Genomic DNA, 55,924 nt, shown 5'->3' on the forward strand with positions numbered 1-55,924 from the left:
GGTTGAAAGTCAAAAACGAGTCGACTCCGATGAGGCATCGGCAAAGAAACGGAAAAGCGGGCTTGTGAAAGCGCACAAGCCCGCTCCGGACCACCCTTGGCGGCGTGGCGTCGTCAAAAGGCAGGGATATCATAGCACATGTCGGGATAAATGTACGTTCGCGTAGACGTTGTTATGGCGGCACGATGGGGAGTTCTTTCGAGGTGTCTTGCTGTGATGAGAGTGTGAGGGGGTGACTTTTTTAATGAGCAGTTATGGTGACATTTTTATTGGCTATTGACAGTCCTTAAAACGAAACCCACCGCGGAGAAGCGGCGAAGCGGAGCAATGCAAAGAGAATATTACGCTTATTGTGATATTGTCCGCGGAAGTCGAGCTGAATAGGGAAGGAGCAGACGATGAATACCGTCTTTTATTCAGAGAAACGTTGAAATTGATGAGATACCCCAAAGTCTTTCCCGTGAGTTTCATATATGAAAGAAGCTGTGCGGTATGAACCGGTAAAAGACTTTCTACGGCTTTGAGTTCGATGATGACTTGGTCGTTGATGAGCGTGTCCAAACGGTAGGCGTCGTTGACCTGAAGCTGCTTGAATGTGAAATTGACGGGAACTTCAGTTTCAACTTTGAGGCGTCGCAATTGGAGCTCGTGAGCGAGGCGGGTCTGATAAACTCGCTGCAGAAGTCCGGGGCCCGGAGATTTATGTACGGCAAATACCCCGTTGACGATTTCATCACATAAAGAGTTGAGAGCAGGGGAAATCACGTGCAACCTAGAGTTTGTCATTCTCCGATTCTCCGTTGCTCCGTGGTGGAATTTGTTCTCACTGCGGAAGTCTGCGCGCGCATCCAGTTGAGGTAATTTCTGACGAGGGGGATGGAGAAACAGGCGCAGAGGACGTCGGCGACGGGCTGGCTGATTTGGATGCCGGTGAGGCCGATGAAGCGGGGCAGTATGATGACGCAGGGGATAAAGAAGAAGCCGCGCCGGGCGCCGGAAAGGAACGACGCTTCTTTGTAGCGCCCGGTGACCTGGAACAGCATGTCGGTGAGAGCGGTCACGGGCAGGGTGACGAGCGTCACACAGTGGGCGCGGAAGGCGAAGGAGCCGATCTCAGAAACGCGCGGATCGGTATTTTGAAACAGGGCGATGACCTGCGGCGCAAAGACGAAAAAGAACGCCGCCAGACATGTCAGCACGATCAGGCCGGTACGGACGCAGAATTTATACGCTTCGATGACGCGGTCGTAGCGCTTGGCGCCGAAGTTGTAGCCGGCCACGGGCTGGAAACCCTGCCCGAAGCCGATCAAGATGGAACCGATGAACATGGACACGCGCATGACGATGGCCATGGCCGCGAGCGCGGCGTCGCCGTAGACGGCGGCGCTGGTGTTGAGCGCGATACTGGCCAGCGAAGCCATGCCCTGGCGAAACAGCGTCGGCATGCCGGTGCGGACGATCAGACCGTAAAAGGCGGGCGAACGGGACACATACCGCGGGCTGATGCGCAGCACCGTGCGTTTGAAAATGAAGTGCGACATCAGAATGGAGAAACTGACGCACTGGCTCAGCACGGTGGCGATGGCGGCGCCGGCGATGCCCATTTTGAACGTGAAGATGAACAGCGGATCCAGCACCACGTTCAGCAGCCCGCCGGTGACGATGCCGAGCATGGCGAAGAAAGCCTTGCCTTCGGAACGCAGATTGGTATTCATCACGAAAGACGTCGTCATCAGCGGAGCGCCGATCAGGATCCAGCGGGCGTATTGACGCGCGAAGGGCAGAATGGTCTCCGTCGATCCGAGCAGCCTCATAAAAGGATCCAGCCAGATCAGCCCGCCGGCGGCGACCAGCAGGCCGAACGCGAGCGCGGCGAAAAACGCCGACGAGGTGGCTGTTCGGGCCTCGTCGTCTTTCCGTTCGCCCAGACGCCGCGAGGCGATGCTGCCGGCTCCCATGCCGAACATGAAACCGATCGCCTGAATGATCGCCATCAGCGAATAGACCACGCCGACGGCGCCGGCGGCGCTGGTGCCGATACGGGCCACGAAGAACGTGTCGGCCATGTTGTAAAAGGAAGTGATCAGCATGCTGCAGATGGTTGGCATGGCCAAGCCGAGAATCAGAGGCCGCAGAGGCGACTGAGTCATCTTGATGAACTGCTGCTGGGCGGCATCGGGGAAGTTGTTCATGGTAGGTCAGGGCTCCTTAAACGATCTCGCTGAAGTGTCGGTAATCCGAAACTGATTCTTGCATAGGAAGTATTACCATGGTTTGCTGGGCGCTGTGAGGAAGTTCAGCCGCTCGGGACGATCTCGGCTGCTGCGCGGCGTGCGTTGTGAATTTTCCTCGCCGCGCCCCTGCGTTCGGCTTTTTAATCAAGAAAAAGTATGATATTATTCTCAATCAAAGCGCATCGTTGAAAATGCAGTGCTTCGCACCGCGGCGCTCGAAAAAATCGTTCGATCTTTTCGAAACTTGGGATGGCGGCCTATTTGAGAGGACAACTGAATTCCTGTCTATACTGTCAGACGTTTTTGTGATATAGTTTAGCGACACTGTACGTATAAATAAAAGATGTTCAATTTGTCCGAGAGGCACGTTACGGATTTTTATCCGATGGAATTTGTCGAACCCGACAGAGACGGAGGTTCTTTTCAATGAAAGTTTCAACAAGGGCTCATTACGGACTGCGCGCGGTCATCGCTATCTCCGAAATGGCCCGGAGCGGGCTGCCGGTCAGCGTCAGCGACGTGGCCAAGGCCGAGAATCTTTCCGACACGTATCTGGAGCAGCTGGTATCCAAGCTGCGCCGCGCCGGGATCCTGCGCAGTTACAGGGGCGCCCGCGGCGGCTATGAATTGGTTCGCGACCCTGATACGATCACGGTTGCCGAAGTGCTGAGGGCTGCTGGCGAACAGATCGTTTTTCCCGAATGCACCACGCCTGAGGGATGTGAGTTGGCGCATCAGCGCGGTCATGTCTGCGCTTCTTCCCATTTCTGGCAGAATCTTAATTTCATGGTGAACAAGATAGCTGAGGAAACGACAGTCGGCAGTTTGATCCGGAACTACGAAGAAGAGATGGGAAAAACGCGGGCCGAAAACCGGCAATGACGCGGCGGAGCGAATGACGGAATCCCTGTCTGGCGGACAGGGATTCTTTGTTGGATAAGCAGCTACAGGCTCCCTTCACAAAATTCGATGATCTCGCCGTCGGGGCCGTTGAGAAAGCAATTGCGGGCATGGTCCCCCATAGGACTGACGGGGCCGGCGGCAAAGCCGCAGCTGCCGAGGCGCCGGAGGGCGTCTTCCATGGACGGCACGGAAATCGCCACGTGGTTGCGCCCCGGAACGCGGTCGTCGCCGGGCTTGCAGATCAGCTCGACGGCGAAGTCCGCAAACCTGACGAAGACCAGATGGGATCCCGAAGGCATTTGGAACTCCTTGTCCTTCATGCCGCCGAGGGCATCGACATAGAAGTGAAGCGACCGATGAAGATCCTGCACGCGGATCCCGACGTGAGCCATTGAATACATGAGCAACCGTCCTCCTTCATGAAAAAGCAAAAAAAATGAAGTTTTTTCGATGTTCTTTATCATAGCAGAAATTTTCTCGTTTTGCAGTATCAGGAAGAGCCGTATATGCTTTTAGAAATGGCTTTTACTGCAAAAATTTGTATTATGCCCCTTTCGCAAGCCATGAGGGAGCCCGTTTCAGAACGCGAAATCAGCAGAAATCCGCTGTTGGGGGGCTTGTCAGGCGCGAATGCTGTGATATACTCACATCGTTGAGTACCAAATCCTGTGTGGAGGTGTCTGAAAAATGACAAAGGCTGAATTGGTTGAGTTCGTAAGGGAAAAGACGAATCTTCGGAAGGTCGACGCTGCCAACGCGGTGGCCGCCATGCTCGAAGGCGTGAAGGACACGCTGCAGAAGCAGGGCAAGGTCCAGATCGTGGGCTTCGGCACTTTCGAAGTACGTCAGCGCAGCGCTCGTACGGGCCGCAATCCTCAGGATCCTTCCAAGACTGTCCACATCCCCGCCAAGAAAGTACCTGTGTTCAAGGCCGGCAAGCTTCTGCGCGAGGCCGTCGACGCCACCGTCGCCAAGAAAGCTGCCAAGAAGCCCGCTCCCAAGGCTGCCAAGAAGGGCAAGAAGTAATCTCTCCCTCAACCAAGGTTTCATCAGTCCAAGCGAAAAAGAGCGTTCCGGTTTTGCCGGGGCGCTCTTTTTAATTCGTCGGGCGCGGATGGCGCCGCGGCGGCGCAAACTTCACAGGATTTGGGCGATGGGATATAATCTTCACGTCATGAAGAACGCAAGGAGGAATCGCTATGTGGGACCGCGGACTGTTGATCGTCGGCGACGGAGACGGCACGGGGACCGATCTGCGCCCGCTGGCGCTGATGAGCGACCTGGGGCGCGGGGATTTCTTCGCGGTGTGCCGCGAGAGCGCCGCGGCGGCCGAATGGCCCGACGAAAAAATCAACGTGGTCATGATCTCGCCGGGCTGCACGAACTGCGCGCCGCTGTTGAAACAATGCCTCGAGCGGCGGATCGGTTTTGTGATCATCGGCTGCCCGCGTCTTGAGCGCGAAGAAGAGCGGCAGCTGCTGCGGGAATATCGAGCCGCCGGCGGCCGGGCGCTGGGGCCGGGCAGCCAGGGATTTTTCGACTGGGAACGGCGGCTGGCGCTGTGCTGGTCGGCGGCCGTGCGAATGCCCGACAGTCAACCGCAGGAACGGCATGTGACGCTGATCGCTCAGGGCGGCACGGTGCCGTTTTCGCTCTATGCCATGGCGGTGGAGGCGGGCGTCCGCTTTCGCCGCGTCGTTTCTCTCGGCAACTGCGCCGACAGCGACGGCGAATTGCTGCGCTGCATGGAAGCGGCCATCGGCGATCCGACGACGACGCTGTTGATCCTCAGCTTCGAATCGTTGACGCGGGGACGCGACTTTCTCGCCATGGCCTCGCGTGCGGCGGAGCGCCGGCTGCCGGTGGTGCTGCTGCGAAGCGGCGTGAACGAGGCGTTTCGCGACCGTCTGGCGCGGCGTCATGACGACGCGGCCTGGACCGACTCGATCATGTGGGAGTCGGTGGCCGGTCAGTTCGGCGTGGTGCTGCTGCGTGACGCGCAGCAGATCGTCGATCTCGGCAAGCTGTCCTCGCTGGGGGTGCCGCCGCAGGGCAACCGTGTGGCGGTGCTGGCGCTGTCCGAAGGACTGGCGATGATGCAGGGCGATCAGTGCCGCGAAGCCGGGCTGGACGTGGTCGAGTTTTCGCCCGCGCTGAAAGAAAAGATCCAGGCTCTGCTGCCCCAATGGGCCAACGCCGCCAACCCCGCCGATCTGTCAGAACAGGCGATCAACCGCGAGGGGATGCTGGGACGGATCCTCCGCACGCTGCAGGACAGCGGCGAATGCGACATGATCCTCGTCATTACCGGTTCGCTGACGGCCGCTCAGGGCGAGCGTCTCGCCCGCGCCATGGGCACGATGCACCGCCGCGGCGGCAGGACGCTGGCCTGCTGCTGCCTGAGCCGCTGGCGTCCGCTCGACGACATGGTAAGGCGTATGAACGCGGATGGCGTGCCGCTGTTCAGCAGCCCGCGCCGCGTTGCCGAAGCCCTGTCCAGCCTCTGGCGCATCGGCCGCGATATCCGCCCGATGAGCGAACTCTGCAAGCCGGCGCGGCATCCGTTCCTCGAACGCTGCCCGCTGCGCCTGAGCGAGCGCGACGCCGTGGCGCTGGTCGAAGCCTACGGGCTGAAGACGGTCAGGCACCGTCTCTGCGTTTCGGTGGCGGAAGTGCTGGAGACGGCGCGCAGCATCGGTTTCCCGCTGGTGTTGAAGGTGGTTTCGCCGTCCTTTGCCAGCAAGCAGCAGGCCCGCGCCGTAGCGTTGAATCTGCGTACCGAGGAAGAGCTGCGCAACGCCTACGGCCGCATCCTCGAACGCACCAGCCGCGTCCATGCCGGAGCGGAGATCCAGGGCGTGGTGGCTCAGAAGATGATCACCGACGGCATCGAGTGCATGATCGGCATCAAGCGCGACCCGCTCTTCGGACCGGTCGTGGCCGTAGCGCTGGGCGGCGCCTATTACGGTCTGATGAAAGACATTTCGCTGCGCGTGGCGCCGGTTTCGCTGGAAACGGCCATGGATATGATCGCAAGCCTCAAGGGGTATCCGCTCATCTCCGGCGAATGGTTCGGCACGCCCATGGACGTGGAAGCGCTGGCGCAGCAGATCGTCACGCTGTCGCAGATAGGCTGTGCGGAGCCGGACATCGAGCTGCTGGACATCAATCCGATCTTTGTCCGTCCGAAAGGACTCGGCGCGGAGATCGCCGACGCGTTTGCGCTGCGGCGACAAAAAGCGCGGGACTGAGCCGGCGGAAATTTACGAAGTGCGGTCTGCTGCGGGAACGTATTTTATAAAGAACCCCACGGTTTTCCGCGCGTCCGCTTCCGCCGGGGGCGAAACGCCGATAAAAAAACATCAAGAGGAGAAAAACAGCATGGAACTGGCGCTTTGGGCGGCAATCGGTTATCTTTTCGGCTCGTTCCCCACAGGGTATCTCGCGGTCAAGATCATAAGAGGCGAGGACATCCGCACGTTCGGCTCGGGAAATACCGGCGGCACCAACGTGGGCCGTGTGATGGGGAAAAAATGGGCCGTGCTCGTGACGCTCGCGGACATGCTCAAGGGCGGCGCCGTCGTGATGCTGTGCCGCGCTTTCGGCGGCAGCGACGCGGCGGTGGCGGCGGCGGCTTTCGCCGCCGTGTGCGGGCATAACTATCCCGTCTGGCTCGGATTTCACGGCGGCAAGGGCGTGGCCACGACGCTGGGCACGCTGTTTTTCGTGCAGATGTGGCCGTCGTGCGCGGCGGTGCTGCTGGGCGGCGCTCTCTGGTTCCTGATCATGAAAGCCACGCGTTACGTTTCCGTGGCTTCGTTGGCGGCGCTGCTGTTCATCGCCGGATCTTTTTACTTTTTCGGGCTTCACCGCGCTTTCGTGATCCTCGCGCTGGTGCTGGCGGCGCTGTCGCTGTGGCGTCACCGCGCCAACCTGAGGCGTCTGGCCGGCGGCACGGAAAATAAAGTTGGTCAGAAATAAATCTGACCAGTTCTTGACTATATTTGACCAATAAGCTACAATCGTTCCAGTTCTGATGGATGGAACGGAGGAAGCCTGACATGAGCAGTTTGACTGAGGTCATCGAAAGCTATATCAACGAACTTTTCGAACAGGAAGAGCAGGACCGCGCCGCCGACGCCGAACGTGTTTCGCTGCGCCGCAAAGACGTGGCGGAGCGCTTCGGCTGCGTTCCCAGCCAGATCAATTACGTGCTGCGGAGCCGCTTCACGCCCGAACGCGGCTATATCGTAGAAAGCCAGCGCGGCGGACATGGTTATATCCGCATCATGAAGATCAGCTACGACATGCCCGAAGAGCGCGCTCGGCACATCGTCAAGATCGTCGGCGATTCCATTTCCGAGGCGGACGCGAAACGCCTCTTGTGTTCTCTCCAGGCTCGCGGCATGATCAACGCCCGCGAGCGCCTGCTGATCGAAATTTCGTTGCGCCATATCAGCGAACTGTGCGACAACATGTTCGACGTGTCGCCTTACAAGAAAAGTTTACTGGCGGCCGAGATGCTCAAGAAAATGCTCTGCGGCCTCGATTTGGCCTAAGTTTTGAAAATCGTTCGGAGAAATCAAGGAGGGGAGTGCCTTGTGGCAATTTTTTACGGAACGAAGCAAACGCGTGATCCAGATCGCGCATCGTGAGGCACTGCGCCTTGGACACGCATTTATCGGCACGGAACATCTGATGATCGGCCTGATCGCCGAAGAGTCGTCGGTGGCGGCGCTGGCCCTGAAAGATGCGGGACTGGCCGCCGAGGACGTGGCGCGCGAGATCCTCGCGCTGAGGCCGCCGGCGGCGCCGTACGCGCAGCCCGTCGACCTGCCGCTGTCGGATCGGGCCCGCGGGGTGCTGAACGCGGCGATCCATCTGGCCCGCGAACTTCATTCGAGTTACGTCGGCACCGAACATCTGTTGCTCGGCGTGTTGTCCGCGCCGGAGTGCACAGCCTGTCATGCGCTGGCGGAACTGGGGCTTGACACGGAAAATCTGCGCGTCGGCCTGAAAAAACAGCTGGTCGCGCAGTCCAGCCGCCAGGAAGCGGCCGATGAAGAAAAGAATGCCGTCGGCCGTCCGGCGGCGGACGCCAAGACGCCGACGCTGGACAAGTACTGCGTCGACCTGACGGCCAAGGCCGCCAAAGGCGAACTGGATCCGCTGATCGGCCGCGAGCAGGAGACGCACCGCATGATGCAGATCCTCTGCCGCCGCCGCAAGAACAATCCCGTGCTGGTCGGCGATCCCGGCGTGGGCAAGACGGCGATCGTGGAAGGACTGGCCTACAGAATCCAAAAAGGCGCCGTACCCTCGCTGCTCAAGGGCAAGCGCGTCGTGGAACTGACCATGGGGACGATCGTGGCCGGCACCAAGTACCGCGGCGAGTTCGAGGACCGCATGAAGAAGATCGTCGACGAGCTGACCGCCGCCAAAAACGTGATCCTTTTCATCGACGAGCTGCACACCGTCGTCGGCGCGGGGAGCGCCGAAGGCTCGCTGGACGCGGCCAACATCCTCAAGCCCAGCCTGGCCCGCGGCGAGTTTCAGGTCATCGGCGCGACGACGCGCGACGAGTACACGAAGAACATCGAAAAAGACGCGGCGCTGGAACGGCGTTTCCAGCCCGTGGCGGTCGGCGAGCCCGATCAGGATGCGGCGCTGGCGATCCTGCAGGGATTGAAGGAAAGCTACGAGAAACATCACAGCGTACACTACACCGAAGGCGCGCTGGAAGCCGCCGTGCGCCTGTCCAGCCGCTATCTGTCCGACCGCAGCCTGCCCGACAAGGCTATCGACCTGATCGACGAAGCGGGCGCGAAAGTGCGCCTTGACCTCGACGGACAGCAGATCCCCGAAGGGCTGACCGTCGACGAGGAGGAGATCGCCGGCGTGCTCTCCGAGTGGAGCGGCATCCCCGTCAAGACCCTGACCGAACACGAAGCCCAGCGTCTGTTGCGCCTCGAATCGGAGATCCACCAGCGCCTGGTCGGTCAGGACGAAGCGGTGAGCGCGCTCTGCCGCGCCGTGCGCCGTTCGCGCAGCGGCCTGAAAGACCCGCGCCGTCCCGTGGGCAGCTTTTTGTTCCTCGGCCCCAGCGGCGTCGGCAAGACCGAACTGGCCCGCTGCCTGGCGCGCGCGCTGTTCGGCAGCGAAAAAGCGCTGCTGGCCTTCGACATGAGCGAGTACATGGAGCGCCACGAGGCCGCCAAGCTGATCGGCGCGCCGCCCGGCTACGTGGGCTACGACGAGGAAGGCCGCCTCACCGAGGCCGTGCGCCGTCATCCCTGGTCGGTCGTGCTGTTCGACGAGATCGAAAAGGCCAATCCCGACGTGTTCAACCTGCTGCTGCAGATCCTCGAAGAGGGACGGCTCACCGACGCCCACGGACGCACGGTCGACTTCAAGAACACCGTCATCATCATGACCAGCAACCTCGGCGTGCGCGAAACGGCGAAAGCGGGGTTCGGCTTTTCCGCCTCCGCGGAAGCGGAAAAGAAGAAACAGTCGGAGGCGCTGCTCGGCGCCGTGAAGGAGTTCTTCCGTCCCGAATTCCTCAACCGGCTCGACGCGCAGCTCGTCTTCCATCCGCTCAGCGCCGAAGAGATGGCGCGCGTGTTCGACATCATGATGTTCGACTTGCGCTCGCGCCTCGGCGAGCACGGCATCATCCTCTCCATGGCGAAGGACGCGCGGGAGTTCCTGCTCCGGGCTGCGGCGGCTCAGAATCAGGGGGCTCGGCCGCTGCGCCGCCTGATCCAGACGAAGATCGAAGACCCGCTCTCCGATCTGATCCTGTCCGGCGAGGTGCCCGACGGCTCCACGGTGGACTGCGTTCTTGACGGCGACGCGCTCGCGTTCAGCGCGCGCCCGCCGCGCCGCCGCGCCAAACGGGAGTTGGCTGCAGTTTCCGAGTAAACGAAAACCGCCGAAAAACTTCGGCGGCTTTCTTGTAAAAATTCAAAGCCGTCCGGCAGCAACGGCGAAGGAAGGTGGAGCCTATCGAGTTGAAAGACTGTTTCCCGTTCTGGGAGCGGCTGACGGCGAGCGAGCGCACGGAGCTGGAAGCGGCGGCGCTCGTCCGCGGCGTCGAGGCCGGCGTGCCGCTCCATACCGGTTCGGCGGACTGCGACGGCCTGATCGCCGTCATGGACGGGCAGATCCGCGCTTTTATCCTCTCGCCCGAAGGGCGCGAGCTGACGCTGCACCGCCTTGTTCCCGGCGACATCTGCCTGTTTTCGGCCACCTGCGCCGTGCCGGGACTTCGTTTCGACGTCAGCGTCGAGGCGGAAAAAAACTCGCGGCTGTGGGTGATCCCGCCGGCGGCATGCAAGCGTCTGGTGGCGCGTTCGCTGGTCTTCGCGAATTTCATCGGCGAGGTCGCGGCTTCCCATCTGTCCGATATCCTCTGGCTGGTCGAACAGGTGTTGTGGAAAAGTTTCGACGCCCGTCTGGCGGAATTTTTGCTGAAGGAAAGCGAGCTGGAAGGGACGGGGAAGCTGAAGATCACTCACGAGAAGATCGCCGCCCACCTGGGCACGGCCCGCGAGGTGGTGACGAGGATGCTGCGCTACTTCCAGGACGAAGGCATGGCGCGGCTTTCCCGCGGCTGCATCGAACTGGTTGCGCCGGACAAACTGGCGCAGCTGACGGCAAAAAAGTGAATCGGAACATTGCAGAGCGCAAGCGCCCGGCGGACTGGTCCGCCGGGCGCTTGCGCTCGTTTTCGGGGCATGTTTCTCGCGCCGCTTATTTGAGCAGGGCGAGCACGTTTTCCTTCGACTGCACGCCGACGGTGCGGCCGGCGGGAGCCCCGTTTTTGAACAAGATCAGCGTGGGGATGCTCATAATGCGGAGCGAAGTCGCCAGCTCGGGCTGTTCGTCCACGTTGACCTTGCCGACTTTGAAGCCCGAGGCTTCGGCGGCGATCTCGTCGAGGACGGGCGAAAAGGCGCGGCAGGGCGCGCACCACGGCGCCCAGAAATCGACCAGCACCGGTTCGCTGCTTTGAAGGACTTCGCTCTGAAAATTTTCATTGGTAAGGACAATCGGCGTCATTTCTTTGTTTCCTCCTGTAAATCGCTGAAGTTGCCCGGCTGCGAGCCGGGCTTTTTTTATCGCTGAATTAAGTATAAAGGGAAGGCCCCGTTTTGTCAGTGATAAAGTTACGAAGCGGCGTGATTTTGGCGCGCTGAAATCGCGCCGCTTTCGGGGAACGTCGGGCGCCGGTTTTTCGTGGTACAATAAGCCACACGCTTCGGGATCGAAATGAAATACAATCGTTTCAACAGAGGGGGGCGTTTCGATGGATCGCAGCGAGCTGAAAAAATGTCGCCGCGTGGTGGTCAAGGTCGGCACGAGCACCATCACGCACAGTAACGGGAAAATCAATATCCAGCGCATGGACAGGCTTTGCCGCGCTTTGGCCGACCTTCACAACCGCGGTACCGACGTGCTGCTCGTTTCGTCAGGAGCGGTCGGCGCCGGCATGGGACGCCTCGGTTACGCGGAAAAGCCTTCCAGCCTGCCGGTCAAGCAAGCGTTGGCGGCGGTGGGGCAGGGGCTGTTGATGCAGATGTACGAAAAACTTTTCTCCGAGTACGGCTGCACGACCGCGCAGATCCTGCTGACTCGCGTCGGCTTCAACGACCGTTCGCGCTATCTCAATCTGTGCAACACCATGCACGCTCTCGCCGACATGAACGTGATTCCCGTGATCAACGAGAACGACACGATCGCCGTGGACGAACTCAAATTCGGCGACAACGACACGCTATCGGCCCTGGTCGCCTGCGCCGCCGGCGCCGATCTGCTGATCATCCTTTCCGACATCGACGGGCTCTACGATGCCGATCCTCGCGTTCACAAAGATGCCAGGCTGATCCACGAGGTGCGCACCGTTTCGCAGAGCATCCGCGACAACTCGGGCAGCAAGGGCAGCAGCATGTCCTCCGGCGGCATGTACACCAAGATCACGGCCGCCGACATGGTGCTGCCGGCGGGCATCCCGCTGGTGATCGCTTCCGGCGCGGCGGAGAACGTGCTGCACCGTATCCTCGACGGCGAAGTGCTGGGCACGCTGTTCATCCCGCCGATGGAGCACCGTCACGCGCGTAAGCAGTGGATCGCGGCCAACCGTCCCTTCGAGTCGGTGACGATCGACGCGGGAGCCGTTAAAGCGCTGACGGAACAGGGCGGCAGCCTGCTGGCCAAGGGCATCACGGCCGTCAACGGCGAATTCGAGGCCGGCCGTCTGTTGGCGGTGTTGGCTCCGGACGGGGAGGAGATCGCCCGCGGCCTGACGAATTTCAATTCACGGGATCTGAAAAAGATCATGGGGCACCGCAGCGATGAATTCGAAACGCTGCTGGGCGCGAAGGATTTCGACGAGGCTATTCACCGCGATAATCTGACGGTGCTTTAGACCTCGATGTCTGAGGGATGGGGGATAATCATGGACGCATCGTTGATTTTGCATGAAATGGGAAAGAAGGCCCGCGCTTCCGCGGCCGTGCTGGCACAGGCCAGTTCGGCGAAGAAAAACGAAGCGCTGCGGGCCATGGCGACGGCGCTGCGCGCCCATAAGGACGACATCCTGGAGGCCAACGGGCGCGACATGCGCGGCGGAGAAGAAAACGGCCTCGGCCAGGCGATGCTGGAGCGGCTGAAACTCACGGAGCAGCGCGTAGAAGACATGGCGGTCGGCATCGAGGAAGTGGCGGCGTTGCCCGATCCGATCGGTCAGACGGTGCGCGGTTATGTCAATTCCGACGGGCTGAAGATTGCGCAAGTGCGCGTGCCGCTCGGCGTGATCGGCGTCATTTACGAGTCGCGTCCCAACGTGACCGCTGATACGGCAGCGCTCTGCCTCAAGTCGGGCAATGCGGTGATTTTGCGCGGCGGGAGCGAAGCCATGGATTCCAGCCGTGTGATCGTCAGCGCGTTGATCGAGGCCGTTTCCTCCGCGGGGCTGCCCGAAAGCTGCATCCAGCTGCTCGACGTGCCCGGCCACGAGGCGACGACGGCGCTGATGCAGCTGGACGATCTGGACGTGCTGATCCCGCGCGGCGGCCGCGGTCTGAAAAAAGCCGTGCGCGAGCACTGTTCCGTGCCCTGCATCATGACGGGCGACGGCGTGTGCCACACGTATATCGCCGCTTCCGCCGATCCGCAGATGTGCGTGCCGATCGTCATCAACGCCAAGACGCAGCGGCCTTCGGCGTGCAACGCCATGGAGACGCTGCTGATCCACAAAGACGCGGCGCCGACGGTTCTGCCGGCCGTGGCCAACGCGCTGGTGGCTCACGGCGTGGAACTGCGCGGCGACGCCGCAGCCCGTGAGATCTTTGCGGATATGGAGCCGGCCGCCGATGAGGACTGGGCGACGGAGTACCTCGATCTGATCCTCTCGGTCAAGATCGTGAATTCGCTCGACGAAGCGCTGGCGCATATCGCTCGCTGGGGCACGGGACATTCCGAGAGCATCCTTACGACCGATTACGCCGAGGCGGAAAAGTTTCTCGATCGCGTCGATGCGGCGGCGGTCTACGTGAACGCTTCAACGCGCTTTACCGACGGCGGCGTCTTCGGCCTGGGCGCGGAAATCGGCATCAGCACGCAGAAGCTGCACGCCCGCGGCCCCATGGGCATCGAGCAGCTGACCAGCACGAAGTACAAGATCCGCGGCAGCGGCCAGGTCCGGCGCTGAACGATGAGTCCCTGCGGGGGCGGCCGGATGGAAGGCGCGGAGCCAAAGAATCGGATGCTCTCGGGCGGCGTTTTCCGGCCTGTTTTTCTCTTTGCGCTGCCCATCATGGTGGGGAATTTTTTTCTCCAGTTGTACATCACGGTCGACGCGGTCATCGTCGGCCGTTTTCTCGGCAGCCATTCGCTGGCGGCGGTCAGCGTGGCCACGCCGATTCTGTTTATCGTCGTGTTCTTCCTGGCCGGCGGGTGCACCGGCGTTTCCGTGCTGATCGCTCAGATCTACGGCTCCGGCGATACGGAAAAACTCAAAAGAGCCATGTCCACGGCGCTGATCTTCGGCGCGCTGTTCACGCTCGGGCTGACGGCGCTGTGTCTGTACGGCGCGCGCGGCGTTCTGATGTGGACGAAAGCGCCGGCGGAACTGCACGACGAGACGATGGCCTATCTGAACATCGTCTTCGCCGGCCTGATCTTCTCGTTTTTGTACAATTACTACGCCTCGGTGCTGCGCGGCATCGGCAACTCGAAGATCCCGTTCGTCTTTCAGGCGGCGGCGTCGGCGCTGCACATCGCCATGAATCTGCTCTTCGTCGGCGCGCTGGGGCTGGGCGTGCGCGGTTCGGCGCTGGCCACCGTGCTGTCGCAGATGTTTTCCTCGGCCGCCTGCATTTATTATGTTTATCGTTACGAACCGTTGCTGGCGCTTCGTCGCGGCGACTGTGCCGTCGACCGCGCGGCGTTGGGGCAGACGATCAGCTACAGCTGGGCGGCGGCGCTGCAGTCCATTATCGTCTACGTGGGGCGTTTCCTCACGCAGGGCTGCGTCAATCCGATGGGAGCCGACGTGGTGGCTGGCTACAACGCGGCGACGCGCATCGAGGCGATCGTGGTCATGCCCTACGAGGGCATTTCCACGGCCGAGTCGACGTTCATCGCTCAGAACGTGGGGGCGGGGCACGCGGAACGCGTGCGGGCCGGATTCCGAGCGGGGCTTGCGATGAATCTGGCGTACGTGACCGTGGCCTGCACGCTCCTGTTTCTGAACGCCGCGGCGATCATGGGGATTTTCGTGCCCGGCGGTTCCAACCCGGTGATTGTCCAGGCAGGCAGCCTTTATCTGAGGCCTCAAGCGGTTTACCTCGCCCTCAGCGCCGTCGACGTGGTGATGCAGAGTTTCTTTCGCGGGCTGGGCGAATTTCGCATCGTGATGATCGTCTCGCTGCTGCAGATCGTCGTACGCGTGATTCTCTCGTTCTGGCTGGTGCCGTCGCTGGGCATCTCGGCCATCGCCCATGCCACGGCGGCCGGCTGGCTGCTGATTTTCTTCGTGCTCAGCGCCCTCTCGTACCGCCGGTTGCGGCAGATCGACGGGCGGCTCCAGCGTGCCTGAAAAGCGCGTCCCCTCGCTCGGTGCGGAGCAAAGGGAACTTTGGCGTCGGCCCGTCTCGTTTTTTTCGGTGGACTTTAGGATATTGTGCAAATCGTCATTGACATCAGCGCAGATTTCCTGTATGAAAAGGGCGCGATACACAAGATCACCCGTGGGAATCCAAGGAGGGTACGGAAGGGATGAAAGCTTTCAAGGGCGCGCTGTGGATGGCCGTGCTGCTGTGGATGGCCGGCGCGGTCATGGCGGAGCGGACTTGCGCCGCGCTGCCGGAGGCGGTGATGTCGGAATGGGAAAATCTGACGGGGACTCTTGACGAGGCTACGACCCTGCGCGAGAAGCAAAAACGTTTGCCGGAAAGTTCCTGGCTGGGCGCCGACCAGCAGAAGACGGGCGCCAAGATTGCCAAGCTGCTGCGCCGGGCTCAGGGGATTCTGCTGTCCTCGGAGACGCTCAAGTTGGTGGACCGTTCCGAGGAGATCAAAGAGCGTCTGCCCCGGCTGTATCAGAGGATCGAGGAATACAAGAACAAGCGTATCGGGGCGCCGCAGAAGTCCTACAATCCGTTTGTGAAGACGGTGAAGGACTGCGATGAAACGATCGCCGAGGCCGAGAAGGACGTCAAACGTCTACGCGACGAGCTGGCGCAGATCCGCGACGCAATCGCGGCGGAGCTGCGCGGCTGGGGACTGAAGCTGACCGACGCGCAGGCCGACGTGCTGTTCTCGTCGGTGGTCGGCGACAGCCTGCTGCGCAACGCCGTGATCTTCGAGAACGTCAAGGGCGTCACGGCGCAGCTGACGCAGCTTATGGCGCAGAACAAGGACGACACGTCCATCGCCCGCAAATATTATGGCATGTACGTGACGCTGATCGACGTGCTGCTGGACACGCAGTACGGGTTCGTGAACAAGATCGACGGCGAATGGCGGCCGCAGGTGAAGAAGATTTCCGAAGGCGCCGCCGCCAGCCTGAAGGAAGCCCGTGCGGCGCTGGACCGCAACGATTTCTCGGCGGATCAGAAGGCGATCTTCCGCAGCAACGCCGCCTCCAACGAGATGACGGTGAAAGCGGCCGAACAATATTTGAAACTGCTGGACAACCAGAAGACAAGCATGCAGAACTGCATCCGCAGCATCGAACGCGACCGCGAGGTGGCGGCCAACACCTACGCGACGGTGCAGCACATCAGCGACATGAACGCGGTGATCCAGTCGGGCATGCAGCTGTTCGACATGCTGGCGGCGATGCAGCTGCCGGAGATCCAAGCTTTCGACAGTTCGGGCGTGCGCCGCGAGTTCGACGAGATCACGCGCCGCCTGCAGCAAAAATAGCTTCGCAGAGAAAACGGGACCGGACTCCCCTGATGGGAAGCCGGCCCCGTTTTCTGTGCGGTCATTGTTTTTCGGCGATCTTTTTCCAACGCTGGTTCAGCTCGTTGCCGATCGCGAGATAATCGGTCTCTTTCTGCTGAAGCTCTTCGAGGTCCTTTTTGTAGCGCTCTTTCCAATAACGGGAACGTTTGTCCGCTTGGGCGGCGTTCATGGAACCGCAGAGGTCGATGAAGAAGGTCATGGCGGTCTGCAAACTGCGCAGGTAGGGGCGCATGGTCATGAAGAACTCGTGCAGCGGATCTCCGGCCTCGAGTTTGAGCTCGCGCACTTCGTCAAGCATGGACTGCGCCTCGGTCCTCAGCGCGCCGGCTTTCGCCGCCGCCATGGCGGGATCGACGCGCTTCAACCCCAGCGCTTTCAGAAACGAGAACTTGAAGATGCTGTTCTGCGCCTCGATGTAGCCGCGCACCACAGCGTTTACCCTCTGTCCGAAGAGGGCGGCGTTTTCTTTTGTCAACGCGAAGGGCACGGCTACTTCCCGCTTTCCGCCAGGGAGACGATGAAGTCCGTCAGCTGCGCTTCCAGCGTCTCGTAAGCGGTACGGGCGCCCGGGGACAGCTGCGTGGAATGCGGCGGCATGGCGAGCAGCTCTTTTTTCAGGTTCTCGACGTTGGCGCCGATTTTTTCCGTCAGGACGGCAATGGCCTGCTCATGGCCGCTGGCGGCGGCCTGCTCGCGTCCCTTTTCAACGAGCGCCTGGCCGAGGGAGACGGACCTCATCACCGAAGCGGCCAACGGTTTGTCCAGCCGCGAGACGCTCTTGAGCAGGTCGCGGCCGGGATTGGAGACGAGATAGGGATAGAGGGCGAACACGCCGCAGAGCAGCAGGACTATCGAAATGAGGAATCGCTTTTTTCTGAGATCGAGTTTCATGTTCAGCACGCTCCTTTTTATGTCGTTCCCATTGTATCACGTCCGGAACGGACGGCGCTCCGCGGCCGAAAAAGTTTCCTGCTGCGCGGCAAACTGTGCGGGCGAGAACGTTTCGCTGCGGCCGTTCCGTGTCACGTCGAGCAGCCAGCCGTCCCCGCCCTTTTTGAGGCAGACGGTCTGCGGCGCGCGGATCGCCGCGGCTTCGGCCCGGCGATTTTCGAACGTGCCGCCGCGGTCGTCGCCGACGACGCGGAGCCCGGCGCTTTCAAGCGCGTCGATCAGCGGCGCGAGCGCGTCCGGCGCTTCGTCGCCCTCCCAGTAAACGTAGACGTCGAACGGGGCGATCTCGCCGGGCCAGCGTTCGGAGTTTTCGCTTGCGGCCGAGAGCAGCGCCGTCAGGTCGATCTCGGCGCTCCAGGTGGGGACGTGGGCTTTGGCGGAACCGTTGAAAAAGGTCAGCGACGGTTCGGCGAGGCCGACGGGATCGACGGGGCGGAAGGCGGCGATGCGGCGCAGTTCGCTCTTTTCCAGCGCCGTACCGCAGTGGGGGCAGTGATCGCCTTTCTGAAGCAGCGTCACGTCGGCGACGAAGTCGGTCTTGAAATCGCGGCCCCAGCAGGCGCCCGTTTTATGAAAGCCGGGCTTGTTGGCGCCGACGACGGCGTTTTTGACGCCGACGGCGCTGAAGTCGGCGAGCAGTGCCACCGAGGCGGGCAGCCCTACCGGGCCCATATAGCCGGCCGAATCGCCCATGACGGCGGCCAGTTCGTCCGGCTCGGCGGGGCGGACGGACGCGCCCTGGAACGCGGCGCGGACTTTTTCCAGACAGACCTGGCGGTCGGCGCGCAGGATCACGGCGGCCAGGCCGCGCCCCTCGACGGCGTAGAACATGCACTTGACGATCCGCGACGGCGCGATCTTGAGATATTCGCACAATTTTTCGACGGTGGAGCAGCCCGGCGTGGCCACTTCGCGCAGCTCTTCCGGCGCGGCATCCGACGTCTCTCCGCCGAAGCGGCAGGGGCTGTCGAAGGCGGCCATCCAGCCGCAGTCGGGACAGACCAGTCCTTCTTCGCCGCGAAGCGGCGCCTCGGAGCGGCAGAGCAAATCGACGCGGTGCCCTTCGGGCGTCAGACGGTCGACGCGGCGCAGGCGCAGGCCCAGCGTGCAGACGGCGCCGCCGACAGCGCGCAGCGCGTCGTTGGCCATTTCGAGCGAGGCTTCGAAGTCGCCGTGAAGTCCCAGCAGGCGGAGCTCGTCCCCACGGCGCTCGGCGAGGAGAACCGGCAGGTCGGCGGCGCGTTTGATCAGACGCACGGCGGCGTCAAGGGCGCCGCGAGCGGAGGTCCCGCAGTCAAGACGTTGCGGGCGGAAGGCTTCGAGGCTGCGAAGCAGAAAGTCCTCGGTGCGCTGGAAGAGGATTTTCCCCTCCGGCAGCAGGATCAGCGTTTCGTCGTTGGGGTTCCACAGGCCGTAGCCGCCCTGCGCGATTTTGGCCAAGCCGAGGTCGTGCAGTTTCGAGGAACGCCCGCGCGAAACGGGCATCAGCAGTTCGCTCATCCATTTCATGGCGTTTCCCCTGTCGTCAGTCGGCGAAATCGGCCAGCATGGGCGTGTGGTCCGAAGGCTTTTCCCAGCCGCGCGGTTCCGCGTCGATCCAGCAGGCCCGGCTTTGTTTCGCCAGAGACGGCGTGGCGAGCATGTGGTCGATGCGCCAGCCGATGTTGCGTTCCAGCGCGTTTTTGACGCGGTAATCGAAGAACGAGTACAGCTCCTCGCCGGGGTGGTGGACGCGCAGCAGGTCGATGACCAGCGGCGCGCAGAGCTGGGCGAAAAGGTCGCGCAGCTCCTTGACGAAACAGACGTGATCCTTCTTGTTGGCGGGATTGGTCACGTCCAGCTCGGTCGGGGCCACGTTGAGGTCGCCGGTCCAGAGCAGCTTTTCGTCCTTGTGCGCGGCGATCAGCGCGGCGGTGCGGCGCAGAAATTCCTTTTTGGCTTCGTAGTCGGGGTGGGTGATCTCCTTGCCCTGCGGCACGTAGGTATCGAGGATCCACGTATCCCCGAAGCGCGCGGCGATCAGGCGCGTGTCCCAGAGCGGCGACGCGCCGTCGGCGAAGCCGTGGACCACCTCGTCGGGCTCTTGCTTCGAGAGGATGGCGACGCCGTTGTAGGATTTTTCGCCGCGGAAGGCGGCGCGGTAGCCGAGCTTTTCCACCTCGGCAAGGGGAAATTCGCCGTCCTGCACTTTCGTCTCCTGCAGGGCCAGCACGTCCACATCCGCGCCGGGCAGCCAGCACTCGAGGATCGGCAGGCGGGTGCGCAGCGAATTCACGTTAAAGGTAGCGACTCTCATGATTCAACCTCCGCAAAAATTGTTCGTTAGAAAAACGCGCGGCAGACAAGACTGCCGAAAAACGGCTCAAGTCTTTTTTTTCGCGCGGATTCGATTATAATCGTTGAAGTACCGTTGAACTCCGCGAAAAGGAGGGCGTGTTCGCCCATCATTATACCCGAAAGGGCGGTGAAAAGAGTGATTCGTCCCGATTTTTTCGAGCGGCGCGACCTCACGCCGCTGCAGCGCAGCTTCCTTGAATTTCTCAAGGCGTTCCTTTTCATGGTGGAAAGCGCGGCCGGTTCCTTCGAGGAGAATCAGCCTTCCAATTCGCTGCAGACGGCCCATCAGGCCGAAGTGCTCGACGAACTGGCGCTGGACTGCCTCGACCGCTGCGAAGCGCGCAGCTCCCGTTCCGTCAGGGAAACGCTGGAGATGGTCTCTCTGACGCGGCGCTGCGCGGCGGCGCTGAAAAAACTCTGCACGGCCGGCGCGGCGCCGCTGACCGGCCTGAACGAAAGCCGCGCCTTTCTCGGCTCGCTGTGCCGCTGCGTGGCCGACCGGATCGACTGGTCTCACCGGCGACAGCTGCTCGGCTCCCAGCACCGAGGCGCCGAAGAAGAGGATCTGGAATTGTCGCTGTCGGAGCTGCCCGCCACCCTGGCGGGCGAACGGCGTGTCGAACGCGTGGAGGCGCTGCTCGATTTCCGCGACGCGCTGCTGGCGGCGCGGGAACTTTTCGGGGCGGTCGGCGACATCCGCCGCATGGCGGACGAACTGTTCCCGCTCAGCGAGGAAAAATACTGGCGTAAAAGCTGAGCCCGCGTCGAAGAAAGTGCCGAAAAAGCGGCGAAGGCTGATCAGCCGGGTTTGATCAGCTCTCTCGCCGCTTTTATGTCGGTTGTCATTAAGAAATCCAAATATTCAATGGACTTATAGCGCCGTTGTTGTCATGGTTGTGCGGCGGCCTTGGCGGTCAAGAGGGCGATGCCATAAGGAGAAAAGGAAATGGGCAGGAACTATGTGAATCTGACGATCGGCAACCTCGACTCGGAGCATGTGTGCTGCGCAATCGCAGATAAAAAACATCAGGACGGCGTGTCGGTCAAAAAACAATGGCTCAAGGAGCGTATCCAGGAAGGGCATGTCTTTCGTAAACTCAATGAACGGGGAAAGGTGTTCATCGAGTACGCGCCTCTGGAATCGTCGTGGGTCCCCGTGCGCGGAGAAAATTATATGTACGTCTATTGCCTGTGGGTGGCCGGCTCGTTCAAAGGCAAAGGACACGCGCGGGATCTCATCGAGTATTGCATCGCTGACGCAAAGGAAAAAGGGAAATCCGGCGTGTGCGCGCTGAGTTCAAAAAAGAAAAAGCCCTATTTGTCCGAAAAAAAATTCCTGCTCAAGTATGGTTTCGAGGTGGCAGATACCGCCGGAGATGATTACGAGCTGTTGGCTTTGTCTTTTGACGGACGGAAACCCCGTTTTTCCGAAAACGCAAAAGCGATGAGGATCGACGATAAATCGCTGACGATCTACTACGGGGCGCAATGTCCGTATATTCCGGACTGCGTCGAGCAAGTGCGAAGGTATTGCGATAAAAACGACATCCCTCTGAATCTGGTCGCAGTCGACACCTTGGAAAAAGCCAAAAACGTCCCATGTGTTTTCAACAACTATGCGGTTTTTTACAACGGCGTTTTCGAAACGGCTCATTTATTGAATGAGACGTACCTGAAGAAGCTGCTTCATCCATAGGGGGCGGCCGCGCTGCGCGGTCGGAGTCGCCCGTCTTTGGGATACGGCGGCGAAGACTGTCAGACGTTCCGTGCGGAACGTCTCTTGAACGGAGCGGCGGAGCGCCGCCGTATTATCCTTCGGGCGGCAGGCGGCGGGCGAGAGCTTCGGCCAGACGCATGCGCAGCCACCGGCCGCGCGCCTGCGGCGGCAGATCGGCGGGGAGCGCCAGCCGGGCGCGTTCTTCGTCGAGAACGGCGGCGTACCGACCGTAGCGCTGCAGAAAGTCGGGCAGTGTACCGTGATCGGCGCGGATCACGGCGGCGACTTCCGCCGCGTCGAAACCGCCGCGCCGCATCTCCTCGATGACCGCCACGATGGCGCCGGGGCGGCGCAGGCGGGGGAGCCGCATGTGATTGGCGATCATGAAGCGGGCGAAACGATACCACGGCCGCGGCAGCGTCATACGGCGGTCGAGCCGCTCCAGCGCGGCCAGCCCCCGTGCCTCGTGGCCGATGTGATGCGGCCATTCCTGCCGCGGCGTCGGTCCCTTGCCGAGGTCGTGGACGAGGGCGGCGAAGCGCGTCGCCGCGCGTGGCGTCAGCGCGGCGGCGCGGCGTAGAACTTCCATACTGTGCTCGAAGGCGTCAAGACCGCGATGATATTTCATGGGCTGTTTCACGCCGATCAGCGCCGCCAGCTCGGGGAAAACGGCGTCGAGGATCCCGGCGTCGCGCAGCGCGGTGAAAAAAAGTTCCGGCCGCGGGGAAGCGAGCGCCCTGCGCATCTCGGCGAAAACGCGCTCGGCCGGTTCCCGCGCCAGTTCGCCGCGGCAGGCGGACATCAGTTCGACCGTGCCGGGATCGATGGAAAATCCCAGCTGGGCGGATTGGCGGGCGGCGCGCAGCGCGCGGACCGGATCGTCGCGGAAATGTTCCGACGTGGCGCGGATGATTTTGTTCTCGATGTCGCCGCGCCCGCCGAACGGGTCGATCAGCTCGCCGCCGGGCAGGCGGACGGCCATGCTGTTCATGCGCGTGTCGCGGCGGTACAGGTCTTCTTCGATGGTCGTCTCGGGGCTGAAGCGCGCTTCAAAACCGCGATAGCCCGTTCCGGTCTTGCGCTCGGTGCGCGCCAGCGCCACTTCGCTGAGGCGGCCGCCGACTTCCAGCAGATAAACGGGAAACTGTCGCCCCACGGAGCGGACCTGGAATTCGCGCTTGAGCGTTTGCGCGTCGAGGCCGCAGACGACGTAGTCCTTGTCCTCGGCGGGGCGTCCGATCAGGCGGTCGCGTACCCAGCCGCCGACGACGTAAAGCTGGCCGCCGAGCGCGGCGACGCGCGCGGCGAACTCGTTTTCGTTCATGCACAGCCACCTCGTTTCTACGGAGAAATCGAATTGCCGAGATCAATAAACTATTTTTTAATGAGCGCTTGACAGATGAACTGAATAGTAATAATATACGTCGCAAGGACGAAAAAAGTCCGACAAAAATCTGTCGTCACTCAGGAGGTTGTTTCTAAAATGTTCAAACGCATCGCCGCACTTTCCGCTCTGCTGACGCTGGCTGCAAGCGCCGCTTTCGCGGCTTCGGCTCTGGACAAGGACACGCTGGTCGCCGCGACCGAGAGCACGTATCCGCCTTACGAATCGCGCAACGAAAAAGGCGAGCTGGTCGGCTTCGACATCGAGCTGACCGAGACGGTCGCCAAAAAACTGGGCAAAAAGGTCGAATGGCTCGACATGCCTTTCGATTCGCTGATCCCGGCGCTGATGTCGGGCAAGGTCGATCTGGTCGCCGCCGGCATGTCGGCCACGCCGGAGCGCGCCAAGCGCGTCAACTTCTCGGCTCCGTACGAGATCTCCCTCAGCGCTTTCGTCACTGGAATCGAAAACCCGCCCCAAGACACCGACGCACTGGCCGGCAAGATCGTGGCGGTACAGATCGGCACGGTGCAGGAGAATTTCGCGCGCAGTCTCGGCAACGTGGAAGTGAAGACGTTCCAGAAGTTCGACGACTGCGTGCGCGAGGTCGTGCTCGGGCGCGCCGCCGCGACGCTGATGGACATTCCCGTGGCGAAGCAGTACGTGCAGGCCAAGGATTTCGCCGGCAAAGTCACGGTCGCTTTCAACAAACAGATCACCGGCGCCGACAAGGCCATCGCCATGCCCAAGCAGGACGAGGCGCTGAGCGCCGCGGTCAACGGCATCATCGAGGAAATGGACAAAAGCGGGGAGCTGGCGGCTCTGCGCGACAAGTGGTTCAAAGAGTAACGCTCTGCCGGTCCCTTGAGAAAAAGCCCCTGAAACGGCCTGCGCCGGATTTCAGGGGCTTTTGTCGCCGCGCTTGAGAAATCTAATTCGTCTTGGTCGGCGGCTGGTCAGATTGGGCCAGCACGGACTGCTCGGGCTCGCGGTGAGATTCTGCCGCGGCCCTGAGCGCGCCTTTCTGGATCGCTTCCAATTTTTTCAGCTCGGCGGCGTGAAAGGCGTCTTTCTGAGCCAGCAGGGTCGCGAGGCGCTTTTCGTATTCCTGCTTGAGCGCGGCGATCAGTTTTTCGCCGTCGCGTGCGGCGGCGTTCCGTGCCTGTTCGATCTCCGCAGCGCGCTGCGCCGCCAGCTCACGCTCGCGCTCCGCCAGCCGCCGCGCAAAGTCGGCGCGCAGCGCGGCCACGTCTTGCATCTTTTGCTGTTCCGCGCGGGCCAGGACGCTCTTTACGTCACGCTCGGCCCGGGCGGCGGCCTGTTCCATTTCTTGGCGGTGTTTGGCGTTGAGGGCGTCACTGGAGGTGGCGAACTCGATCTGCTGCTGCGTTTGCTGTTCCTTGAGCATTTTGTCGTACCGGAGTTCCGCCTGACGCAGCGACTGGGCGTAGGCCGTCTCGAGAAGGCGGCTGGCTTCCTGCCGACCCTGTTCGATGCCGGCTTTGGTCGCCGCGGCTTCTTTTTCCGCTTCCGCGCGCTTTTGAGTCTCGGCGGCGGCCAGAGTTGCGTCCAACAGCTCGCGGCTTTGGGCCTGCGCGACGTCGAAAGCGCGCTGCAGGGCGGAGACTTTTTCGTTCAATTCGTCGCCGCGGCTCTTTCTAAGACGGTTCAGCTCATCGTTATACTGGGCTTCCAACTTGGAAACGGCATCGAACATTTCCTGACGATGAGCGGTCTCCAGACGGGCTTTTTCGATCTCGAACGCGGCTTTGAGCTGAGTGTCCTGCGCTGTCAGCTTCTCGTTCAGTTCGGCGTGCAACTGTTTCTCACGGCTGTCCAGACGGGCCTGAACTTCGGCCAGATCTTGGGCGGCTTTGTCTTTCTGCGAGTTCAGCTCGGCTTCCAGAGCGGCGGAGATCTCGCGTTCCTTCCGCAGGCTGGCGTTCAGCACGACCAGCGTCTCGTCGAACTGCTTTTTCAAGGCGGAGTTCTCCTGCAGGGCAGCTTCCATTTTCTCGTGGAGTTCTTCGTCTTTCTGGCGGCTCAACGCCGAGATTTGAGCCTCGTGGGCTTCTTCAAGGCGCTTTTGCCGCTCGCCCAGCGCCACGGCGTGACGGCTCTGTTCCTGGAGGAGCGCGTTCCGTTGTCGTTCTTCCATGGTGGCGACGGTTTCCCGGATTTTCGCGTCAAGCTTCTGTTCGTTTTGCAGCGTAACTTCTTGCAGTTCTTTGGCGTGCCGATTTTTAAGCTCGGCCAGTTGCTGTTCGTATTTCAGGGCGTTTTCTTCAAGCAGGCGAGCCTGGCGAGATTTCAGGTCGATAACTTCCTGTCGGTGCTGGGACAGGGCCACGCTTTGATATTGAACGGCCTGGTGGCTTTTTTCCTCGCCGACGCGGATTTGGGCGTTCAGTCGCTCCACTTCGTTTCTGTATGCTTCTTCGAGATGGGACTTGACCGCCGCCAAATTGTTCTCCGCCTCGGCGCGTTCTTTGCCGAAATCGGCTTCGGCGGCCGCTTTCTCTTCGGCCAACCGGTTCGATCGCGCTTCGGCGGCCTGCAGGCGAGCGGCGAGCGCGTCGATTTCGCCTTTCCGCTTTTGGAAGTCCAGCCTGTTTTCTTCGATCAGTTTGAGGTTCTTCTGCATTTCGCTCTGCCACAACGCCGTCAGCGTGTCGATGTCCCCGCGGCTCAGTTCCAGCTCTTGCCGCTGGCTGGCCTTGAGTTCCGCGAGGTTGTCGGTGAGCTGCTGGATCAGGCTTTTCTGCTGCTCCGACAGTTCGCGGCCGGTCTGGAGCCGTTTTTGGGCGTTTTCGGCCGTCTGGGCGGCGAGGTCGGCTTTTTTCCGCAACTCGACGGCGGCTGTCGTGAGGCGAAGGATCTCGTTCTGCTCGTCGGCTATTTTTTTATAGAGCGGCACGATCCGCGGATTGTCCGCGGGGCCGCCGACGCTTTTCTGACGCTCGGCGCCGATCTGGATGCCGCGCTCTTCCGCTTCGTTTACGCTTGCGGCGATGGAGGAAAGGAGCAGCAGATCCTCGGCGGCGAACGCCGGATTGGCCTGGGCGTAATCGAAGGCGGTCTTGCCGTCGACGTCGCGGTAATCGACGCGGGCTCCGTGAACGAGAAGCTCGGAAAGGACTTTCGGATTGCCGTTCGTCGAGGCGGCCAGGATCAGCGCGGTGCGCCCGCGGTCGTCGCGGGCGTTCTCGCGGGCCCCCCACTTCATGAGAACACCGACGACGTCGGGGTGCGCGTTGTACTGCGCGGCCCACATCAGCGGCGTCAGGCCGTCGACGGGAGCGTTCGGGTCGGTGCGGGCCTCGAGGTAAAGACCGACGCGTCGTGCCAGACCGCGGCGGCAGAGTTTGGCGAAGCGTTCCGGCGTCATGGGGGCGGGAGCATTCTTTTGCTGCGTGCGCTCTTTGAGCGTGGCCAATTGTTCGGGAGTGTATTTTTTGCCGCTTTCTATGTAACTCCAGGCCGTCTTTTTGTTGGCGCCGGTCACGGTGGGATCGGCGCCTTCGTCAAGCAGCGTGATCAGAACTTCGTAGGCGTTGCCGGCCCGCGCGGCCAGCATGAACGGGGTGGCGCCGGAGTTATCCGCGGCGGCGAGATCGGCGCCGAGGTCGATCAGCGCCGCGGCGATCTCGGGATTGGGATTGCGCATCGCCGCGAGACCGAGCGGCGTCCAGCCGCGGGAGCCGCGTTCTTCCAGCTCGGCTCCGGCCGCGGCCAGAGCGACGATAATCTCGGGATTGTCGCTGTCCTGGGCGGCGGCGGCCAGCGCGCGCATCCTCTCTTTGTTGGCGGCGTTGACGTTGCTTCCGGCGTTGACGAGCAGCCTGATTTTGTCGGGATCGGCGGCCTTGCCTTTGGCCTGGGCGGCCATCATCAGCGGCGTGTTGCCTTTGGCGTCGGCTTTGCCGACGGAGATCCCTTCGTCTTTCAGGGCCGATGCGACCTGCAGCGCGTCGCCGTTCAGACAAAGATCCATGAACTCCTTCTGCGAAAGCGCCCACGCCGGGGGACAAAGGCAAACGGCGGCGAACGCGAAAAACGCCGGGATTTTACTTTTGAGCAGAGTCATAATTTCTGGGAAGCCTCCTCAAATTTGCCTTCAGAGAATTTTCATGTAGAATTGAAACACTCGTCCTTATCGGCAGAGGACGCGCTGCTTTTCCGCCGCAAAGGCGGCAAAACAAAAACAGACGTCCCTTTATGACGAGCGAAAACGATACCTTTAAAATTCAACTCTATAATAGTACTATACTTTGCATGAAGTTCGCAAGTTCGAAATGCATAAGGAGATCTTGAGCGATGACGACAACTGTGCGGGAAACGTTGGCCCTGGAGTCTTTCAAGGGGTTTCATGTGCTGGCGGGATTTGGTGGGCTCGACCGGGAAATTTCCACCACGACCTTTATCGAAGCCCCCGACTCGTGGAAATGGATCCGCGGCGGTGAGTGCGTGCTCACGCTGGCTTACGCTTTTCAGACGGAAGAACAGCTGCTCGCGCTCGTCCGCGAACTGATCGAACGTCAGGCCACCTGCATCGGCATCAAGACCGAACGCTACATCAAACAGGTTCCCCAGTCGGTGCTCGACCTGGCCGACCAGCATAAATTTCCCATCATCGACATTCCCATTTCCGTCCCCTTTGCCGCCATCATTCACCCGGTGCAGTCGCTGATCATTCACGACCAGGCGCGCCTGCTCAAATACTCCGAAAAAGTTCGCCACACCTTTTTCGGCCTCAGCGTGCGGGCGGCGGAGATCGAGGAAATCATGCAGGTGCTCTGCGAATTCACGCACGTGGATCTGGCCTTCATGGATCTCGCGACGGACAGAAAGTACATTTTCTCCGATTCGCCGCAACTGCTGGCGGCGTTGGATACGCTTCCGCTCAAGGACGTGCTGAATCTTTACCCCCACGAGGACGTGATGCTCAACGGCCGGCTTTTGGGACACCTCATTTTCGACGCCGACGCCGAAAAACTCAAAGACCGCTGGTCGGAGATCCCGATCAATCAGGCCAAAGGCGCGCTGCTCCTGTACTTTCAGCGCCGCGAGGTTCGGCATCAGGTGGAGTCGCGTTATCGCAACGAATTCGTGCAGGACCTGATCACCCGTAACATCCGCATGGAGCAGGAGGCTTGGAATCGAGCCAAGAGTTTCAACTGGAACCTTGAAGGTCCTCAGCGCGTGGTCATCGTCGATATCGACAACTACAAGAGCTGCCTGACCCGCGCCATTTCCGGCGGCCAGGGCGTGAACGCCATCGAAAACAGCAAGTCGCGTATCTACGCGATCGCCCGGTCGTTCCTGGCGCGTCTTAACGGCGGAAAATATCCCTATGCGGAGATGAGCGACTCGATCGTCTTTATCTTTCCTTCGGGCGACGAAAACGGGGGAGGATTCTTTAACGACCTGCTGCGGCGCACGCTGGTCGATATGATGAAGGTGATCCAGACCGAAACCGGTTTTACGGTGACAGTCGGCGTGGGCGATCCGTGCAACAACGTCTTCGACTGTCCCGAAAGTTACCGCCAGGCCCAGCAGGGACTTGAACTTCTGCGTCGCAGCACGGGCGGCAACGTCATCGCATCGTGGTCGGAAATGGGGGTCTATAAACTGCTGTATGGCGTAGCCGGTACTTCCGAGGGCTGCAGCTTCATGGAGCGTTATCTGGGGCCGCTCCTGAGCGATGAACGGCCTGCCGGTGCCACGCTGCTGGATACGCTTCAGACGACGGTGAGCTGCAATTGGAACTTGAAAGACGCGGCCATGGTGATGGACGTTCACTATAACACGCTCAAGTACCGTTGGCGGAAGATCTGCGATCTCCTCGGCATCGATCCGTCCAAAAGCGGCGATCGACTCAACGTGATGATCGCTTTGAAGCTGTACCGCATGCACAAAAAGGCGTAACGGAAACGGCCGATCCTCATGGCCGCATGATGGTAAAATGTCGGTGCGATCTTGTCTCTTGAATACAAAATAAGCCACAGGAGCATGAAAATAGTCTCCTGTGGCTATTTTTATCGGTATTAATTTGTTGTAATTCGAAAAACTGATATAAAAAAAGAACTCAGATCGACGCTATGAAAAAATATCCTTATTTTTTGTCTTTTAAGAACATTGATGTTTGTGAAAGAAATATTTATGATGAAAACAACGTCGGCGGTGAGCGCTGAAGGAGAAGAGCTGACGCGGGGCTTTATCGAAAAGGCCGGAACGTTGTTCTGGTCCATCTTATGGCGATCATTTTCGAGGAGGTACGGTTTTCATGGAGTCTTTGCAGGAAGTTATGAGAATTGGCAACCAGCCCATGGTCTGGGCCCTCTGCGCCGTCACCGTCGTGGTGTCGCTGGTCCAGTCGCTGCTGTTCACCCGTCTGGCCAAGCGGACGGCCCGCGAGGCGCAGATCAGTCCCGAAATCACCAAGACGGCGTTCCGCGTCGGACTGATCTCGGCCATCGGTCCCGCCATCGGCGTCTTCATCGTCATGGTCGGTCTGATGGCGACGATCGGTTCGCCTATGGCCTGGCTGCGTCTGTCCATCATCGGCGCGGCTCCGACCGAGCTGACGGCGGCCACTCTGGCGGCCGAGGCGGCCGGCAGCGGGCTGGGCAAGGAGAATTTCACGCTGCAGGTCATGGCCGTGACCTGGTTCGCGATGGCCCTGAACGGCTGCGGTTGGCTCCTCGTCAGCGGGCTCTTCGCTCCTTATCTGGAAAAACTCCGCGAAAAAATGGGCGGCGGCGACACGAAATGGCTGGCCGCGATCGGCGGAGCGGCCTCTCTGGGCGTCTTCGGCTATCTGTGCAGCAACGAGATCCGCCGCGGCACGGGCAACATGCTCGCCGCGCTGACCGGAGCCGTGGCGATGGTCTTCCTGGTGAAGTGCGTCGTGCCGAAGCATCCCAAGCTCACCGAATACGCGCTCGGCATCGCCATGCTCTTCGGCATGGCGTGCGCCGTGATCCACGACGTCGTCATGATGTAACCAGGATGGATGAAGGAGGTTTTTTCTATGGATCTGAACGCTCAGTGGAAAAAAGGTTGTATCCGTATCGGTACGCCGACGAATCTTCTCGCCGCCGCCATGAGTTTTTTGCCCGTTTTGTGGCTGTGCAGCGCTTATAACTGCTGGCCCAGCCTCGACGTGGTGCTGAAGGCCTGGGGGCTTGTGGCCGCATCCTTCGGCGCGTTCTATTTCGTCGAACCGATTTCCTATTATTCCGTGATCGGCCTTTCCGGGTCTTATCTCGTGTTCCTTTCCGGCAACATCGGCAACATGCGCGTGCCCTGCGCCGCTCAGGCGCTCGACGCCACGCACACCGAGTCCGGCACGCTCCAGGCCGAAGTGGTCTCGACGCTGGGCATCTGCGGCTCCATCGTCACCAATCTGATCGCCGTCCTCCTGGCCGCGTTCATCGGCGCGTCCGTCGTCGCCGCGCTGCCCAAGGTCGTTTCCGACGCTTTCGTCAAGTACGCGGCCGGCGCGATCTTCGGCGGTACCTTCGGCAACTTCGCGATCAAATATCCCAAGATCGCCGTTTTCGGCCTCGCTATCCCTCTGGCGCTGATCTACTTCGTCAAAACTCCGGCCTACATTACGATCCCCGCGGCGGTCTTCGGCTGCATCGCCATCGCCCGCGCGTTCTACGTGATGGAGAAGAAAGCCTGATTTATCGAAACTATCCAAAAAAGGTGAGATTCGAACCTCTGTATCGAGTCAGGGCGTGGACGATGCCGTCTTTCGCCCTCTCTTTTATCACATGGATGTCATGGACTGAAAGGAGCTCTTGAATATGTGGGAGAAATGCCAATCGCTTCAAAACGATCTTGTGGCGCTGAGACGCCGGTTCCATCAGATCCCCGAGCTGGGCGAGGATCTTCCCGAAACTCAGGCGCTGCTGTGCGCGGAACTCGACGCGATGGGGATCCCTTACAAGAAGAACGCGCTCGATTCCGGCGTCGTCGCCCTGATCGAAGGCGGCAAGCCCGGCAAGGTCGTGGCCCTGCGCGCCGATATGGATGGTCTGCCTATCGCGGAGGCGACGGGGCTGCCCTTCGCTTCCAGGCACGAGGGACGGATGCATGCCTGCGGCCACGACACGCACATCACGATGCTTCTCGGCGCCGCCAAAGTTCTGAACGAGCACAAAGCCGACCTGAAGGGAACGGTCAAGCTGATCTTCCAGACCGGCGAAGAGACCTGCACCGGCTCTCAGATCATGCTCAAGGAAGGCGTGATGGAAAATCCCCACGTCGACGCCGTGTTCGGCATGCATATCGGCACCATCATCGACCCGAATATCCCCGCGGGGACGGTGATCGTGACGCCCGGTTGCTGCATGGCGTCGTACGACCATTTCATACTGCACGTGACGGGCAAGGGCTGTCACGGATCGACGCCCGAGAAAGGCGTCGATCCGATCGTCGTCGCGTCCAACATCGTGCTGGCTCTGGAGGAGATCATCGCCCGCGAGGTGCCTTCCACCAAGGCGGCGGTCGTCACCATCGGCCGGATCCATGGAGGCATCGCCTACAACGCCATTCCCGGCGAGGTGGAGATCGAGGGGACGACGCGCGCGCTCGAAGAAGAGGTGCGTCAGTATCTTGGCAAACGTATCGGCGAGATCGCCGCAGGCATCGCCACGTCGTACCGCGCCGAGTGCAAGTACGAGATGATCTGGGGCGCGGCCCCGGTGGTGAACGACGACGAAATGGCCAAGTTGGCGGCCGGCGCGGCGGTCAAGGTGCTGGGAGGAGACGGCGTGGTCACTTCCATTCCAGCGCCGAACATGGGCGGCGAGGATTTTGCCTTCTACCTTAGGGAACGTCCCGGCGCTTTTATGTTCCTGTCCTCGTCGAACCACGAAAAGCACACCGACGGCCCGCACCACAACCCCCACTTCGACGTCGACGAAGACGTGTTCTGGAAAGGTTCGGCGGTTTTCGTCTCCATCGTCGAAGATTATCTCGGCAGATAAAACGGCCGCCCCGCGATGGAAAGCAAGGGCCTGTACTACACGCTGCTCTATGTCGGCGTTCTGATCCTTTTCTATTACGCCTTCATTCTGATCCCGGGAAAGAAACGGAAGCGCGCGCACGATGAGATGCAGCGGGGCGTGAAGGCCGGCGACCGCGTCGTGACCATCGGCGGCGTCAAGGGAACGGTGCTCGAGGCCGATGAGGAAACTTTGGTCATTGAAACGGGCGGCAGCCGCATCGAGATTCTTCGCGGCGCTGTGCAGATGGTCTGCAAATAATTTTTGACGTCCCCGGGGGCGTACTGCCCTACGTCGTCGGGAACAAGGTGAGGGAGCTTGCGAGGAGGCGCGGGCTCCCTTTTTGTACGCTTTTATTCGGTTGACAACTTTATGGAGCTGTGTATAATGAACCGGTAAAACTCTTATCAAGAGCGGCTGAGGGACTGGCCCGACGATGCCCGGCAACCTGCCCGTACGGGGAGTGTGGTGCCAAAACCAGAGACCGGAGCGAGAATGCTGCGGGTCGGATGATGAGAGGAGCACACTCGGCTGTTTTTGAGTCTCTCCTCGCGGAGAGGCTCTTTTTTATCTCCCGTGAGAACGGCGATTTCACTTTATGGAGGTACTGCAATGGCGGAAAAAATCCTTATCTCTTCGGAATCGGTCACCGAAGGGCATCCTGACAAGCTGGCCGATCAGATTTCCGACGGCGTGCTCGACGCGATCCTCGCGCAGGACCCGATGAGCCGTGTGGCCTGCGAAACGCTGGTTGCCACAGGGGCGATCATCGTCGCCGGCGAGATCACCACGAAGGCCTACGTAGACATTCCCGGCATCGCCCGCAAAGCGGTGCTCGACGTAGGCTATAACCGTGCCAAATTCGGTTTTGACGGCGAGACCTGCGCCGTGTTCACGCAGATCGACGAGCAGTCCGGCGACATCGCCATGGGCGTTGACAGAGCTATGGAAATCCGCGAGTCGGAGATGGACGACGACCAGATCGATCGTATCGGCGCCGGCGACCAGGGCATGATGATCGGTTACGCGACCGACGAGACGCCCGAATTCCTCCCCATGCCGTTTGCGCTGGCCCAGCGCCTGGCCCGCCGTCTCACGGCCGTGCGCAAGGACGGTACGCTGAATTGCCTGCGTCCCGACGGCAAGACCCAGGTCACGCTGGAATACCGCGACGGCGTTGCCGTCGCGGCTGACACGATTGTGGTGTCGTCGCAGCACAGTCCCATGGTTTCGCTGGAAGAGCTGCGCGACTTGATCACCCGGGACGTCATCGAACCGGTTATGCCCAAAGAATTGATGAAGAATCCTCGCGTCCTCGTCAATCCCACGGGGCGTTTCGTCCTCGGGGGGCCGATGGCCGACACGGGGCTGACGGGACGCAAGATCATCGTTGACACGTACGGCGGCATGGTGCCTCACGGCGGCGGCGCTTTCTCCGGCAAGGATCCGACGAAAGTGGACCGTTCGGGCGCGTATATGGCCCGCTACGCCGCCAAGAACGTCGTCGCGGCCGGCCTGGCCAGGCGTTGTCAGATCCAGGTGGCTTACGCCATCGGCGTGGCTCGTCCCGTTTCGGTGTGCGTGGAGACTTTCGGGACTTCTAAACTCAACGAGGAACAGCTGACCGAGCTGGTGCGCGCCAACTTCGATTTCCGTCCCGCGGCGATCATCCGCGATCTGGAGCTGCGCACGCCGCAATATCGCCGTCTGGCCGCCTACGGGCACATGGGGCGTATCGACCTCGAACCTCTTCCCTGCTGGGAGAAACTTGATCGCGTCGACGCTTTGCGGCGCTGACGCAAAGGGCAGGCCGGCCCTCGCAAAATTTTGCGAGGGCCGGCCTGTGGTCTGGAGATGCTCGTGCGGGAAAGTTGTCCTTTGGGGTTGAATGCTGGTATAATTTTTACGGTCGGAACAAAGGCGTTTTCACGTGCCGGTTGAGAAAAATTTTAATGAGGTGAGATCGATGATCAAACGCTTGTTCGAGTGTCTGGCGCTGGGAATCCTGGCGGTGCTGGGCCTGGCGAAATTGAGGGGGAAAAAGGTCAATCCTCTGGCGCTGCGTGTGCTGCTGGGCATTCTCTGTCTCATGGCGATCCTCGTGGATTCCTCGCTGGTCCTTCTTTACGCGGGAACGTGGCTGCTGTTTTTGCTGGCGGGGGACTTGGGAAGGAAATTCAACGTCAATCTGAACCTTTTTGTGCCTGCGGGGGCGGAAAACGGTAATGCGTCCCTTGAAACGGAGGAAAGTTCCGCGCTGATCCTGCCTGCCGAAGATATGGCGACGGGATCCTTAAAGTTGGCTTTCTTGAAGAAGCCGCTCTCCCTTTTTGCCAGACGGAAGGGTAAAAAATAGATGGTCTCTGCGGAGCCTCTCCTTCCACCCTGCAGGAGCGAAAGGGGAGAGAGGCTCCTCTGATTGCAAAAGAAGACCACCGGCGATGCCGGTGGTCTTCTTTTGCAAAAAAATAAGGCCGTCCGCTGGGGAACGGCCCGATATTTCTTACAGGGAGATTGCTTCAACGGGGCAAGCGCTGACGCAGGAACCGCACTCAACGCACTTGCCTTCATCGACTTTGGACTTGCCGTCCTCAAGAGTGATTGCCTCAACGGGGCAAGCGCCTTCGCACGCGCCGCAGCCGACGCAGACGTCGACATTAACCTTCGCAGCCATTCTGTTGCACCTCCTTCGCTTTTTTGTCATTGACCAAAGTTTACAATAAGTCTTTGATATGCGCAAGAGTTAGCTTTTGTGTCAAATGGAGTAAAGCTAAAAAATGGGCTATTCCGGTTTGGGATCGCGAGTCAGCAAATTCCGCAAGGCGTCTTCAAGATCGAGGTGCCCGTAAAGTACTTCATGGACTGCGGAAGAGATCGGCATTTCGACGGAGAACTTTTCCGCGAGTTCCTTGACGGCCTTCACGGTATAAGCGCCTTCGGCCACCTGTCCAAGCGCGGCCGCGGCCTCGTTCAGCGTCATTCCGCGGCCGATCATCTCGCCCAGACGGAAGTTGCGCGAATGACGGCTGTAAGCCGTGACCATCAAATCGCCTATGCCGGCGAGGCCGGAAAAAGTCTGGGGACGGCCGCCCAGCGCGACTCCCAAACGGGTAATCTCCGAAAGGCCGCGCGTGACCATCGCCGCCGTGGCGTTGTCGCCCATCTCCAAGCTGTGAAGGAGCCCCGAGGCGATGGCGACGACGTTTTTAACGGCGCCGCCGACTTCCACGCCGGTCACGTCCGGGTTCGTATAAACGCGGAACGTCTCTCTGTTGAGGAGTTTTTGCCAGAGCCTCGCCGATTCCCGATTCAGCGAAGCGGAAACGAGCGCCATCGGCAAGTTGCGGATCACTTCTTCCGCGTGGCTTGGTCCCGAAAGGGCCGTGTAGGCCGCTCCCGGGAAAAATTCTTCCATCAGCTGGCTTATAAGCTTTAACGAACGTATCTCAACGCCTTTGGCCGCATTGGCGATTTCGACTTTCGGCGTATAAAAAGGAACGATCTTTTCCAGCGTCGCGCGCAGGAACTGCGTGGGGGTGACGAAAAGCCAGTAATCGGAGAACTCTGCCGCTTCCTGCAGCGCGTGTGCGGCATGGATCAGCGGAGAAAGCTGGAAATCCTGGAGATAAGAAGGATTGTAGCCGTTTGCGTTGATGGCGCGCGCCTGCTCTTCAACGAAACACCAGAGGCACACCTCATGACCGCTGCGGGCGAGGCTTTGCGCTAACGCGGTCCCCCACGTGCCAGCCCCCCAAACCGTGACTGTGGCGTTCATATAATCGCTCCTTCCTAAGCTTCGTTTTTGATCTTTCCAGCCTTCTTGCGTTCGGTCATATCGAGAATCGTCTTGCGGATGCGCACTTCCTTGGGCGTAGCCTCCACGAGCTCATCGTCTGCGATCCACTCCAGCGCACGATCCAGAACGACTGTGCGGGGAACGTCGAGGTGGATCCCCATCTCCTTGGTCGACGAGCGGTAGTTCGTCTGGGCTTTTCTCTTGGTGGGGTTGCAGGGAATGTCGTTGGGGCGGGAATGTTCGCCGATCACTTCGCCGGCGTAGACTTCCGTGCCGGGACTGATGAAGAGCACGCCGCGCTCCTGAAGGTTCTCCAGCTGATAGCTCGTCGCGGTCCCCGTGTCCATGCTGACCATCGAGCCTCGGTTGCGGCTGACGACTTCGCCGCGCCACAGGTCGTAGCCGCGGAAACGCGAAGACATGATGCCGAGGCCGCGCGTGTCCGTCAGGAACGTGTTGCGGTACCCCAGCAGCCCGCGGGTAGGAATGTCGAATTCCATGCGGACGATGCCCGTGGAAAGATTGTTCATGCTGACCATTTCGGCCTTGCGCCCCGCCAGTTTCTCGATGACCACGCCCTGGTACGTTTTGGGGACGTCGACGATCAGCTGTTCGATCGGCTCGAGAAGATGCCCCGACTCGTCGGTCTTGGTGATGACTTCGGGGCGGGAAACGCAGAGTTCCGAGCCTTCGCGGATCATCTGTTCCACCAGAATGGCCATCTGCAGCTCGCCGCGTCCGGAAACCTTCAGGCCGTCGGGGCGCCCCAGATCTTCGACTCTCAGGGCGACGTTCGTCTGGCACTCGCGCTCGAGTCGTCCCTTGAGCTGGCGCAGCGTCAGCGGCGTGCCGTCGCGTCCGGCAAAGGGGCTGTTGTTGACGAGGAAGAACATGGAAACCGTCGGCTCCTCGATGTCGAGCGGGTGGAGCGTTTCGCCGTTCAGCGCTTCGGAGGCCATCGTATCGCCGATGCTGATCGACTTGGGACCGGAAAGCCAGACGATGTCGCCGGCGAAAACTTCGTCGACCTCCACGCGTTCAAGGCCGCGCGTGACCCAGAGGTGCACGGCTTTCTCCTGATTGGAGGAAACCGTCTCCCAGCCTTTTTTGCGGTCGTTTTCGTCGATCCATTTGGTGCGGCTGTGGACGAACGGGTCGTTCTTGTGCAGCGTCCCCGCGACGACGCGGCCGCAGGCGATCTGTCCGACATAATCGTTCCAGGCCAGCGTGCTGACCTGCATGAGAAATGGTTTGTCGGCGGTGGCGGGAGGCGGCGGAACCCTGTCGACGATGGTCTGAAACAAGGCATCCATCCCTTCATGGGCATCCTTTTCGAGATCGCGCACCAGCCACCCGGCCAGTCCCGAACCGTAAAGCACGGGAAAATCGGCCTGCTCGTCCGTAGCGCCGAGTTCGAGAAACAGATCGAAAGTCTTCTCGAGCGCTTGGTAAGGCGTCGCTGCGGGACGATCCACCTTGTTGATGATAACGATCGGTTTCAGCCCCATGGCCAGCGCGCGGGAAAGGACGTAACGCGTCTGAGGCATCGGCCCTTCGTTGGCGTCGACCAGAAGGAGAACGCTGTCGACCATCGAGAGGACGCGCTCTACCTCGCCGGAAAAATCGGCGTGCCCGGGCGTGTCGATGATGTTGATCAGGTATCCGTTCCATTCGACGGTGCAATGTTTGGACGTGATCGTGATGCCGCGCTCGCGCTCGAGTTCGCCGCTGTCCATGACGCGCTCCGCGATCTGTGCGTTTTCACGGAACGTGTGAGCGCCGCGGAAAATGGAGTCGATCAGCGTGGTCTTGCCGTGGTCGATGTGAGCCACGATCGCCAAATTTCGGATTTTGTCTACTGAATACATGAGAATGCTCCTTACTTTGCCGGATTGCTGCCGCTGAAAGATGTCTTTCAAAAAAGAAATGATACAGCAGATCCCTCTAAAGTACAAGTTGGGGCTCCCGGCAAAAATCAAAGAGGAACGCAGATGTTGCTCTGCATCCCTCTGTCACTTGGCTTAGCGAAATTCGGTCATAATGTAGTAGAGCACGATAAGCAGGGAGAAACCGCAGACGAAGTCGAACGCCGCTTTTCCCGGACGGCCGGCGCGCCGAAAGGAAAAACCCAGCCAGAAAAATGCCAGGGCACAGAGACAAAGGATCAACGGCGCTATCGTAGAAGTGAACATGTGCATGGTCTCCTTTTCTAAAAGCCGGACGGAGAATGGGTGCCGCCGTTTTGAGGCGCGAGGAGTTCGTAGAGTTCGTTTTCCTCGTGGCGTGCCGGCGCGGCTTCGTTTTCATTCTCCGCGTGCTTTTTCTTTTTATCCAGTTTTATCGAGATCCCCAGGCCGACGCCGCCGTGAGAAGGGCGAATTCTCGCGCTCTCGGCCTCGATTCCCAAAAGGCCGAGCGGTGCCTGCACGGCATTCAAAGTCGCTTCGTCGATGTCCTTTATCGTCTTGCCGGCGTTATCGACAAGTTTTTGGATCCCCGGGGAAAACTTGATCCCGCTCTGCTGCTCCTTGTCCTCAAGAAGATCGTGGGACTTCTCTTCGCGCACGAATCCCGTCTCGACTTTGCCGTGGGCGTTGCCGACGCCCTTAAAGCGAGGAAGCTGCGCAGGCCCCGCGGAAGAGCGGCGATGGTTCTGATCCTCCGCTGCCGGCGCCGGGGCCTGCGGAACCGTTGTGGCCGTGACGCTGGCGTCTGGGACGGCGAACGCCGCAGAGAGCGAAGAACAGACGAGAAAAAGTGCGCCGGCCGCAACAAAGGATTTTCTGGCCGTGAAAGCCAAAAGGATCACCTCCCGATACTCGAAAGCTCCTGTTCAGTTTCAGTCAATTTTAGCATAAAGAAAAGCCGACGGCGCGCCGTCGGCTTTTACTCGTCGAAAAGACTTTTGCTCGAGAAAGACGGATCACTCGTGAGATTCATGCCCAGTTTGCGGAAACCGCTCTCGTCGCCCGGCGTCGGGATGTGCGAAAGGTGACATTCCCGGTTCCTCAGATGGCGCAGCTGTTCCACCGCGGCGGCGGCGGCGGGGTTGGAAGTGGCGCTGATGCTGAGGGCGAGCAAGGTTTCCTCGAGATCGAGGGCCAGCTTGTTTTCGCCGAAAATCTCTTTCTTGAAGTACGAAAGGGACTGGAGGATGTTGTGCGGCAGCAAGTCGATATCGTCGGGAATGTGAGCGAGGATCTTGGCTGCGTTCAGCACGGCGCTGGAAGAGGAATGGAGCAGCGGAGAATTCTTTCCCGTGACGATCGCGCCGTCGGCCAGTTCGATGGCCGCTCCGGTGAAGATGCCGCCGTCGCCTTTGCCGCGCGCCTGGCCTTCCTTGACGGCCTCCCGCGCCGGGATCACCACGCGGCGGTATTCGGGGAGAAGATCCAGCTCTTTCATGATCAGGCTGATGCGCTGCAGGCAATTTTTGTCCGCCTGACCGAGCGCGACCTCGCAGGAAGTGCGGAAATAGCGGCGAATGATCTCCTGACAGGAGGCTTCGCGCACGGCGCCGTCGTCGACGATCCCCCAGGCGATCCGGTTGACGCCCATATCCGTGGGGGATTTGTAGCCCGCGTCGCCGCCGGTGATACGGCAGAGGATCCGCTGGAGGATGGGGAAGGCTTCCAGATCGCGATTGTAGTTCACGGTCTTTCGGTCGTAGGCTTCGAGATGAAAATGGTCGATCAGATTGACGTCGCCGAGGTCGGCGGTCGCCGCCTCGTAGGCCAGATTCAGCGGATGCTTGAGCGGCAGGTTCCAGACGGGGAAGCTCTCGTATTTCGAATAGCCCGAATGGATGCCCCGTTTGTAATCGTGATAGATCTGTGAAAGGCACGTCGCCAGTTTGCCGCTGCCGGGGCCCGGCGCGGTGACGACGACGATCGGTTTGGTGGTGGGGATGTAGTCGTTGCGTCCGTACCCGTCTTCGCTGACGATGGTGTCCACGTCGGTGGGATAGCCTTTGGTGGCATAGTGCGTGTAAACGGCGATGCCGCGGTTCTCCAGACGCCGGCGGAAGTTCTGGACGGTCGGCTGGCCTTCGAAACGGGTGATCACCACGCCGGCCACGTGCAGGCCGCGCTGCGTGAATTCGTCGATCAGGCGGAGGACTTCGGAATCGTACGTGGTGCCGAAGTCGGCGCGGATCTTTTTGCGCTCGACGTCTCCCGAATAGAGGCAGATGATGACTTCCGCCTCGTCGCGAAAACTCTCCAGCAGGCGCATCTTCACGTTGGGATCGAAGCCGGGAAGGCAGCGCGCCGCGTGATAGTCGAAAATAAGCTTGCCGCCGAATTCAAGGTAGAGTTTTTGCCCGTTTTGCCTGACCCGTTCCGCGATGGCCGCGGTTTGCTCCTTCAGGTATTTTTCGTTGTCGAAGCCGATTTGAGAAGCCATGGAAAGACCTAACGGTTTTTGCCGCAGCAGAACTTGTATTTCTTTCCGCTTCCGCAGGGGCACGGGTCGTTCCGTCCCACTTTCGGGGCCGAACGGACGTACGTTTCGGGGACGATCTGACCGTCCACGAAGAACCAGTTCCCGTTGATCTTTTTGAAGTACGATTTCTCGTGGTGGTTTATTTTTTTGCCCTCAAGTTCGAAATGGGCCACGAATTCGACGACGCCGTCGTCATCGTCCGGACCGCCGCCAACCGTGCTGAGAATCTCGATGCCGAGCCAGCGCGCCGAACGGGACCATTCTTCGGTCGCTTCCTTGCTGACGTTCTCCCGTGTTTCCGGATCATGGCTGGAAATGATAAAATCGACGTCGCCGGTCGTGTAGGCCACGTAGCGGGCCTTCATCAATTCTACGGCAGTTTTGGCGCGGCGGCTGCCTTTGATAATGGGGCGGCAGCATTCTTCCAATTCACGGTGTGAACCACAAGGACAAAGGGACATGATGGAACTCCTTTCGGGAAATGCAAAAGATTGGCCGGAGGAGGCAAAAGTCTGCTCCGGCTGAACATTGCCTCATTATAGCACTTCTTCAGCGAAAGACGTGAGCGGCGAACTCGACCGCACAAAAGCGGCCGGGCGGCCTTGCGCGATTCGGGAGGACTGTTACAATGAAAATGACGATAGAAAATCCACCGTGCGAAAGCGAGGAAAGATGCCATGATCGACGTGGCGGCTGCCATCATCTGCGGCGATAAAGGGAAAATTTTGATCTGCCAGCGGCAAGGCGGCGGGAACTGCGCCGATCGCTGGGAGTTTCCCGGCGGCAAGCGCGAACCCGGAGAATCCATGGAAGAATGTCTGATCCGCGAATGCCGCGAAGAGCTGGGCGTCTGCCTCAAGCTGGAGGGGCTTTATGCCGATCTGAGCTATGCTTATCCGGATGGGACGATCCATTTCAATTTTTTCAAGGCCCGGATTCAGAGCGGAACGGCGACGCTGAACGTGCATCGGGAGATGCGATGGGTCGCGCCGGCGCGTCTGTTGGATTTCGACTTCTGTCCGGCCGACGAAGGGATCGTTCGTCGGCTGGCGGCGGGACGATAGCATGATGAAAGCGGGGAATTTGCGGCGAAGCAGATTCCCCGCTTTCTGTCGTTTCTTTATTTTCCGGAGAGACGCCTGATAGCGCCGCAGAGGACGTCGCAGCCGATGGGCAGGCAGGCCTCGTCGAAGTCGAAATGGTCGTTGTGGTGTCCCGCGGCGATGGTCGCCCCCAGACCGACGTACGTGGCTTTGCCGCCGCGATCCTGCACGCGCTTCATCATCCAGCAGGCGTCGTCGCTTCCCGACATCAGCTGTTTGGGGAAGACTTTCGTGACGCCCTTGACCTCGCGGGCCGCGTCGCAGATGATGTCGACGATCTCCCGATCGCTGTCGGCGGTGTTCGCCTCGCCGCGTTTGAAGATCTCCGCCGTGCAGTCGTACATGGCGGCGGCCCCCTGAATGACTTGAACAGCGCGCTCGTACACATATTTGAGAATGTCGTCGGTCGCGCCTCGCGTCTCGATCTTCATGGACGCCTTGGGAGGCACGACGTTGCGCCCTTCGCCGGCCTGAAGCACGCCGACGTTGATGCGCGTCGGCCCGTCGCGATGCGGGGCGATGGCGTGGAGGTTCAGCGCGGCCGAGGCGGCCGCCAGCAGCGCGTTTTTCCCCTGATTGGGTTCGCCGCCGGCGTGGGCCCCCTTGCCGGTGAAATCGACGTCGATTTTCGTAGTGCAGAGGAAACCATAGGTGCCGCCGTAGACCGTTCCTGTCGGCACGCCGAGGCCGAGATGGAGCGCGATGAACCAGTCCGCGTCGTCCAGCAGGCCGGCCTGCGTCATCGCGTAGCCGCCGCGCACGCCCTCTTCCGCCGGCTGAAAGAGAAAACGGATCTTGCCTTTGAGGGAGTCTTTGTGTTCGGAGACGTATTCGGCCACCGCCAGGCCGATCGCGGTGTGCCCGTCGTGACCGCAGGCGTGCATCCAGCCCTTGTTGACGGAGCGGAAACCTTCCCTGGCGGGAAGGTGCCCTTCGTCCGCGGCTTCGTCGGTATCCACGCAATCGATGTCGAAGCGCATGGCGACGACGGGGCCGTCGCGTCCCGTGTCCAGCTCGGCGCAGAGGCCGGTGATGCCGCCCGTTTTTTTCACCCATACGGGGTCGGCCCCCTGATCGACGGCGCGCCGCATCTGCGCTTCGACGTCGATCACCCGTCCCATGATCGTTTCCGGTCTCATGAAGTCCCCTCCGAATCTCAAGGTATAGCCAAGCCGATCCATGATTTCGGCGACTTTGGCCGTGGTGCGGAACTCCGTCCAGCCGGTCTCGGGATAGCGGTGAAAATCGCGGCGGCGTTCGATCATTTTCTGAATGCGATCGTTTTCGGTTAGCGTGCACGTCATTTTTTGAGTCCTTTCAGGTCGGAGTCGAGAAGTTTCAGCGTCATTGAAGCGAGGTACTGAATTCCATAGGGGAAACAGGCGGGGTCGGGAAGGAAACGGTCGTTGTGGAGCGCCGGCATGTCTTCGGGCTTGACGCCGTCAGGGCGGCAGCCGAGCCAGGCGAAAGCGGCCGGAACTTTCAGCGTATAAAACGAAAAATCCTCGCCCGTCGGCGGCACGGGAAGATCGGGCAGCACGCCCTTTTCTCCCAGCACGTCGCGGATCACTTCCCGGCCGATGCTCACGAGCCGTTCGTGGTTCATCGTCGCCGGGAATCCCCTCTGATAGTCGATCTCGGCCGTGCAGCCGTACGCGGCGGCCGTGTTGGAGATTGCCCGCTCGATCCACTGCGGCAGCTTTTTGTGATCCGCCTCGTCGAAGCTGCGCACCGTGCCGTCGAGGTCGACGCGGTCGGGGACGATATTGTAGCGGTCGCCGCCTTTGATGGTGCCGATGGTGATGACCGCGGTATTGCGGGGACACAGGTTTCGTGAAATAATAGGCTGAAGCGCCATGACGACGGCCGAGGCCGCCACGATGGCGTCAACGCCCAGGTCGGGCATCGACCCGTGACTGGCGACGCCATGGATCGTGGCGCGAAGATGATCGGAAGAGGCGGACACCGCGCCGGCCTGCAAGCCGATCGTCCCCGTCGCCAGCGTCGGCCAGACGTGAAGGCCGATGATCGCGTCGACATCGGGATTTTCAAGAACGCCGTCGCGGATCATCCCCGGCGCGCCGCCTGTCGGCGTCATCTCCTCCGAGGGCTGGAAGACGAACTTCAGCGAACCGGCGATCTGCGATTTCATCTCGCAGAGCACGTGGACGGTCCCCAACAGGATCGCCGTGTGGGCGTCGTGTCCGCAGGCGTGCATCACGCCGGGAGTTTGCGAGGCGAAGGGACAGTTCGTATTCTCTTGGATGCTCAGCGCGTCCATGTCGGCGCGGAGCGCGATGCACGGCCCCGGCCGTGCGCCCTTTAAAAGCGCGACGACGCCGTGACCGCCGACGTTCGGACGAATTTCGTCCAGCGGCAGGCTCTTCAAAATGTCGTACACGAAAGCTGCGGTTTTCTCTTCGTGGTAACTGAGCTCCGGATGAGCGTGGAGATGGCGGTAAAACGTCATGCAGCTTTCGCGGTATTTCTTTTCGAGTTCTCTGACGAGCTGGTTCACCGTGGATCGCCTCCCAATGGATTGATTCGTGTAAAATATTCGCAGCTTATAGTATAACTTTAGAAGCGCACGTATTCCAGTAAAAATTTCATTCTGGTGGAGTGAGGCATAAATGTTTATTACGATAGAAGGGATCGACGGCTCCGGCAAGTCGACACAGGCCAGGCGCCTAGCGGCGCGTTTGAGGCGCGAGGGCAAAAAAGTGACGGAGACGCATGAACCGGGAGACTGGCCCCACGGGGATATTCTGCGCGCTCTTCTGCTGAACGGGCGGCTCCGGCACCCGATGACCGAGATCATGCTTTTTGTGGCCGACCGGTGCGAACACGTCGCGCAGGTCATTCAACCCGCTCTGGATCAAGGGGAATGGGTCGTCTGTGACCGCTATAACGACTCCACCCGGGCCTATCAGTGCTGGGGACGCGGACTGAAAGAAGACATTCTGGAGAGCCTGATAAAGTGGTGCGGGATTCCCGAGCCCGACCTGACGGTCTGGCTCGATCTCCCGGTGGAAGAAGCGAGGAAGAGGATGGCCGGCCGCGGCGGAAGCGATAGGATCGAAGGCGAAGACTTGAAATTCCATCAGACCGTCGCCTGCGGATTCAAGGAATTGGCCGAAAGGAACGGCTCGAGATTTTTCAGAGTCGACGCCCGGGCGGGCGAGGACGAGATTGAGGAGACGATTTTCTCCGAATTGAAAAGGCGTTGCGTCAGATGAATCAGAGCGAAATCTTTTGGCAGAACGACGTTCATTGGCGTGATTTGCTGAAATTTATCGCTCGGGGATCGATCCCCGGCTCGATCGGCATCGAGATCCGTCTGCCCTGGCAGCGGGAGGTCATGCTTTCGCTGGCTCGCCGCATCCTGTGCGAATCGGGTTCCGCCTGCGGCCAGTGCCCATCGTGTCGGGCCTGGGTTGACATGGAACATCCCGACCTGTTGGTGGCCGGAGAACCAGATGTGCCCGCGCCCGTCGACGAATGCCGCGCGAAAAGCGCCGACCTGTCGCTTTCGCCTGTCGTCGCGCCGGTGCGGCTTCTGGTGTTTTACGCTCCCGAAAAGATGAGCCCGGGAGCCGTGAACAGTCTGCTCAAGATTACCGAAGAACCGCCGTCCAAGGGACATCTTCTGTATATGATGGATCGCGGCACCATCCTTTCTACTTTGCGAAGTCGTCTGTGGATGTTATCATTCTCCGTGGAAGAAAAAATCGAACCTCTGACGCCTCCGGCTTCCCAGTCCGAATGGCTGCGCTGGCTGAAAGAAAACGAGAAAAACGACGGACAGAAATGGTACGCCATGGCGCATGGCTATGCGTCGTGGCTCTGCAAAAACGGAGAGTTGACGCGTGCCGGGGCGTTGCGTCAGCTTGCCGAGACGGCGCTCGCCACCCACTTGTCCGCAGCGATGTGGACAGACCTTTTGTTTCTTCTTTTGAGAGAGGAGTATCCCTTTGAGCATGTATTTGACGATTTTCGGCAAACCGCGTTACCTGGGGCTGATCGTTGCCGAAAACAGCATTCGTTTTGAAAAAGGCGAGCAGCTGCTCGTAGAAAGTTCTCGGGGGACGGAGATCGCCGTCGTCGCCGGGGAGATCACGGAACGCCAGGAAGCCCTTTACCGGGCCATAGACAATCGTCAGGAGGGACAGTCGGGCAGCGATTCCGGGCTCCAGAACGTGACCTTCCTGCATAGGGCCGAGACGGAAGATTTGGAGAAAGAAAAGAACAACCGCGGCGAAGAAGAGCGTGTCCTTGTCACCGCCAGACAGGTATTGAGCCGTCATGATCTTGACATGAAACTGGTCGACGTGGAATACATGAACGACCGCAAAAAACTGTTCCTGTATTTCACTTCCGAGCAGCGCGTCGATTTTCGCGCTTACGTTCGGGATCTGGCCCGCGAATTCCGTACGCGCATCGAGCTGCGGCAGATCGGAGTCAGAGACGAATCCAAGGTCGTCAAGGGCATCGGTGCCTGCGGCCGTGTCTGCTGCTGCAGCTACTGGCTTCATCGTTTTATGCCGATCGGCATCAAAATGGTCAAGGAGCAGAATCTGGCTCTCAATCCGACCAAGATCTCCGGGCTGTGCGGACGGCTTATGTGCTGCATGAGCTTTGAACAGAACACGTATCATGAATTGTGGAAGAGCCTGCCGTCTCACGGAGCCAAGATCAGGACGGAACAGGGAACGTGGATCTTGACGGGCGTCGATCTGGCGACGCGGACCTGCAGCATTCATGGTCCTGAAGGAAACGTCAGCATCCCCGTGACGATGTATCAACAGTTCAAGGAAACGCTGCTCGCCGGCAAACCGTGGAGCAACGAAGAACACGGCCTTGACGAGAGAGGGCAAGCGCTGATGGCGTTTGAGGGAGGCGCTCCGATCGTCGGTGAGGAGCGCGGTTGTTCGGGATGTGAGAGTTGTCCTCAGTACAGCAGAACAAAAAAAATATCAGACGATCGCGACGAAACGCGGGTGACGGTTGTAAACGTTTCCGACGTAACGGCGGGCAATGGGAAAGGCACTGCGGAATATACAGAAGAAGCGCGCCGCCGGCATCGCAGGAAGAACACCCGCGTTTTTGCGACAGAGGGCAAGACAGATCCCAGGAGCAAAGAGGAGCCAGTTTGGGAGCAGAAGAAAGCGGGACAGAAAAATATTCTCCGAGGGGGCAAGGCAAAACCTTCCTCAAGATCGTCCGGTTCTAAAGATCAGAAGCGCAGAGATGAGCGGAGAACTGACGGGCAGCAGTCCCAGACCGCGGGAAGCATGGGGGGCGGAGTGCCGGCAGAGGCGCGCCGCTCAGGAGCGTGGGCGCGCCGTTCCTCGACTCACGGGTCCCATCGCCCGGGCAACAGGAAAAGATCTGTCTCCGAGCCACCTTCGCGGGCAGATTCTGAGGAGGAAAAAAGCTAGCCCATGTCCTTTTTCGGCAAGTTGAAAGAGAAACTCGGCGGCGTTCGTTGTCGCTGGAGCGCCAACATCATGCGGCTCTTCGGCGGCGCGATCGACGAAGACTTTTGGATGGATCTCGAAGATGTGCTGATCGCGGGTGATGTGGGGCTGGAGACGACGGAAACGCTCCTTGACGAAATGCGAGCGTATCATGCACGATGCCGCTGTGAGGGAAAAGAGCTGCTCCGACATTTCAAAAGCGAACTGATAAAACGCCTCGACGGGATCCCGCGCATGGGCGCGCCGCTGCAAAGCGGCGAAAACGGCCTCTCGGTGATCTTGATGGTCGGGGTGAACGGCAGCGGAAAAACGACCACGACGGGAAAATTGGCGTGGCTTTATAAAGAATCGGGCAAGAAAGTCATTGTCGCCGCCGCGGACACCTTTCGGGCCGCAGCGATAGAGCAGCTGCAGGTCTGGGGCGAAAAAAGCGGGATCCGCGTGATCGCGCAGAAGCAGGGCAGCGATTCGGCCGCGGTCGTGTTCGACGCGATCACGGCGGCGCGGTCGTCCAAGGCAGATGTTTTGATCGTGGATACCGCGGGAAGACTCCAGTCCAAGCACAACCTCATGGAAGAACTGGGAAAAATCTATCGGGTGATCGAACGTGAAGTCGGAAAAGAGCACGTGGAAAGCATTCTTGTGCTCGACTCGGTTATCGGCCAGAACGCTTTCCGGCAGGCGGAAGTCTTCAACGAGGCCGCACGGCTGACCGGCGTCGTCCTCGCCAAGTACGACAACACGGCCAAAGGCGGGATCGTCCTCTCGATCGCCGACAAACTGCGTTTGCCCATTCGCTACATCGGTCTTGGCGAAGCGCCGGAAGACCTGAAACTCTTCGACGCCGAAGAATTTGTGGAAGCCCTTTTCGGAGAAGCGGCTCCGGAAAATTAACTCATTGGAGGCTCGTATAGCATGATCCCACGGTATGAGACGAAAGAAATGAAAGAGATCTGGTCTCTCGAGAATCAGTATCGCAGCTGGGAAGTCGTCGAACTGGCCGTTTGCCACGCCTGGGCGAAAGACGGCGTCATCCCGGCCGAAGCGATGAAGAAAATCGACGAGCGCAGCGGTTTCGACGCCGACGAGATCCTGAAGATCGAGGCCGAAGTTCAGCACGACATGATCGCCTTTGACACGAACATAGCCGACCATGTGGGGCCGGAAGGCCGTTACATCCATCTCGGCCTGACCAGCAGCGACGTGGAGGACACGGCGAGCGCCCTTCGCCTGCGGCAGTCGCTGGACGTCGTGATGCGCGAGCTCGACGTTTTCATGAAGGACGTGCTCGAACAGGCGGAAAAGTATAAATACACGCCTTCCGTCGGGCGCAGCCACGGCGTTCACGCCGAGCCGATCACGTTCGGCCTGAAGATACTGAACTGGTATTCGGAACTGCTGCGGGACCGCAAACGTCTGGAAAGTGCCAAAGAGGAAATCTCCTGCGGAAAGATTTCCGGCGCCGTCGGCACCTACGCCCATTGCCCGCCTCATATCGAAGCTGCCGTCTGCGCCGAACTGGGGTTGAAACCGGATCTCGTTTCGACGCAGATCATTCAGAGAGACCGGCACGCCGTCGTCATGTTCGCTCTGGCCAGCCTCGGCGCCGCGATGGAACGGATCGCCACCGAGATCCGCCACCTGCAGCGCACGGAAGTGCGCGAGGCGCTCGAGCCGTTCGGCAAGAAACAAAAAGGTTCGTCGGCGATGCCTCACAAGCGCAATCCCATCCAGTGCGAGAAAATCTGCGGTATGGCGCGCATGCTGCGCTCCTTCACGATCGTGGCGCAGGAAAACGTTGCCCTCTGGCACGAACGCGACATCAGCCACTCCAGCACCGAACGGCTCATCTGGCCCGACGCTTTTCATCTGGCCCACTACATGCTGAAAACGCTTGGGCGCGTCGTCCGCGGTCTTGACGTTTCGCCGCAGCGCCTGCAGGAGAACCTCGAGCTGACCGGCGGGCTGGTGTACAGTCAAAGAGTTCTTCTTCAGCTGGTGGAAAAGTACCGCATGCGCCGCGAAGACGCGTATCTGGCCGTGCAGCGCAACGCCATGAAGACATGGAACGGCGAAGGTCATTTCCTCGACCTGCTGGCTGGCGACGAACTGATCAAGGGGAAAATCGACCGAACGGAATTGGCGCAGCTTTTTACGAACGATTATTACTTCCGTTTTGTCGACGAGATTTTTGCTCGTTTTGAGTAGATCCAACGATATCCTTTGAGGGAGGGGTCCGTAGTGAAAAGTCTGTTTGGCACCACGCGTCTGCCCGATCGAAATTTAGCGCTTGAGTTTTGCCGCGGCACGGAGGCCGCCGCCATGTCGGCCGGGCGCCTGATGGGACGCGGCGACAAAAACGCCGCCGACGGCGCCGCCGTCAACGCGATGCGTTACATGCTCAACACCGTGGACATGGACGGCATCGTGGTGATCGGAGAAGGAGAAAAAGACGAAGCGCCGATGCTGTTCAACGGCGAACACCTTGGCACCGGCAAGAACGCCGAAGTGGACATCGCGGTGGATCCCATCGACGGAACGCGTTTGACGGCCCTCGGCATCAGCGGCGCGATCAGCGTCGTCGCCGGCGCGCCGCGCGGCACGATGTTCAATCCCAAGACGGTTTTTTACATGAACAAACTGGTCGTCGGCCCTGAAGCGAAAGACGTCATCGACATCGAAGCTCCGGTGGCGGAAAATATCCGCCGCGTCGCGGAAGCCCGCAAAAAGGCCACGGGCGATATCACGGTGGTCGTGCTGGACCGTCCCCGCCATGAAAAACTCATTGGAGAGATCCGCGCGGCCGGCGCCCGCATCAAGCTCATCACCGACGGCGATATCGCCGGCGCGCTGCTGACCTGTAAATTGGAGCGCGGCGCCGACATGCTCATGGGTATCGGCGGCACCCCCGAGGCCGTCATCACGGCCTGCGCCATCAAGGCCATGGGCGGCAACATGCAGGGCAAACTTTGGGCGCGCAGCGACGAAGAGCGTCAGAAGGCGCTCGATGCCGGAATGGACTTCAATAAAGTACTGACGATCGACGACCTGGTTCGCAGCGACGACGTGTTCTTTGCCGCCACCGGCATCACGGACGGCGACTTTTTGAAGGGCGTCCGTTACGAGGGCGAACGGATCTACACGAGTTCCCTCGTGATGCGCGCCAAAAGCGGAACGGTCCGTTACATCGATGCGGTGCACAGTCTCTATAAGCTTGATAAAATTGCCGGAATTGATTACAAAGCATGATCGTTTTTCTTGAAATAGCGGACACGGATAAGGTCTTCTCCTTGATGGGGAAGACCTTATCCGTGTCCGGCGTGTCTTCGGGGCTTAAAAGCTTAACTTAAAAAGAGGAACGAACCTTCGCCTTTTTCGCGGGAACGAGTATGAAAAATTTGTTCTTCATGCGTCGTGGTATAATCATGGAAATTGTTCTTAAAAAGGGACTGAAATTGATTCTGTGTGTTCTCTGGCGGCGGAGTGTGCTCCGGCGCCTTGAAGTCTTGCTGAAGAGAGTGGTGTGAATGAGCGCGTTGAAAGTGCGGGAACTGATCCCGCTGATCGATGATCTCGCTCCTTTCGAACTTGCGGAAAGCTGGGATCGTTGCGGCCTGCGACTCGGCAGATACGACGCGCTTGTCGCCAGGATCGCCGTGGCGCTGGATCCTTCCGCAGAGGCCGTCAGAGAGGCGGCGCGGCGTGGCTGCGAGCTTTTGATCACTCATCATCCGCTGCTGTTCGCGCCGCAGGAAGATATGATCTGCGATCGCTGCGACCCGAAGACCGTCGAGGCGGCGTTTCAAAGCGGCGTCTGTCTCATCGCCTGCCATACGAATTTCGACAGCGCCCGCGGCGGCGTGAACGAGAAACTGGCGCAGCTGGCCGGACTTGGAGACGCAAGGCCGCTCGAGCCTCCGGCGACGGAGCGCGGTTTTGGCATGGGAGCGGTCGGTTCCGTCCGCTCCGCCCCGGCCGGGGAGATTGCCTGCGAAATTGCGCGGAAATGGGATCTCTCCGGTTATCGCCTCTATGACGGCGGCTCGGCGGTGGATCGCGTCGCTTTGTGCGGCGGCTCGGGCGGCGAGCTTTGGAAGAATCTGGGGCGGACCGGTTCCGTGCTTTATGCGACGGCCGACCTTCGTTATCATGAGTGCCTGGAAGCCGTCGACGCCGGTCTGAGCGTGATGCTCTGCGACCATGGCGAGATGGAGAATCCGCCGCTGTCGTATTTTTCGAAAGCTTTGGCGCAGAAGACGGGCCTGCCGGTTTATTTCCTCGATCTGATCGGGGCCAAGCGCCGCCGGGAACGCTGGTGCAGCGTCGAACGCCATGTTTCAGCTTGAAATCGAGGGGTTCTCCGGCCCGCTCGATCTGCTCTGCCATATGATTGATCAGGGCCAGATCGAGGCTGCGCGGATCAGCGTCGCCGAGGTCATCTCCATATACGGCGCCTATCTGGCCCGAAGCGGCGGGCTGCCGATCGCTTCGGTGGCCGAATTCATAGCGCAGGCGGCGCATTTGGTGCGGCAGAAGGCTTCGTCTTTGCTGCCCCGATATGATGAAGTCCATGAAGACGACGGTGAAGTAACCGTATTGGACGATGCCGAAAATGTCGAAAGCCTGTTGGAGCGTTATCGTCCTTACCGCGAGGCGGTCTCGCGGCTGATCGATCTGAAGGAAAAAGCCGACCGGCGCCGTTTCCGCAAAGGGGAAGCGCTCGATCCGTTTTTCGATCTCGGCGATCTTTATTCGCTTTCTCTGCAGTGGCTCGAACTGCTCGACCGTCGTCGGAGCGCGAGTCTCGAACTGCCCGACGAAGACGACTGGGACGACGACGGAGTGCCGGCGCAGATCCCCGACGAAGTGCAGGTGGAAAACCGCATGGAACGCGTGCTCGAGCGTCTGACCGCTTTTTCGGAGGGGTTGTCCCTGCGTTCCCTGCTGAAGGAAGAGCCGGGACGCGGCGCGCTGGTGGTAACGCTGCTGGCGCTGCTGGAACTGTCGCGGAGGAACTTTGTGACGCTGGTGCAGAAGGAGCTGTTTGGCGATGTCTTTATCACGGCAAGAAGAGCCTGAAAATCTTCTGATCCGGCAGATCGAGGCGATCCTCTTCGTCGCGGCCGACGGCGCTTCCGTGCCGGAAATTTCGCTGGCGACGGGCCAGCCGGCGGCCTCGGTCCGCAAGGTGCTGGCTCGGTTGAGCGAAAGTTACGCCCTTTCGCACGGCCTGGAGATCGTCGAACTCGGCGGGAAGTGGTTCATGACGACCGCCAGCGATCTGAGCGAGACCATGGACAAATTTCACGCCGCCGACGAGAGCGAACGCGTCAGACTGACGCGGGCGTCTCTCGAGACGCTGGCGGTGATTGCCTACAGCCAGCCGGTGACCCGTTCCGAGATCGAGGCGATCCGCGGCGTGCGCTGCGATCGCGTCATCGACACGCTGCTTGGCTACGGACTGGCGCGCATTGCCGGACGGCGCAAAAGCACCGGTTCGCCTCTTCTGTACCGCACGACGACGAAATTCCTGGAGATCTTCGGGCTGGGTGCCATCTCCGATCTGCCGACGATCGACGAACTCGAGGAGCTGAAGCGGCACCGTCCGGAACCGGAAGATCCTTCCGCGGAACTGGCAACGGTTCCGGAAACGGGAATCGAGGCCGCCGAAGATGAGACTGAATAAATATCTGGCCCTCTGCGGAGTCGGTTCGAGACGCAAGGTCGAAGAGTTTATCTTCGCCGGCCGCGTCGTTTGCGGAGGTTATCAGGTCACCGCGCCGGGCTACGACGTTCCCGACGGAGAGATCGTCACGGTCGACGACGTGGAGGTCCGTCCGGAGAGAAAAATCTACATGGTCCTCCATAAGCCGCGCGGATATATCTGCGCGGTGAGCGACCGCAGTTATCCCGTGATCCTCGATCTGCTGCCGCGCGAATACGACTATTACCGCCTGTTCCCGGTAGGGCGCCTGGATCTGCAGAGCGAGGGGCTTTTGATGCTGACGAACGACGGGGATTTCTCGCAGGAGATGATCCACCCCCGCGCGGGGATCACGAAAGAATACGAGGTCCTGCTCGACCGCGTGCCGAACGAACGGGAAATGCGGCGGCTTCGGGAAGGAACGATTTTCGCGGGGAAAAGGCTTCATCCCGTCGGCGTCGATTTTTTACGACGGGAGCCGGAAGGGCGGTGGCTGCGCTTCGTCCTGAACGAAGGCGTCAAGCGCGAGATCCGTCTCATCGCCGAGAGCGCCGGGCTGAAAGTGCAGGTGCTGTTCCGCCGCAGGATCGGCCGTATGGAACTGCGACATTTGAAAAGCGGCTGTGCCCGTGAGTACAGCGCAGATCAGCTGCGCCGCATGATCCGGCACGGCGGCATCGTATAGAGCGGATGTTTAAGGAGGAAGCGACAGTGAACTGGACGGGAGTTATCGCCATCGACGGCCCCGCGGGCGCCGGCAAAAGCACGGTAGCCAAGCTTGTAGCCTCGAAACTGGGCATCAGTTATCTTGACACGGGAGCGCTCTATCGGGCGCTGGCTTATTACCTCGACAGCCTTGCGATCCCTGCGCAGGAGAGCCCGGAACTTAGAAAAGCCCTTTTCGACGTAACGGTGGAGATCCGCGCTTCCTCCGTTTTTCTCAACGGCACGGACGTATCTTCGCTGATCCGCACGCCGGCGGTCGACAGGATCGCCTCGCTTTATTCGGCGTTGCCCTCGGTGCGCGAAAAACTGCTGATGCTCCAGCGCGATCAGGCTCTGAAAGGCGGTCTGGTGGCCGACGGACGCGATATGGGCACCGTGGTTTTTCCGTATGCGCCGGTCAAGGTGTTTTTGACGGCTCAGGCTGAAGTGCGCGCGCAGCGCCGTCACGACGAGCTGGCGGCCCGCGGCGTGAAGGTCGAGTATCGGAAGCTGCTCGATGAAATCCTCCAGCGGGACGAAGCCGACGTCAAGCGAAGCATCGCGCCGCTGAAACAGGCGCCCGGCGCCGTGCTGCTTGACTCGTCCGCGATGAACGCCGAACAGGTCGCGGACGCGATCGCCGATATCGCACGGGCGGTGTGCCATGTTTAGGGCATTCCTGTACTGGCTTGCCAGGCACCTGTGCTTCGCCGTTTTGAAAATCCACAACGGCTTGAAGGTGACCGGGAGAGAGCTTGTTCCCGCTGACCGTCCCGTGATCGTCGCCGCAAATCACGTCAGCAATCTCGATCCTGTCGTGGTGGGGTGCGTGTTCCCGGGACGGCTCCGCCCGCTCGGCAAGGAGGAACTTTTTCAGATCAACCCGTTTTTCACCTGGCTCATGAACAATCTCGGCGTGATCTCCGTCAGCCGGACCACGGAGAAAGCCGCCGCGCTGGCGTTGAAAAAATTTCTTTCCCTGCTGAAAAACGGCGAAAGCCTGATGATTTTTCCCGAAGGCGCGCGCTCGTTCGACGGACGCCTCAAACCCCTTGAGGGAGGCGTTGCCGTGCTGGCGACCAGCGTGGACGCCCCCGTGATCCCGCTGTATATCGAAGGGACGTATGAGGCCATGCCCGTAGGTTCCTCCAAAATCAAGCGAAATCCCATCACAGCGCATTTTGGCAAACCCATCATGCCACTCCCCAAGGAACAGCGGGGCTCGCTGAAAGAGGAGCGTGAACGGATACGAGTCACTCTTCAGAACGAACTGGAACGTATGGAAAAGGAGAGCATTGGCTGACGTCGCTGCCCCCGGATTTTAAAAATCGCGTGGAGGGGCGCCGCCGCGCGGTGATCACCGGCCTGGAACTGCCGCTGCGCGACGATCTGGAATTGCTTCTGGAAGAATTGCGCCTGTTGCTGGCGAACCTCGACGTAGAAGTCGTGGCCGTGGCGACGCAGAAAAGGGATCGCCCCGATCCCGCTTTTTTGCTGGGAGCCGGCAAGGTGGACGAGCTGAAAATCCTGACCCAGGCCTCGGAAGCCGATCTGATCGTCTGCAACGACCTGTTGACGCCGATCCAGCTGAGCAACATGCGGCGGAAAACCGACTGCGAGGTGTGGGACCGGGCGCTGGTCATCATGAAGATCTTCGAACGCCGCGCCTCGACCGCCGAGGCCAAACTCCAGGTGGATCTGGCGCGGTGCCGTTACGAGATGCCTCACATCCGCGGATTGGGAAAGCAGATGTCGAACGCCGGAGCCGGAATCGGCACGCGCGGCCCCGGCGAAACCGAGTTCGAACGGCATCGCCGCAAGCTGCAGGCCCGCATCGTCGAAGCTTCCCGCAAACTGGAGGAGATGAAAAAGCGCCGCCAGGGACAGCGGAAGCAGCGCCGCCGCAGCGGCATCCCCACGGTGGCTCTGGTAGGTTACACGAACAGCGGCAAAACCACGCTGCTGAAACGTCTCAGCGGCGACAAGAAACTTTACGCCGCCGATCAGCTCTTCGCGACGCTGGATACGACGGTCCGTTCGGTTCGTCTGCCGTCGGGGAGGAACATCCTCATGGCCGATACCGTGGGATTCATCCGCGAGCTTCCGCCGGAACTGATCGCCGCCTTCCGAACGACCTTGGAAGAAGCCTGCCAGGCGGATATGCTTCTTGTGGTGCTTGACGCCAACGATCCCGATGTGACGGCGACGTACGACGTGATCCAGCAGACTCTTGACGAGATCGGCGCGGCCGCGCTCCCAAGGGCCGTGGTGCTGAACAAGATCGATCGTTCGGGACTTTTTCGGGTCGAACGGATCAAAGCGCAGCTGAGGGATGACGGACTGCCGGTCTGCGCCTTAAGCGCGCTGACGGGCGAAGGCGTCGAAAGCCTGTGGGGAGTCTTCGATTGGCTTGCCGTGCGCCGCAGCTGAGGAAAGGAGAAAAACAATGCTTTACAGCATGACAGGTTTTCATCGCGTCAGGCAAGACTTTCCATGGGGAACCCTTGCCGTGGAACTTTTCAGCGTCAATTCCCGTTATCTGGAAATCGCCGTGCGTGCCGACCGGGAACTCTCGAGTTTTGAACCGCTGATCCAAAACGCCCTGCGCGGCCGTCTGGCGCGCGGCAAAGTCGTGGCGCGCGCGGAGATCAGATGGGCGCCGGCGCTGATGCGCGAA

Annotated in this window: 55 protein-coding genes and 1 riboswitch (1 of these 56 cut by a window edge); of the genes, 36 read left to right on the top strand and 19 right to left on the bottom strand. The window is 60.3% G+C overall.

The features are described 5' to 3' along the window. Positions 1–273: 273 nt before the first annotated feature. Positions 274–786, bottom strand: coding sequence for a GxxExxY protein (locus D7D26_RS02350; protein ID WP_120371877.1), 513 nt, complete (start codon positions 784–786; stop codon positions 274–276). Beyond that, positions 783–2,192 carry an MATE family efflux transporter gene (locus D7D26_RS02355; RefSeq protein WP_120371878.1) on the bottom strand — a complete coding sequence of 470 codons (1,410 nt, stop codon included), beginning with the start codon at positions 2,190–2,192 and terminating at the stop codon, positions 783–785. The genes D7D26_RS02350 and D7D26_RS02355 overlap by 4 nt, the downstream gene beginning before the upstream one ends. Positions 2,193–2,660: 468 nt before the next feature. Between D7D26_RS02355 and D7D26_RS02360 the strand changes: the two genes are divergently transcribed. Next, positions 2,661–3,116, top strand: coding sequence for an RrF2 family transcriptional regulator (locus D7D26_RS02360; RefSeq protein WP_078016098.1), 456 nt, complete (start codon positions 2,661–2,663; stop codon positions 3,114–3,116). 62 nt (positions 3,117–3,178) lie between these two features. Here the strand turns inward: D7D26_RS02360 and D7D26_RS02365 are convergent, their stop codons facing one another. Next, positions 3,179–3,538: a VOC family protein gene (locus tag D7D26_RS02365; RefSeq protein ID WP_158606238.1), complete on the bottom strand. Its 360-nt coding sequence runs from the start codon at positions 3,536–3,538 to the stop codon at positions 3,179–3,181. Positions 3,539–3,824: 286 nt separating this feature from the next. Between D7D26_RS02365 and D7D26_RS02370 the strand changes: the two genes are divergently transcribed. The 6 genes from D7D26_RS02370 to D7D26_RS02395 all read left to right on the top strand — a co-directional run bounded on the left by D7D26_RS02370 (position 3,825) and on the right by D7D26_RS02395 (position 10,807). Next, complete coding sequence (locus D7D26_RS02370) at positions 3,825–4,163, top strand: HU family DNA-binding protein (protein WP_009163544.1); 339 nt, start codon at positions 3,825–3,827, stop codon at positions 4,161–4,163. A gap of 173 nt (positions 4,164–4,336) precedes the next feature. Then, positions 4,337–6,388 carry an acetate--CoA ligase family protein gene (locus D7D26_RS02375; RefSeq protein WP_120371880.1) on the top strand — a complete coding sequence of 684 codons (2,052 nt, stop codon included), beginning with the start codon at positions 4,337–4,339 and terminating at the stop codon, positions 6,386–6,388. 130 nt (positions 6,389–6,518) lie between these two features. Continuing rightward, positions 6,519–7,118 (top strand): glycerol-3-phosphate 1-O-acyltransferase PlsY, encoded by a 600-nt coding sequence (gene plsY / locus D7D26_RS02380; RefSeq protein WP_078016163.1) that lies wholly within the window; start codon positions 6,519–6,521, stop codon positions 7,116–7,118. Between the two features lie 80 nt (positions 7,119–7,198). Then, a complete protein-coding gene (locus D7D26_RS02385; protein ID WP_078016101.1) occupies positions 7,199–7,696 on the top strand; it encodes a CtsR family transcriptional regulator in 498 nt (165 codons plus the stop codon). A gap of 40 nt (positions 7,697–7,736) precedes the next feature. Next, positions 7,737–10,061, top strand: coding sequence for an ATP-dependent Clp protease ATP-binding subunit (locus D7D26_RS02390; protein ID WP_120371881.1), 2,325 nt, complete (start codon positions 7,737–7,739; stop codon positions 10,059–10,061). 89 nt (positions 10,062–10,150) lie between these two features. Next, entirely contained in the window at positions 10,151–10,807 is a 657-nt protein-coding gene (locus tag D7D26_RS02395) for a Crp/Fnr family transcriptional regulator (protein ID WP_233543431.1), read from the top strand. Positions 10,808–10,892: 85 nt separating this feature from the next. Here the strand turns inward: D7D26_RS02395 and trxA are convergent, their stop codons facing one another. Beyond that, positions 10,893–11,201: a thioredoxin gene (trxA, locus tag D7D26_RS02400; RefSeq protein ID WP_120371883.1), complete on the bottom strand. Its 309-nt coding sequence runs from the start codon at positions 11,199–11,201 to the stop codon at positions 10,893–10,895. Positions 11,202–11,448: 247 nt separating this feature from the next. On the opposite strand from trxA, the gene proB reads away from it, so the two are divergent. From proB to D7D26_RS02420, 4 genes are all read left to right on the top strand, one after another. Then, positions 11,449–12,567 carry a glutamate 5-kinase gene (gene proB / locus D7D26_RS02405; protein ID WP_120371884.1) on the top strand — a complete coding sequence of 373 codons (1,119 nt, stop codon included), beginning with the start codon at positions 11,449–11,451 and terminating at the stop codon, positions 12,565–12,567. 30 nt (positions 12,568–12,597) lie between these two features. Beyond that, positions 12,598–13,851, top strand: coding sequence for a glutamate-5-semialdehyde dehydrogenase (locus tag D7D26_RS02410; protein ID WP_078016105.1), 1,254 nt, complete (start codon positions 12,598–12,600; stop codon positions 13,849–13,851). A gap of 27 nt (positions 13,852–13,878) precedes the next feature. Beyond that, the gene (locus D7D26_RS02415) at positions 13,879–15,240 is read left to right on the top strand and encodes an MATE family efflux transporter (RefSeq protein ID WP_158606239.1); all 1,362 of its coding nucleotides are present in this window, start codon (positions 13,879–13,881) and stop codon (positions 15,238–15,240) included. Between the two features lie 179 nt (positions 15,241–15,419). Then, positions 15,420–16,571, top strand: a complete 1,152-nt coding sequence (locus D7D26_RS02420; protein WP_120371886.1) for a hypothetical protein — start codon at positions 15,420–15,422, stop codon at positions 16,569–16,571. 61 nt (positions 16,572–16,632) lie between these two features. Here the strand turns inward: D7D26_RS02420 and D7D26_RS02425 are convergent, their stop codons facing one another. Genes D7D26_RS02425 through xth form a run of 4 tightly spaced genes read right to left on the bottom strand, consistent with a single transcriptional unit; the run spans position 16,633 to position 19,860 of the window. Then, positions 16,633–17,088 (bottom strand): hypothetical protein, encoded by a 456-nt coding sequence (locus D7D26_RS02425; protein ID WP_233543432.1) that lies wholly within the window; start codon positions 17,086–17,088, stop codon positions 16,633–16,635. 14 nt (positions 17,089–17,102) lie between these two features. After that, positions 17,103–17,504, bottom strand: a complete 402-nt coding sequence (locus D7D26_RS02430; RefSeq protein ID WP_078016109.1) for a hypothetical protein — start codon at positions 17,502–17,504, stop codon at positions 17,103–17,105. 36 nt (positions 17,505–17,540) lie between these two features. After that, positions 17,541–19,073 carry a YbaK/EbsC family protein gene (locus D7D26_RS02435; protein ID WP_120371887.1) on the bottom strand — a complete coding sequence of 511 codons (1,533 nt, stop codon included), beginning with the start codon at positions 19,071–19,073 and terminating at the stop codon, positions 17,541–17,543. A 16-nt stretch (positions 19,074–19,089) separates the two neighbouring features. Next, positions 19,090–19,860, bottom strand: a complete 771-nt coding sequence (gene xth / locus D7D26_RS02440) for an exodeoxyribonuclease III (RefSeq protein WP_120371888.1) — start codon at positions 19,858–19,860, stop codon at positions 19,090–19,092. Positions 19,861–20,037: 177 nt separating this feature from the next. Between xth and D7D26_RS02445 the strand changes: the two genes are divergently transcribed. Together D7D26_RS02445 and D7D26_RS02450 are read left to right on the top strand one after the other, a co-directional pair. Continuing rightward, positions 20,038–20,658: a hypothetical protein gene (locus D7D26_RS02445; protein ID WP_147413035.1), complete on the top strand. Its 621-nt coding sequence runs from the start codon at positions 20,038–20,040 to the stop codon at positions 20,656–20,658. Between the two features lie 189 nt (positions 20,659–20,847). Beyond that, positions 20,848–21,597: an N-acetyltransferase gene (locus tag D7D26_RS02450; RefSeq protein ID WP_120371890.1), complete on the top strand. Its 750-nt coding sequence runs from the start codon at positions 20,848–20,850 to the stop codon at positions 21,595–21,597. Positions 21,598–21,709: 112 nt separating this feature from the next. Here the strand turns inward: D7D26_RS02450 and D7D26_RS02455 are convergent, their stop codons facing one another. Continuing rightward, positions 21,710–22,942 (bottom strand): HD domain-containing protein, encoded by a 1,233-nt coding sequence (locus D7D26_RS02455; protein WP_120371891.1) that lies wholly within the window; start codon positions 22,940–22,942, stop codon positions 21,710–21,712. A 159-nt stretch (positions 22,943–23,101) separates the two neighbouring features. Here D7D26_RS02455 and D7D26_RS02460 point away from each other — a divergent pair, with 159 nt between their 5' ends. Further along, positions 23,102–23,851, top strand: a complete 750-nt coding sequence (locus tag D7D26_RS02460; RefSeq protein ID WP_120371892.1) for a transporter substrate-binding domain-containing protein — start codon at positions 23,102–23,104, stop codon at positions 23,849–23,851. An 82-nt stretch (positions 23,852–23,933) separates the two neighbouring features. Here D7D26_RS02460 and D7D26_RS02465 read toward each other — a convergent pair whose 3' ends face one another. Further along, positions 23,934–27,089, bottom strand: coding sequence for an ankyrin repeat domain-containing protein (locus tag D7D26_RS02465; protein WP_120371893.1), 3,156 nt, complete (start codon positions 27,087–27,089; stop codon positions 23,934–23,936). Between the two features lie 230 nt (positions 27,090–27,319). Here D7D26_RS02465 and D7D26_RS02470 point away from each other — a divergent pair, with 230 nt between their 5' ends. The 7 genes from D7D26_RS02470 to D7D26_RS02500 all read left to right on the top strand — a co-directional run bounded on the left by D7D26_RS02470 (position 27,320) and on the right by D7D26_RS02500 (position 34,375). Next, positions 27,320–28,930 (top strand): PucR family transcriptional regulator, encoded by a 1,611-nt coding sequence (locus tag D7D26_RS02470; RefSeq protein WP_120371894.1) that lies wholly within the window; start codon positions 27,320–27,322, stop codon positions 28,928–28,930. A 358-nt stretch (positions 28,931–29,288) separates the two neighbouring features. Beyond that, positions 29,289–30,008, top strand: coding sequence for a DUF5058 family protein (locus D7D26_RS02475; RefSeq protein ID WP_120371895.1), 720 nt, complete (start codon positions 29,289–29,291; stop codon positions 30,006–30,008). A gap of 27 nt (positions 30,009–30,035) precedes the next feature. Beyond that, a complete protein-coding gene (locus D7D26_RS02480) occupies positions 30,036–30,692 on the top strand; it encodes a hypothetical protein (protein ID WP_120371896.1) in 657 nt (218 codons plus the stop codon). A gap of 124 nt (positions 30,693–30,816) precedes the next feature. Continuing rightward, positions 30,817–32,001: a M20 metallopeptidase family protein gene (locus D7D26_RS02485; RefSeq protein ID WP_120371897.1), complete on the top strand. Its 1,185-nt coding sequence runs from the start codon at positions 30,817–30,819 to the stop codon at positions 31,999–32,001. Positions 32,002–32,016: 15 nt separating this feature from the next. Beyond that, positions 32,017–32,280, top strand: a complete 264-nt coding sequence (gene yajC, locus D7D26_RS02490; RefSeq protein ID WP_078016122.1) for a preprotein translocase subunit YajC — start codon at positions 32,017–32,019, stop codon at positions 32,278–32,280. A 140-nt stretch (positions 32,281–32,420) separates the two neighbouring features. After that, a riboswitch (SAM riboswitch) is annotated at positions 32,421–32,538 on the top strand. A gap of 93 nt (positions 32,539–32,631) precedes the next feature. Then, on the top strand, positions 32,632–33,816 hold the full coding sequence (metK, locus tag D7D26_RS02495) for a methionine adenosyltransferase (RefSeq protein ID WP_120371898.1): 1,185 nt from the start codon (positions 32,632–32,634) through the stop codon (positions 33,814–33,816). Positions 33,817–33,985: 169 nt separating this feature from the next. Next, positions 33,986–34,375, top strand: a complete 390-nt coding sequence (locus tag D7D26_RS02500) for a hypothetical protein (RefSeq protein ID WP_078016124.1) — start codon at positions 33,986–33,988, stop codon at positions 34,373–34,375. Positions 34,376–34,522: 147 nt separating this feature from the next. On the opposite strand, the gene D7D26_RS02505 is transcribed toward D7D26_RS02500, so the two are convergent. From D7D26_RS02505 to D7D26_RS02530, 7 genes are all read right to left on the bottom strand, one after another. Then, entirely contained in the window at positions 34,523–34,693 is a 171-nt protein-coding gene (locus D7D26_RS02505; protein ID WP_078016125.1) for a 4Fe-4S binding protein, read from the bottom strand. A 108-nt stretch (positions 34,694–34,801) separates the two neighbouring features. Next, positions 34,802–35,794, bottom strand: coding sequence for an NAD(P)H-dependent glycerol-3-phosphate dehydrogenase (locus tag D7D26_RS02510; RefSeq protein WP_078016126.1), 993 nt, complete (start codon positions 35,792–35,794; stop codon positions 34,802–34,804). A 14-nt stretch (positions 35,795–35,808) separates the two neighbouring features. Beyond that, positions 35,809–37,683 carry a translational GTPase TypA gene (typA, locus tag D7D26_RS02515; RefSeq protein ID WP_120371899.1) on the bottom strand — a complete coding sequence of 625 codons (1,875 nt, stop codon included), beginning with the start codon at positions 37,681–37,683 and terminating at the stop codon, positions 35,809–35,811. A 153-nt stretch (positions 37,684–37,836) separates the two neighbouring features. After that, entirely contained in the window at positions 37,837–38,007 is a 171-nt protein-coding gene (locus D7D26_RS12245) for a hypothetical protein (RefSeq protein WP_158606240.1), read from the bottom strand. A gap of 17 nt (positions 38,008–38,024) precedes the next feature. After that, positions 38,025–38,624, bottom strand: coding sequence for a hypothetical protein (locus D7D26_RS02520; protein WP_120371900.1), 600 nt, complete (start codon positions 38,622–38,624; stop codon positions 38,025–38,027). A gap of 77 nt (positions 38,625–38,701) precedes the next feature. Next, positions 38,702–40,219: a DUF1846 domain-containing protein gene (locus tag D7D26_RS02525; RefSeq protein ID WP_078016129.1), complete on the bottom strand. Its 1,518-nt coding sequence runs from the start codon at positions 40,217–40,219 to the stop codon at positions 38,702–38,704. 8 nt (positions 40,220–40,227) lie between these two features. Then, a complete protein-coding gene (locus D7D26_RS02530) occupies positions 40,228–40,719 on the bottom strand; it encodes a YchJ family protein (protein ID WP_078016130.1) in 492 nt (163 codons plus the stop codon). 216 nt (positions 40,720–40,935) lie between these two features. Here D7D26_RS02530 and D7D26_RS02535 point away from each other — a divergent pair, with 216 nt between their 5' ends. Further along, positions 40,936–41,322, top strand: a complete 387-nt coding sequence (locus tag D7D26_RS02535) for a (deoxy)nucleoside triphosphate pyrophosphohydrolase (protein WP_078016131.1) — start codon at positions 40,936–40,938, stop codon at positions 41,320–41,322. A gap of 56 nt (positions 41,323–41,378) precedes the next feature. Here the strand turns inward: D7D26_RS02535 and D7D26_RS02540 are convergent, their stop codons facing one another. Further along, positions 41,379–42,626 (bottom strand): amidohydrolase, encoded by a 1,248-nt coding sequence (locus D7D26_RS02540; protein ID WP_233543433.1) that lies wholly within the window; start codon positions 42,624–42,626, stop codon positions 41,379–41,381. A 35-nt stretch (positions 42,627–42,661) separates the two neighbouring features. Beyond that, positions 42,662–43,879 carry a M20 metallopeptidase family protein gene (locus D7D26_RS02545; RefSeq protein WP_120371902.1) on the bottom strand — a complete coding sequence of 406 codons (1,218 nt, stop codon included), beginning with the start codon at positions 43,877–43,879 and terminating at the stop codon, positions 42,662–42,664. Between the two features lie 112 nt (positions 43,880–43,991). Between D7D26_RS02545 and tmk the strand changes: the two genes are divergently transcribed. The 14 genes from tmk to D7D26_RS02615 all read left to right on the top strand — a co-directional run. After that, positions 43,992–44,597: a dTMP kinase gene (gene tmk, locus D7D26_RS02550; protein ID WP_120371903.1), complete on the top strand. Its 606-nt coding sequence runs from the start codon at positions 43,992–43,994 to the stop codon at positions 44,595–44,597. Further along, positions 44,594–45,409 (top strand): hypothetical protein, encoded by an 816-nt coding sequence (locus D7D26_RS02555; RefSeq protein ID WP_120371904.1) that lies wholly within the window; start codon positions 44,594–44,596, stop codon positions 45,407–45,409. Before tmk ends, D7D26_RS02555 begins: the two co-directional genes overlap by 4 nt. Next, entirely contained in the window at positions 45,339–46,799 is a 1,461-nt protein-coding gene (locus D7D26_RS12815) for a PSP1 domain-containing protein (protein ID WP_158606241.1), read from the top strand. The genes D7D26_RS02555 and D7D26_RS12815 overlap by 71 nt, the downstream gene beginning before the upstream one ends. A gap of 3 nt (positions 46,800–46,802) precedes the next feature. After that, entirely contained in the window at positions 46,803–47,732 is a 930-nt protein-coding gene (gene ftsY / locus D7D26_RS02565; RefSeq protein ID WP_120371906.1) for a signal recognition particle-docking protein FtsY, read from the top strand. 21 nt (positions 47,733–47,753) lie between these two features. Further along, entirely contained in the window at positions 47,754–49,046 is a 1,293-nt protein-coding gene (gene purB, locus D7D26_RS02570) for an adenylosuccinate lyase (RefSeq protein WP_120371907.1), read from the top strand. A gap of 33 nt (positions 49,047–49,079) precedes the next feature. Continuing rightward, a complete protein-coding gene (glpX, locus tag D7D26_RS02575) occupies positions 49,080–50,087 on the top strand; it encodes a class II fructose-bisphosphatase (RefSeq protein WP_078016139.1) in 1,008 nt (335 codons plus the stop codon). A gap of 278 nt (positions 50,088–50,365) precedes the next feature. Further along, positions 50,366–51,184, top strand: a complete 819-nt coding sequence (locus D7D26_RS02580; RefSeq protein WP_120371908.1) for a Nif3-like dinuclear metal center hexameric protein — start codon at positions 50,366–50,368, stop codon at positions 51,182–51,184. Further along, positions 51,171–51,917 (top strand): segregation and condensation protein A, encoded by a 747-nt coding sequence (locus D7D26_RS02585; RefSeq protein WP_120371909.1) that lies wholly within the window; start codon positions 51,171–51,173, stop codon positions 51,915–51,917. Before D7D26_RS02580 ends, D7D26_RS02585 begins: the two co-directional genes overlap by 14 nt. After that, a complete protein-coding gene (gene scpB / locus D7D26_RS02590) occupies positions 51,889–52,524 on the top strand; it encodes an SMC-Scp complex subunit ScpB (protein ID WP_078016142.1) in 636 nt (211 codons plus the stop codon). Before D7D26_RS02585 ends, scpB begins: the two co-directional genes overlap by 29 nt. Beyond that, the gene (locus tag D7D26_RS02595) at positions 52,511–53,227 is read left to right on the top strand and encodes a pseudouridine synthase (protein WP_078016143.1); all 717 of its coding nucleotides are present in this window, start codon (positions 52,511–52,513) and stop codon (positions 53,225–53,227) included. Before scpB ends, D7D26_RS02595 begins: the two co-directional genes overlap by 14 nt. A 26-nt stretch (positions 53,228–53,253) precedes the next feature. Continuing rightward, positions 53,254–53,919 (top strand): (d)CMP kinase, encoded by a 666-nt coding sequence (cmk, locus tag D7D26_RS02600; protein WP_078016144.1) that lies wholly within the window; start codon positions 53,254–53,256, stop codon positions 53,917–53,919. Continuing rightward, positions 53,912–54,550, top strand: a complete 639-nt coding sequence (locus tag D7D26_RS02605; protein ID WP_078016145.1) for a lysophospholipid acyltransferase family protein — start codon at positions 53,912–53,914, stop codon at positions 54,548–54,550. The genes cmk and D7D26_RS02605 overlap by 8 nt, the downstream gene beginning before the upstream one ends. Before the next feature lie 29 nt (positions 54,551–54,579). Next, a complete protein-coding gene (gene hflX / locus D7D26_RS02610) occupies positions 54,580–55,677 on the top strand; it encodes a GTPase HflX (protein WP_233543434.1) in 1,098 nt (365 codons plus the stop codon). A 16-nt stretch (positions 55,678–55,693) separates the two neighbouring features. After that, positions 55,694–55,924 carry the 5' portion of a YicC/YloC family endoribonuclease gene (locus D7D26_RS02615; protein ID WP_078016147.1) on the top strand. Its footprint extends 651 nt past the window's final position, so 231 of the gene's 882 nt are visible here — the first part of the coding sequence; it begins with the start codon at positions 55,694–55,696; its stop codon lies beyond the right edge, outside the window.

Origin of the sequence: Pyramidobacter sp. CG50-2 (genome assembly GCF_003612005.1) — a bacterium.
Lineage (GTDB): Bacteria > Synergistota > Synergistia > Synergistales > Dethiosulfovibrionaceae > Pyramidobacter.

Excerpts from the sequence above, each read along its gene's own strand:
- D7D26_RS02430 (WP_078016109.1), bottom strand. The coding sequence starts at position 17,504 with ATGAAACTCGATCTCAGAAAAAAGCGATTCCTCATTTCGATAGTCCTG.
- D7D26_RS02410 (WP_078016105.1), top strand. The coding sequence starts at position 12,598 with ATGGACGCATCGTTGATTTTGCATGAAATGGGAAAGAAGGCCCGCGCT.
- yajC (WP_078016122.1), top strand. The coding sequence starts at position 32,017 with ATGGAAAGCAAGGGCCTGTACTACACGCTGCTCTATGTCGGCGTTCTG.
- D7D26_RS02365 (WP_158606238.1), bottom strand. The coding sequence starts at position 3,538 with ATGTATTCAATGGCTCACGTCGGGATCCGCGTGCAGGATCTTCATCGG.
- D7D26_RS02530 (WP_078016130.1), bottom strand. The coding sequence starts at position 40,719 with ATGTCCCTTTGTCCTTGTGGTTCACACCGTGAATTGGAAGAATGCTGC.
- D7D26_RS02435 (WP_120371887.1), bottom strand. The coding sequence starts at position 19,073 with ATGAAATGGATGAGCGAACTGCTGATGCCCGTTTCGCGCGGGCGTTCC.
- D7D26_RS02385 (WP_078016101.1), top strand. The coding sequence starts at position 7,199 with ATGAGCAGTTTGACTGAGGTCATCGAAAGCTATATCAACGAACTTTTC.
- D7D26_RS02580 (WP_120371908.1), top strand. The coding sequence starts at position 50,366 with ATGAGCGCGTTGAAAGTGCGGGAACTGATCCCGCTGATCGATGATCTC.
- D7D26_RS02585 (WP_120371909.1), top strand. The coding sequence starts at position 51,171 with ATGTTTCAGCTTGAAATCGAGGGGTTCTCCGGCCCGCTCGATCTGCTC.
- D7D26_RS02420 (WP_120371886.1), top strand. The coding sequence starts at position 15,420 with ATGAAAGCTTTCAAGGGCGCGCTGTGGATGGCCGTGCTGCTGTGGATG.
- ftsY (WP_120371906.1), top strand. The coding sequence starts at position 46,803 with ATGTCCTTTTTCGGCAAGTTGAAAGAGAAACTCGGCGGCGTTCGTTGT.
- D7D26_RS02455 (WP_120371891.1), bottom strand. The coding sequence starts at position 22,942 with ATGAACGAAAACGAGTTCGCCGCGCGCGTCGCCGCGCTCGGCGGCCAG.
- D7D26_RS02510 (WP_078016126.1), bottom strand. The coding sequence starts at position 35,794 with ATGAACGCCACAGTCACGGTTTGGGGGGCTGGCACGTGGGGGACCGCG.
- D7D26_RS12245 (WP_158606240.1), bottom strand. The coding sequence starts at position 38,007 with ATGTTCACTTCTACGATAGCGCCGTTGATCCTTTGTCTCTGTGCCCTG.
- D7D26_RS02450 (WP_120371890.1), top strand. The coding sequence starts at position 20,848 with ATGGGCAGGAACTATGTGAATCTGACGATCGGCAACCTCGACTCGGAG.
- D7D26_RS02370 (WP_009163544.1), top strand. The coding sequence starts at position 3,825 with ATGACAAAGGCTGAATTGGTTGAGTTCGTAAGGGAAAAGACGAATCTT.
- D7D26_RS02555 (WP_120371904.1), top strand. The coding sequence starts at position 44,594 with ATGAATCAGAGCGAAATCTTTTGGCAGAACGACGTTCATTGGCGTGAT.
- D7D26_RS02465 (WP_120371893.1), bottom strand. The coding sequence starts at position 27,089 with ATGACTCTGCTCAAAAGTAAAATCCCGGCGTTTTTCGCGTTCGCCGCC.
- D7D26_RS02540 (WP_233543433.1), bottom strand. The coding sequence starts at position 42,626 with ATGATCGAACGCCGCCGCGATTTTCACCGCTATCCCGAGACCGGCTGG.
- D7D26_RS12815 (WP_158606241.1), top strand. The coding sequence starts at position 45,339 with ATGTATTTGACGATTTTCGGCAAACCGCGTTACCTGGGGCTGATCGTT.
- D7D26_RS02460 (WP_120371892.1), top strand. The coding sequence starts at position 23,102 with ATGTTCAAACGCATCGCCGCACTTTCCGCTCTGCTGACGCTGGCTGCA.
- xth (WP_120371888.1), bottom strand. The coding sequence starts at position 19,860 with ATGAGAGTCGCTACCTTTAACGTGAATTCGCTGCGCACCCGCCTGCCG.
- D7D26_RS02500 (WP_078016124.1), top strand. The coding sequence starts at position 33,986 with ATGATCAAACGCTTGTTCGAGTGTCTGGCGCTGGGAATCCTGGCGGTG.
- tmk (WP_120371903.1), top strand. The coding sequence starts at position 43,992 with ATGTTTATTACGATAGAAGGGATCGACGGCTCCGGCAAGTCGACACAG.
- D7D26_RS02360 (WP_078016098.1), top strand. The coding sequence starts at position 2,661 with ATGAAAGTTTCAACAAGGGCTCATTACGGACTGCGCGCGGTCATCGCT.
- typA (WP_120371899.1), bottom strand. The coding sequence starts at position 37,683 with ATGTATTCAGTAGACAAAATCCGAAATTTGGCGATCGTGGCTCACATC.
- D7D26_RS02480 (WP_120371896.1), top strand. The coding sequence starts at position 30,036 with ATGGATCTGAACGCTCAGTGGAAAAAAGGTTGTATCCGTATCGGTACG.
- trxA (WP_120371883.1), bottom strand. The coding sequence starts at position 11,201 with ATGACGCCGATTGTCCTTACCAATGAAAATTTTCAGAGCGAAGTCCTT.
- purB (WP_120371907.1), top strand. The coding sequence starts at position 47,754 with ATGATCCCACGGTATGAGACGAAAGAAATGAAAGAGATCTGGTCTCTC.
- D7D26_RS02415 (WP_158606239.1), top strand. The coding sequence starts at position 13,879 with ATGGAAGGCGCGGAGCCAAAGAATCGGATGCTCTCGGGCGGCGTTTTC.
- D7D26_RS02485 (WP_120371897.1), top strand. The coding sequence starts at position 30,817 with ATGTGGGAGAAATGCCAATCGCTTCAAAACGATCTTGTGGCGCTGAGA.
- D7D26_RS02525 (WP_078016129.1), bottom strand. The coding sequence starts at position 40,219 with ATGGCTTCTCAAATCGGCTTCGACAACGAAAAATACCTGAAGGAGCAA.
- metK (WP_120371898.1), top strand. The coding sequence starts at position 32,632 with ATGGCGGAAAAAATCCTTATCTCTTCGGAATCGGTCACCGAAGGGCAT.
- D7D26_RS02470 (WP_120371894.1), top strand. The coding sequence starts at position 27,320 with ATGACGACAACTGTGCGGGAAACGTTGGCCCTGGAGTCTTTCAAGGGG.
- D7D26_RS02605 (WP_078016145.1), top strand. The coding sequence starts at position 53,912 with ATGTTTAGGGCATTCCTGTACTGGCTTGCCAGGCACCTGTGCTTCGCC.
- D7D26_RS02350 (WP_120371877.1), bottom strand. The coding sequence starts at position 786 with ATGACAAACTCTAGGTTGCACGTGATTTCCCCTGCTCTCAACTCTTTA.
- plsY (WP_078016163.1), top strand. The coding sequence starts at position 6,519 with ATGGAACTGGCGCTTTGGGCGGCAATCGGTTATCTTTTCGGCTCGTTC.
- D7D26_RS02535 (WP_078016131.1), top strand. The coding sequence starts at position 40,936 with ATGATCGACGTGGCGGCTGCCATCATCTGCGGCGATAAAGGGAAAATT.
- D7D26_RS02375 (WP_120371880.1), top strand. The coding sequence starts at position 4,337 with ATGTGGGACCGCGGACTGTTGATCGTCGGCGACGGAGACGGCACGGGG.
- D7D26_RS02475 (WP_120371895.1), top strand. The coding sequence starts at position 29,289 with ATGGAGTCTTTGCAGGAAGTTATGAGAATTGGCAACCAGCCCATGGTC.
- scpB (WP_078016142.1), top strand. The coding sequence starts at position 51,889 with ATGTCTTTATCACGGCAAGAAGAGCCTGAAAATCTTCTGATCCGGCAG.
- D7D26_RS02595 (WP_078016143.1), top strand. The coding sequence starts at position 52,511 with ATGAGACTGAATAAATATCTGGCCCTCTGCGGAGTCGGTTCGAGACGC.
- D7D26_RS02505 (WP_078016125.1), bottom strand. The coding sequence starts at position 34,693 with ATGGCTGCGAAGGTTAATGTCGACGTCTGCGTCGGCTGCGGCGCGTGC.
- proB (WP_120371884.1), top strand. The coding sequence starts at position 11,449 with ATGGATCGCAGCGAGCTGAAAAAATGTCGCCGCGTGGTGGTCAAGGTC.
- D7D26_RS02355 (WP_120371878.1), bottom strand. The coding sequence starts at position 2,192 with ATGAACAACTTCCCCGATGCCGCCCAGCAGCAGTTCATCAAGATGACT.